The sequence below is a fragment of the Rhodococcus sp. CH91 genome, from assembly GCF_022554085.1.
Lineage (GTDB): Bacteria > Actinomycetota > Actinomycetes > Mycobacteriales > Mycobacteriaceae > Rhodococcus.
The window spans coordinates 56,479-113,372 of the sequence record NZ_JAKFYR010000009.1 but is presented as its reverse complement, the minus strand read 5'-3'; the positions used below and the strand labels follow the sequence as shown (position 1 = coordinate 113,372).

Below are 56,894 nucleotides of genomic sequence, written 5' to 3'. Positions count from 1 at the left end.
GCGCGTCGCGATGAGCACGGCGTCGAACGAGCGTGGGCTGTCGCTGCGCGCACCGGGACGCTTCCTCGCGGCCACCGACCGGCTGCTCCGCAGCTACCGCGAGTCCGCCCTCCACGGCGATCCCGCTCTCCGCAACCGGGTCGCCGACGCCTGGATCGGCGCTCGTGCCTACGAGCTGTCGACCTGGGCCACCGTGACCCGCCTGCGGAGCGGCGGGCAGCTCGGCGCCGAATCGTCGATCAACAAGGTGTTCTGGTCCGACTGGGACATCGCCGCTCACGAGACCGCGCTCGACCTGCAGGGTCCCGACGCCGAGCTCGTCGACGGCTGGACCGACGGTTACCTGTTCTCCCTGTCGGGACCGATCTACGCCGGCACCAACGAAATCCAGAAGAACGTCATCGCCGAGCGGCTGCTCGGCCTTCCGAGGGGTGACCGATGAGATTCGCACTCGACGAGTCCCATGAGGACTTCGCGTCCAGTATCGATGCCCTGCTCACCAAATCGGACATGCCCGCCGTGATCCGCGCCTGGAACGACGGCGACACGGCGCCCGGCCTGCAGGTGTGGCAGCGACTCGCCGAAACGGGCGTCAACGGCCTGCTCGTGGCCGAGGACCACGACGGTCTCGGCGCCGACGCGGTCGATCTCGTCGTCGCCGTCGAGCAGCTCGGCCGCCACGCGGTACCGGGCCCCGTCGTCGAGACGGTCGCGGTGGCCCCCGCTCTGCTCGCCGCCACCGCTCCCGAACGGCTCGCACCGCTCGCCGCGGGTTCTCTCGCCACGGTCGCGATGCTCCCGCACGTTCCCTACGCGGTGGACGCGCACGTCGCCGATCTCGTCCTGCACGTCGCCGACGGAAACGTGTCGACGGGCTCGGCGGGAGACGCACGCGAATCGGTCGACCGGTCGCGCCGGCTCTTCCCGCTCTCGGCGCAGGAGCATCTCGGCTCCGTCGACACCGCGGCGGCTTTCGACATCGGTGTGCTCGCCGCAGCCGCCCAGTTGCAGGGTCTCGGCCGGACGCTGCTCGACACCACGGTCGAGTACGCGCAGCAGCGCAAGCAGTTCGGTCGCGCCATCGGATCCTTCCAGGCGGTCAAACACCACCTCGCCGAGGTGGCGGTCGCGCTCGAGATGGCCCGGCCCCTGCTGCACGGCGCGGCCGTAGCGGTGCGTGACGAACTGCCCACCGCCTCGCGGGACGTCTCGGCGGCGAAGGTAGCCTGCGGCGACGCCGCCTATCTGGCCGCCCGCACCGCCCTGCAGGTGCACGGTGCCATCGGTTACACGCAGGAGTACGACCTGTCGCTGTGGATCACCAAGGTCCGCGCCCTGATCACTGCGTGGGGCACGCCCGATGCACATCGCGCGCGGGTCGTCGATGCTCTCGAAGCAGCGGAGAACGAGAAGTCCGGAGCTACGTCATGACTTTCGAGACGGAGGAACGCGCCGCCCTGCGGGAATCGGTGCGCACCCTGCTCGCCAAGCACTCCGATTCCGCGGCGGTCCGCAGCGCGATCGCATCCGAGAACGGTTTCGACGCCGATCTGTGGTCGATGCTCGTCGAGCAGATCGGTGTGGCGGCCCTGGCCATCCCCGAGGAGTACGACGGTATCGGGGCGTCGGCTGCCGAAACCCACGTCGTCCTCGAGGAACTGGGCCGTGCCCTGGCCCCCACGCCGTTCCTCGGTTCCGCGGTGCTGGCAGCGCAGACGTTGCTGCTGTCCGGAGACGCCGCTGCCGCCGGCCGCCTGTTGCCGGGCATCGCGGCGGGCGAGATCGTGGCGGTGTGCTGGGCTTCCGAATTCGGCTGGGACAAGCCGGGAGTCGTGGCCGAGGGCGACACGCTCACCGGGACAGCCCATTACGTGCTCGGCGGCGACGTCGCCGACACACTGCTCGTGCTCGCGCTCGACGGTGACGACGTCGCACTGTTCGAGGTCGGCGCCGCAGTGGACGGGATCACGCGTCGTCGCGTTCCGACCATGGACCCGACTCGCGCTCTCGCCGAGGTGTCGTTCTCGGCGGTGACCGCCACCCGGATCCCGTCCTCCCCCGATCTCCTCGAGCGGCTGCGTGCCGCCGCGATCGTGGCGGTCTCCGCAGAGCAGGTCGGCGCAGCTCAGGCCGCACTGGATCTGACGGTCGAGTATGCGAAGAACCGGAAGCAGTTCGGACGCGTGATCGGTTCGTTCCAGGCGCTCAAGCATCGGATGGCCGACATGTACGCCCTGGTGGAGACAGCCCGGTCGATGTCCTACGCCGCGGCTCTGTCCCAGGACCCGCAGGACGCCTACGCCGCGAAGATCTACTGCTCCGAAGCCCTCTCGCAGGTCACCGCGGAAGCGATCCAGCTTCACGGCGGCATCGCCATCACCTGGGAGCACGACGCGCAGTTGTACTTCAAGCGTGCCCACGGCACGGCTCAGCTCTTCGGGGCACCGCACCGCTATCTGCACGCGATCGCGGTGTGACCCCACCACCCTGACCGAGCGCCGCTGCTCGATGCCACCGGTTCGCCACCTCGAAGTCCGTGCCGCACCACCGCACGGTTCGGGGTGGCGTTCGGCATTTCCGCCCCTCGAAGCCGGGGGACATGGAAAGCGAAGCGTCGACGGCGGCATGGTCGACACCTTCGGCGCAGGCTCCGCGAGGTGCCGGCTGCGCGGTTAGCCTGGATGGATGACAACTCCCGAAATCACGCTGAATTCCGGAACGACGATCCCGCAGCTGGGCCTGGGAGTCTGGCAGGCCACCAACGACGAGACCGAACGCGCCGTCCGTTACGCGATCGACGAGGCCGGTTACCGGCACATCGACACCGCTGCGGCCTACGGCAACGAGGAGGGTGTCGGCCGTGCACTCGCCTCGGCATCGGTGCCGCGCGAGGACGTGTTCGTCACGACCAAGCTGTGGAACGCAGATCAGGGTTACGAACAGGCGCTGCAGGCGTTCGACGCGAGCATGAAGAAGCTCGGTACCGACTACGTCGATCTGTACCTGATCCACTGGCCCCTGCAGAACCGGGAACGTCTGCTGCGCACCTGGGACGCACTGGAGAAGATCGCCGAGTCGGGCCGCGCGAAGGCCGTCGGTGTGTGCAATTTCGAGCCGCACCACCTGCAACTGCTGATCGACCGCGGTGGCATGCTGCCCGCGGTCGATCAGGTGGAGTTGCATCCGCATCTACCCCAGAACGAGATCCGCGAGTTCGCGAACGAGCACGGCATCGTCGTCGAGTCGTGGAGTCCGCTCGGCGGCACGAGCAACTCGGGGTGGGGCCCGAACTCCAAGCCGAACACCCTGCTCGTCGACCCCATCGTCACGCGCATCGCGGACCGGCACAGCAAGTCCCCGGCACAGGTCCTGATCCGCTGGCACCTGCAGAACGGCCTCGTGGTCATCCCGAAGTCGGTGCACGAGGAACGGATCAGCCAGAACATCGACGTCTTCGATTTCGAGCTCGACGACCTCGACCTCAGCGAGCTCGCCACCCTCGACGACGGGGTCCGCGTCGGGATGCATCCGGACGAGATGAACATGGGCGCACCGGACTGATCCCTTCCGCCCGGGAGTGGAACGTGTTCTCATTGTCGGAGTACGCACGTTCCATCCCGAAAGGGCAGCGATGAGCGAGACGATCACGCATCAGGTCCTCGGACAACAGATCGCGATGCCGGTGCAGGTGCGTACCGCGACGGCGTTCATGGCGATGTTCTCCGTTCCGGCACAGGCCGCACAGGAGCTGGCCGACCCCACCGGGCTGGAGATCCTGCAGTTCCGGCCGGGCCGCGGGATCTGCACTCTCGTGTTCGTCGATTACGTCGACGGTGATCTCGGACCGTACAACGAGTTCGGGGTGTGCTTCCTCGTCCGCGATCACGAACGGCCCGGCGGTTCCGTCGTGCAGGATCTGCGCAGCCTGGTCACGGGCGGTGCCGGCGCACTCATCCATCGCCTGCCCGTCGACGGCGAATTCACTCTTGCCGCCGGACGCGGCATCTGGGGTTTCCCCAAGTCCCTGGCCGATTTCGAGACCGATCATCACAGCGCTACCCGGCGGGGTTCGGTCTCCGCGGACGGCGAAGCTATCGCCGACCTGACGATCGCCCCGGGAATTCCCGTTCCCGGAAAGGGGATCGCGGCATCGCTCGCGGCGTATTCGCACCTCGATGGCGTGACCCGCCGGACGACCTGGGACATGAACCCCGCCGGGGTCCGGGCCCGCCTTGGCGGAGCGGATCTGCGGCTCGGGCACCACCCGATCGCCGAGGAACTGCGGAGCCTGGACCTTCCGAAGCGCGCGATCGCGACGTCGACCATCGCGGAGCTGAGAATGACCTTCGGCGACGCTGCCCCCGTCTGATCGGCTCCCCCGCTCAGGAGAGCGCACCCGTCACGGCGAGAACGACGACCGCCACACCCAGCAGGGTGTCGAGCACACCGCAGAACTCCGCCAGCGAGCGCGAGACCACCGTGTTCCGGCGGAAGTGCCGGTAATCCCAGGCGGCGTGGCCGAGCAGGCCCAGCCCGACGATCACTCCCCCCACGACAGGAGTGGCGAGGACCGCAACGACCCCGACGGCACCGAAGCCGAGCATGGCCACGGCCGACGGCCCGACGATCATCGCCCGGCCCGCCGGTGTGCGCACGGCCGCGTAGAGGGCGCCGGCGACACCGAGCGCGAGCATGAGCACGGTGACCTCGAGCGGTACGCCGAGAGCATCGGCAACGAGCTGTGCGGCCACGAGTGCCACGACGGTGCCGAGGAAGAGCGGCCACGCCGATCCGCGACGCCCCAGCAGGGCCGCGCCGAGGTAGACGAGCGCTGCCCCCGTGAGGACCGCCGGGAAATCGGTACCGCCGGCGAGGAGGAAGACAGCCGCGGCCACACCGACGAGGCTCGGCCAGCGGCGCAGTACCGACCGTACGAGAGCAGAACCCTTCGCGGGGTGCTCGACGGGGATCGCACCAGCTCGGATACCGGAACTCGTCATGGCACTCCCCTTAAGTTGAACAGTAGTGTTCGATTTATTGACCAGCGTAACCTGAACACCACTGTTCGACAAGAGGAGGACCCGGTGACAACCCACGAGACGTCTCCCCGGACCAAGCGGCGCGCGGACGCCGAACGGAACATCGAAACGATCCTCGACGCCGCCCGGGCCGTCTTGAGCCGCGACCCGGACGCGAGCATCGGGCAGATCGCCGGATCCGCCGGCGTCGGCCGCGTCACGCTCTACGGCCACTTCCCTACCCGCGCCGATCTCGTCGCGGAGGTGGTGCGACGTGCACTCGCCGACGCGGAGGAGGCCTTCGACCGGATCGACCTGACCGGTGATCCACGAGAGGCCCTCGGCCGCCTGGTCGCGGGTTCCTGGTCGCTCACCGCCGATGCGGGGGCGCTCCTCGCAGCCGCCGAGCAGGCACTTCCCGCCGAGGACGTCCGCGCCGCACACGACGGCCTGTTCGCTCGCGTGACCGCGCTCATCGATCGTGGCCGCGCCGAAGGCGTCTTCCGCACCGACCTGCCGTCGTCCTGGCTGGTTTCCGTCCTTCACAGCCTGGTGCATTGCGCCGCAACCGAAGTCGCAGCGGGGCGGCTACCGGCGGAGCGGGCAGCAGAGTACATCGTCTCGACGGCACTGCCCTCGTTCGCCCCACCCGTGGCACGACCGGCGGGCGGGGCTCACCGCGACGCGATCACTCCGTCGGCGTCCTGATACCCGCGCAGCCGGTCCACCGTGTCGTGCAGGTGCTCGTCGAGCAGTCGCCGCACACGGTCGGGCTCGGCGGAACGGATCGCCTCCCGCAACACCACGTGCTCGTCGACCTGCACGTGCAGATCCGGATAGGTCGTCTGCAACGCACCGAGGCACATCCTCGTCTCGACGAGCAGGGTGCGTGCGGCGCGCACGAGGCGGGGACTCGCCGCACTCTCCACGAGAATCTCGTGGAACCGCTGGTCGCCGTCCGAGACTCCGGCAGCATCACCGCGCTGCGCCGCGTCGCGCATCTCGTCGACGGCGGACCCGAGTTCCTGCCAGGTGCACTCACGACGTCCGTCGAGGACGAGTTCGAGTGCGCCACCCTCGATCACCCGGCGGCTGCGGTAGATGTCGACGACGTCGTCGAAGGTGAGCTCGGTGACGAAGATCCCGCGGTTGCGAATGCTGTAGAGCAGCCCCTCGGACAACAACCGCTGCATGGCTTCTCGCAGCGGTCCGCGCGACACCTCGAAGTGTGCCGCGAGCTCGGCTTCTCCCAGTTGCGCTCCGGGCGCGAGTGCGCCCCGGACGATCGCCGACCTGATCTGCTCGGCGATGAGCTCGGCCGTGGACGGCCGGGTGACAGGACGTAGATCTCCCAGATCACCGAGCACCATGATCGGCATCCTCCTCGAACAGCGAGCCCAGATCCGGGCATATCACTGTATATCCGGCGCACTGCAGCCCGTGCCAGACCGTGACCTGATTGGCGGTCAGCACCGGTTTGCCGATCCTCTTCTCGAGCTCGGGGAGGATGCGCAGTGTGTGCATCGCGGTGTCGGGCACCACGAGCGCCTCGGCATCGGGACGATCGTTGCACGCCACGAACTCGATCACGGCATCCTCCGGCAACGTTCCCACCTCGGCGGCCGTGTCGATCCCGGCGTCGGCGAGCGACACCACCTCCGTCCCGCCCGCCGCGAGAAAGGCGACGAACAGTTCGGCGACATCGCGCGGATAGCTCGCCGCGACCGCGACCCGGGAGAGCCCGAGAGCACGGAGGGCCTCGGTGAAGGCGATGCCGGTGCTGGTCGTGGGAACATCTCCGGCGGCACGCGCGAGTTGTTCGACCTGCAGACGTGCACCCTCCGGTCCGTACACGAAACTGCCGGAGGTGCAGGCCCAGACCAGCGCGTCGAGGTTCCGCCCCGCCAACTGCGCCACACCGCCGGCCAGTCTCGCCGGACTGCCGAGATCGAGAAGTTCGGGCACCGCATGCAGATCGGTGCCGTAGATGTGCGCGACGGGCAGAGCGACGCCGAGCAGATCTGCGGCGTAGGGATAGTCGTCCTCGGCGGCGTGATCCGGATACACGATCCCCACGGTGACAGGACGTTGCTCACGCTGCATCAGAAGACTCCCCTCAGCCATCGGCCCGGTCCGCTCATCGGCAGTTTCATCCGTCCGAGACACGCCCAGATGGTCAACTGGTTGGCCGTGAGCACCGGCTTGCCCAGTTCGCGCTCGAGCGGGGCGATCACGTCGTAGGTCGGCAAGTTGGTGCAACTGACGAAGATCGCCTCGGACTCGGGAGTATCGGCCGCCATGATGTGTTCGACGATGGTCCGGTAGTTCACCTTCCAGATACCGCCGCCCAGACCCAGATGCATGGAGCGAGCAGTTCCGACGCCTGCCTGACGCAGGAACTCGTGCAGCAACGAGGTCAATTCGGCGTCGTACGGGGTGATCACCGAGATCGTGGTGATCTCCAGGTGACGCAACGCTTCGAGCAACGCCCCGGAGGTCGTCACCGCACAGGCCGCACCGGCCTCACAGATCGCCTCGCACAGCGTGCGCTCGTAGTCGATCCCCTTGATGAAACTCCCCGAAGTGCAAAGATAGGCAACGACTTCCGGCTCCACATGCAGAACGTCGCGGGTCGCGGTCATGAGGTGACGCCGTTCGGACACGAGTTCCGCCATGGCCCTGCTGACCGGCACCGGTTCGTACGGCGTGCGCGCAAGATGCAGGCTCACCTCGAGCGGCGTCCACCGCCACAACTCGCGTTCGAGTGCGAGATCGAACGGTGCGATCACCCCTATCCCCCGCTGTGCCAGGGGCCCCTCGAATTCGGGGATGTTCAGTTCCATACGGCCCCTCGGCTCCGTCGCAGGTCCCCAGCCTTGAAGATTGTTGACAATAATACGAGGCACCCATACGGTGTCAACGTGAACGCGAAACCGGTCGTGGCAGTGCTTCATGCCGAAGCGGTGCCCGATCGGGCCCGGATGGCTCCGGTAGCCGAACACGCCACCGTCCGTTACACCGACCGCGCCGGGCTGGCAGCCGCGCTCGACGGTGCCGAGGTGTTGTTCGCCTACGATTTCCTGTCCGACGCCCTACCGGACGCGTGGCACGCGGCCCGCTCCCTCGAATGGATCCACGTCGCCGCGGCGGGAGTCGACGCCCTGATGTTCCCCGCCCTGCGCGACAGCGACGTCGTGGTCACCAACTCGCGCGGCGTCTTCGACGGCGCGATCGCCGAATACGTTCTGGCCCAGATACTCTCCTTCGCCAAGGACATCCCCGAATCGTTGCGACTGCAAGACGGTCACATCTGGAAGCATCGGGAGTCGGAACGGATCGCCGGTCGCTCCGCGCTGGTCGTGGGCACGGGCCCGATCGGCCGCGCCGTCGCCCGGCTGCTCGGCGCGGTGGGCATGCGCGTCCGCGGATCGGGCCGGCGGCCCCGCCACGACGACCCCGACTTCGGGATCGTCACCGCGACCTCCGATCTTCCGGCCGCGCTGGCCGATGCCGATTTCGTCGTGGTCGCCGCACCTCTCACCGAGCAGACCCGCTACCTCTTCGACGCGCGGCTGTTCGCCGCCATGAAGCCCGGAGCGCGATTCGTCAACGTCGGACGCGGCGAGCTCGTGCGCACCGACGACCTCGTCGAGGCATTACGCTCCGGTACCCTCGCCGGCGCCGCGCTCGACGTACTCGACATCGAACCACTCCCCGACGACCATCCACTCTGGGACATGCCGAACGTCGTCATCACCCCTCACAATTCGGGTGATGTCGTCGGGTGGCGCGATGCCCTGGTGGACGTCTTCGCCGACAACTTCGCCCGTCGGCTCGCCGGCGAACCGTTACGGAACGTGGTGGACAAGAAACTGGGTTACGTGCCCGGCGCGTGAGGGTCGACAGCGCCCGACGACAAGGAGGCCCCCGATGGAGCCCACAGACATGACCGCCGTCGAACTCGTGTCGGCGTACTCCTCCGGTGAACTGTCCCCCGTCGAGGCGACGAAAGCCGTGCTCGAACGGATCACGCAGCACGACCGCGAGATCAATGCCTTCTGCCTCGTGGACGAGGAGAAGGCAGTGGACCAGGCCCGTGCATCAGAACACCGCTGGCGGACAGGATATTCGAAAGGACTCCTCGACGGAGTGCCGATCTCGGTGAAGGACGTCTTCCTCACCGACGGATGGCCCACCCTTCGCGGTTCGCAAGCGGTCGACGAGGACCAGGACTGGAATGTCGACAGCCCGGTGGCCGCCCGCCTGCGCGAGGACGGAATGGTGTTGGTGGGCAAGACCGCCACTCCCGAGATCGCCTGGAAGGCGGTGACGGATTCGGCACTGCACGGCATCACCACCAATCCCGCAGACCCGACGAAAACGGCCGGCGGATCCTCCGGGGGCAGTGCCGCGGCCGTCGCAGCCGGCTTCGGCCCCTGCTCGGTGGGTACGGACGGCGGAGGGAGCATCCGTATCCCCGCCGCCTTCTGCGGTGTCGTCGGCTTCAAACCGACCCACGGCCGGATCCCGATCTTCCCGGCCAGCCCGTTCGGCCCGCTCGCGCATGCCGGACCGATCACGCGAACCGTCGAGGACGCGGCGCTGCTCACCGACATCCTCGCTCTGCCCGACCCCCGCGACCCCACCGCGCTGGCGCCGCCGCTCGCGACCTTCCGCGGCGGCCTCAATCGTGAAGTGGTGGGGATGGACGTCGCCTATTCGAAGGACCTCGGTTACGTGCGCGTGGACCGGGAGGTCGGCGCGATCGTCGACCGTGCGGTCGGAATCCTCGACGAGGCCGGGCTCCGGGTGACCACAGCCGACCCGGGCTTCGACGACCCACTCGAGGCGTTCGAGAACCTGTGGGCGGCAGGCGCTGCCACGATGTTGAAGTCCTTTCCCGAGGGAGCACGCGACAAGGTGGACCCGGGACTGGGACACGTGTGGGCGCACGGTGAACGCCTCGGAGCCGTCGACTACCTCGAAGCGCGTGCGGTCGCCGCGTCGATCGGCATCACGATGGGGATCTTCCATCAGAGATACAACGTGCTGCTCACGCCGACGGTGCCGATTCCCGCCTTCGAGGCCGGCCACGATGTGCCCCCGGGTTCGACGGCCACCTCGTGGCCCCAGTGGACGCCGTTCACGTATCCCTTCAATCTCACGCAGCAACCCGCCATCAGCATCCCCGTGGGGACCACCTCGGCGGGACTGCCGGTGGGTCTGCAGATCATCGGGCCGCGGCATTCCGACGACCTGCTGCTCGCCGTGGCGAGATTCGCCGAGTACGCACTGAGTTGAACGCGTGCGGACCGCACCGAGTCCAACGAGTGCGAACCGCACCTATGCGCGAGCGAAGCTCAGGGTCTCCCCGACCACGCCCTGGATCCAGAGGTCGTTGCATGCGACGGCGAGTTCGGCCAGACCGTCCTCGATCGTCGCGAAGACGTTCCCCGGAACCCAGCCCACATCACCGTTGAGCAGTAGGTTGTTCCGCCCGTAGAACAACGCGAGATCGGTCGCCCCCTGTGCGGCATGAGCCGCGGAACCGGGTTCGTAACCGTATGCGGGATTACCGATCTCCCAGGCCTCGAAGTCGAACAGGCATACGTCGCCGGGAATCGGGGTCACCGTCGGATTCTCCCGATGCGGTGCCGCGGTGATCCGCGGCACCAGCGTGTACAGCTCGTTGCGGGCGTACTTGGCGTGGAAGGCAGAACCGCTCTGCGGCAGCGCGTTCCACACCGCTTCACAGGTGAGCGGAGCATCGGAGTCGAGAAGTCGCGCGCGGCAGGTGACGCCGCGCTTGTCGAGGCCGATCGTGATGTAGCGGGCCATGCACCCTCCTGTTTGCGTCTACGAGATCTCGGCGAGAACCTCGGACCAGATCCCGAGTGCGTCCTCGACCTGCCGTGCGGTGACGATCAACGGCGGGATCATCCTCACAACGTTCATGAACGCGCCACATGTCAGCAACAGCAGACCTTTTCGTGCTGCGAGTTGTTGCGCCGCCGTCGCCCGGTCCCGGTCGGGCGCACCGTCGGTGGTGAACTCGACACCTACCATGAGACCGAGCCCCCGGACATCCCCGACGGCGTCGGTCGCCTGTTCGCGCGCACCCGCGAGCAGTTCGCGTCCGCGCACCGCTGCATTGTGGACGAGTCCTTCCTTCTCGATCACGTCGAGTGTGGCCACCGCCGCCGCACACGAGACCGCGTTGGCTCCGTACGTTCCGCCCTGCGAGCCGGTCCAGGCACGGGCCATGAGTTCCTCCGAGGCGGCGATACCCGACAGTGGAAACCCGCTCGCGAGCCCCTTGGCGATGGTGATGACATCAGGGCTCACTCCGAAGTGCTGGTGGCCGAAGAACTTTCCGGTTCGACCGAAGCCCGTCTGAATCTCGTCGAAGACGAGCAGGATGCCGTGCTCGTCGGCCCGCTGCCGCAGGCCCTGGAAGAATCGCGCGTTCCCGGGCACGTAACCGCCCTCGCCCAGCACCGGTTCGACGACGAAGGCCGCGGTCTCCCCGGGTGCCGAGACGGTCGCGAACAGATAATCCAGTTCGCGCAGTGCGAAATCGGTCGCCTCGTCCTCCGACCAGCCATAGCGGTAGGCAGTGGGGAAAGGCGCGATGTGCACACCACCCATCAGCGGCGAGAAACCCGCGGAGAAGCGGGTTCCCGAGGTGGTCATGGTGGCTGCGGCGACGGTACGGCCGTGGAACCCCCCGTGGAAGACGACGACGTTCGGACGCCCGGTCGCCTGACGCACCAGCCTCAGTGCTGCTTCGACGGCCTCGCTGCCCGAGTTGGCGAAGAACAACGAGTCCAGCCCTTCGGGCAGCACGGCACCGAGCCGCTCGGTGAGTTCGAGCAGGGGCAGGTGCATCACCGTCGTGTACTGCCCGTGAATGAGCGAGCCGACCTGCCGGCGGGCCGCCTCGACGACGTGAGGATGACAGTGACCGGTGCTCGTCACGCCGATACCTGCGGTGAAGTCGAGATAGCGGCGGCCGTCCGTGCCGTGGACGTAGCACCCCTCGGCGTGTTCGACGGTGACGGGCGTGGCCTGCACCAGGCGGGGCGACAGTCCGGTCATGACGGTCCTTCCGCACGGCCGGGAGACGCGAATCCCGCGACCTGTTGTCGGATTGTTGACAATATGGATAACACGCTGCGGAAGGCGGCGCAACGGTGAGCACCCCGGTGCGCGTTTCACTGCTCGTAGGCGAGGGCATCCGCACTGCAGGAAGCTGCATCGCCCACGGACGAGGACATCATGATCAGCAACGACGACATCGACACCCTCTCGCGCGCCACCGCATACGGCCCCGACGGCGACAAGCTCGGCCGCGTCGGAGAGGTGTACCTGGACAACGACACGGGCCGGCCCGCATGGATCACCGTCGTCACGGGTCTGTTCGGGACGCGCCGGCACTTCGCTCCCATCGACGAGGCCGAGCTCGACAGCTCGGGCGTACGCCTGCCGTACGACAAGGACACCATCACCGGCGCCCCGAACATCGACGAGAACGGCGAGCTCACCCCGCTCGAAGAGGACGAACTGTATCGCTACTACCGGCGAGCCGGCGACACCGGGGGTGCGGCCGGCAGGAGCGGCCCGGCCGGTGGCGATACCGGCAGGGACACCGGCGCACCGCACACCGGCGAGACGTACGGAACCCCCACACCGCCCACCGCAGGACAGTCGCACGCCCCCACCGCAGGGCAGTCGCACGCCCCCACCGCAGGACAGCCGCACACACCCCCCGCACCGCCTGCGGCAGGACAGTCGCACGCCCCCACCGCGGACTTCGCCCGCGAGGAGATCGCCGGCGACTACCGGCCGAGCGAAGGGCAGCGGGACGCTCCGCTCGGCCACTCCGTGCCGGGCGGAACCGGCTCGATATCCCCGGGCCCCGGTGACCCGGCCGGCGGCACTCCCCGGCACTCGGCCGCGGACACGGGATCCGACCAGGAGATCGTCGGACCGGGCCCGACCGGCCCCGCACATTCCCCGTCGCCGGCAGGTGGCACGCCGACCGCCGGAGACGACACCACCGGTTCGGGCGGCGCGGACGCGCAGCGGCCACGCAAGCCGCGACTCGTCCGGCGCGTGGTGACGACCGAGTACTACGAGGAGGCAACGGAGGACGACGGCGGCGACACCCCCCGTTCCTGACCGTCCCCTCTGCCGCACGGAGCCGGGTGCCCCCACGGGGAGCACCCGGCTCCGGCCTTACAACCAGGTGTCCTCGGTGACCGAAGTGAGGAATGCCTCGAGATCGTCCCTCCACGGCGCGGGGGCAGTCTTCTCCGGTTCGATACCGGTGTACCGACCGCGATAGAACAACAGGGGACGTTCCTTCTCGTCGCCCACCTCGCTCAACGAGGACACGCGGCCGAACACCACCCGATGATCTCCCCCGTCGTGCACGCTCTCGACGGTGCAGTCGATGTGCGCGAGCGACCCGCTCAGGACGGGTGAGCCCAGCGGCGACGGTGCCCAGTCGATTCCTGCGAACTTGTCGGGCTCACGTGAACCGAACCGTGCGCAGATCTGCTGCTGCTCCTCGGCGAGGACGTTGACGCAGAACCTTCCCGACCGTTCGATGGCCGACCACGACCGTGACTGCTTCGTCGGGCAGAACAGCACGAGTGGTGGGTCGAGGGACAGCGCCGCGAACGACTGGCACGCGAAACCCACCGGCGCACCGTCGTCGACGGTGGTGATGATCGTGATGCCGGTGCAGAACTGCCCGAGGACGGTACGGAACGTCTTCGGGTCGATCCCGGTGCCGTCTCCGGTCCCGGAACCACCACCGAGCGCGGGCATTACTGCATTCCCACCGAGAAGTCGTGACCCCACAGACTCACGGCGGTGGACTCCCGGGCGATCCAGTCCTCGTCCTCGACCTGCAATCCCTCGCAGCCGAACTCGACGTCGAAGCCGCCGGGGGTCTTCATGTAGAAGGACAGCATCTTGTCGTTGACGTGCCGGCCCAGCGTCGCGGACATCTTGACCTTCTTGCGCAGGGCCCGGTCCAGGGCGAGACCGACGTCGTCGGAATTCTCGACCTCGATCATCAGGTGCACGATGCCCGTCGGTGTGGGCATGGGCATGAAGGCGAGGCTGTGATGGCGCGGATTGCATCCGAAGAACCTGAGCCAGGCCGGCTTACCGTCGGCGGGCCGGCCGACGAGCTGCGGGGGAAGCCGCATCGAGTCGCGCAGACGGAAGCCCAGCACGTCGCGGTAGAAGCGGAGGGACTCCTCGTCGTCGTGCGTGGAGAGCACGACGTGCCCGAGTCCCTGCTCACCCGTGACGAAGCGGTGCCCGTACGGGCTGACCACCCGCCGGTGTTCGAGCGCGGCGCCGTGGAACGCCTCGAGCGTGTTGCCGGACGGGTCCTGGAAGACGACCAGTTCGTCGACACGGCGGTCGGCGAGCTGCTCCGCGGTGCCCTCCTTGAACGGCACGCCCGCAGCCGACAGACTGTCGCGGACCTGCTGGAGATCGGCGGCATTCGCGGTCTCCCAGCCTGCGACGAGCAGCCGGTCGGTCTCGTGCGGCTCGATCACCAGCCGCGCGGGGAAATCGTCCATCCGGAGATACAGCGCATCCGAATCGACGCCCTTGCCCTCGACCATGCCGAGAACCTTGAGCCCGTACTCGCGCCAGGCGGGAAGATCGGTGGCGCCGATCCGAAGATATGCCAGTGATCGGATACTCATCTACTCGACTCCGTCCGTGAGGAAATCCACTGTCAGACGATTGAATTCGTCGAACTTCTCCAGTTGCGCCCAGTGCCCGCACCCACCGAAGACGTGCAGCTGCGCCCGCGGGATCATCTTCAGGGCGACGAGTGCACCGTCGAGCGGATTGACGCGATCCTCGCGTCCCCAGATCAGCAGCACACGTTGTCGGAGCTTGTAGGCATCGCGCCAGAGCATCCCGAGTTCGAAATCGGGGCCCGAGAACGACTTGCCCATGGACTTCGCCGCGGCGAGCGACTCCGGAGTGCTCGCTGCGGCGAAACGCTCGTCGAGCAGTTCGTCGGTGATGAGCGACTGGTCGAAGACCATGATCCGCAGGAACGCCTCGAGGTTCTCACGCGTGGGCTGGTAACCGAACCGGCCGAGGTTCTTCACGCCCTCTGTCGGATCGGGTGCGAACAGATTCACGCTCAGGCCGCCCGGCCCCATGAGCACGAGACGTCCGGCGCGGTCGGGGAAGTCGAGCGCGAACCGCACCGCCGCACCGCCGCCGAGCGAATTGCCGAGCAGGTGCACACGCTGCTCGATGCCCAGATGGTCGAGCAGGTCGCGCAGGGCCGTGGCACTGTGCACGAAATACTGGGGGTGCTCGGTGGGCTTGTCCGACTTGCCGTAGCCGGGCTGGTCCACACAGATGACGTGGAACCTCTCGGCGAGGACCGGGATGTTGCGGGAGAAGTTCGACCAGCCCGAGGCACCCGGACCGCCGCCGTGGAGCAAGACGATCGTGGTGTCGTTCCCGACGCCGGCCTCGTGGTAGTGCATCCGGAGGTCGTCCCGTACCTGCGCGAAGCGGGAGGTGGACTCGTAGGTGATCTCGTCGATCGCGGTCACATCCACTCCTAGACCATCGTGTCGGTGATCGGCAGGCCGAACTCGGCGGCACCGAACATCACGTACGCGCGCTCGGCGTCGTTGGCGGCGTGCACCCGCCCCGCGTGCGCGTCGCGCCAGAAACGCTGGATCGGTGTGCCGTCCGCAAGGGCCGTGGCGCCGGAATTCTCGAAGAGCCGATCGATCGAGGTGATGGCACGGCCGGTCGCGCGGACCTGGTCGCGACGTGCGCGCAGGCGCAGTTCCATCGGAACCTCCTCGCCGGCGACCAGATAGGCGTACTCGTCGGCGACGTTGCCGGACAATTGGCGCCACGCCGCGTCGATGTCGCTCGACGCCTCGGCGATGCGCACCTTCGCGAACGGGTCGTCCTTGGCCTTCTCACCCGCGTACGCCGCCCGGACACGCTTGCCCTGGTGCTCGACGTGCGCGGCATACGCGCCGTAGGCCATCCCGACGATGGGCGTCGAGATGGTCGTGGGATGCACCGTTCCCCACGGCATCTTGTACACGGGTGCAGTGTTGCGCTCGAGGCCCGGCGAGGCGAGATCATTCATGGCCTTGAAGCTCAGGAAGCGGTGCCGGGGGACGAAGACATCCTTGACCACTACGGTGTTCGAGCCGGTGCCGCGCAACCCCACCACGTGCCACACGTCGTCGATCTCGTATTCCGAACGGGGAATCAGGAAGCTGCCGAAGTCCACGGGCCGGCCGTCCTTGATGACCGGCCCACCGACCACGACCCAGCTCGCGTGGTCGCAGCCCGACGACCAGGCCCACGCACCGTTGACCTTGTAGCCGCCCTCGACGACCTCACCGGCGCCCATCGGTGCGTAGGACGAGGAGATCCGGACGTCGGTGTCCTCTCCCCAGACCTCCTCCTGGGCCTCTTGTGCGAACAGGGCGAGATGCCAGTTGTGGACACCGATGATGCCGGAGACCCATCCGGTGGATCCGCAGGCGCTCGCGATGTTGCGAACGGCGGTGTAGAAGGTGACGGGATCGGCCTCGTATCCGCCCCACTGGGCCGGTTGCAGAAGTTTGAAGAAGCCGGCCTCCTGCAGTTCCTTGATCGAGTCGTCGGGGACCCGGCGCAGATTCTCGGCTTCCTGCGCCCGTTCGCGCAGCGTGGGCAGCAGAGCGTCGATCCGCTGCAGTACCTCGTGACTGTCGTGGTCACCCACTGGACGCTCCCGTCTGTTCAGGAATTGATCGCTTGCACCGAGACTAGAACATGTTCCTATTCGTGTCGAGGGAGGCGGGTTGCGCTGGTAGGCGATCTTCTTTCAGGGACCAAAGTCCTCGAACCCTTCCCCTGAGGTGGCAACTTCTATAACGTGTTCTAGGAAGATTTCCGAAAGGGGAGTGAGCGGACATGGCACAGATTCGCGAGATCGACGTCGGAGAGGTTCGGACACGTTTCGCGCGGGGCTGGCACTGCCTCGGACTCAGCCGCACGTTCAAGGACGGCCGACCCCACCCGATCGAGGCGTTCGGCACCAAGCTCGTGGTGTGGGCCGACAGCAGCGGTGAGCTGAAGGTGCTCGACGCGTACTGCCGGCACATGGGCGGCGACCTTTCGCAGGGCGAGATCAAGGGCGACTCGATCGCGTGCCCGTTCCACGACTGGCGCTGGGGTGGTAACGGCAAGTGCACCGAGATCCCCTATTCGCGGCGCGTGCCTCCGCTGGCCCGTACGCGTTCGTGGACCACCATGGAGCGGCACGGCCAGCTGTTCGTGTGGAACGACCCCGAGGGCAACCCTCCGCCTCCGGAGGTCACCGTTCCGGAGATCGAGCAGTACGGCTCGGACGAATGGACGGACTGGACCTGGAACCAGATCCGGATCGAGGGTTCGAACTGCCGTGAGATCATCGACAACGTCGTCGACATGGCGCACTTCTTCTACATCCACTACGCCTTCCCCACGTTCTTCAAGAACGTCTTCGAAGGTCACATCGCCGAGCAGTATCTCAACACCCGGGGTCGCCCCGACAAGGGTATGGCGACGCAGTACGGCATGGAGTCGACCCTCGAGTCGTACGCCGCCTATTACGGCCCGTCCTACATGATCAATCCGCTGAACAACAACTACGGCGGGTACCGGACCGAGTCCGTGCTGATCAATTGCCACTACCCGATCACGCACGACTCCTTCATGCTCCAGTACGGCATCATCGTCAAGAAGCCGACAGGCATGTCGGCGGAGCAGTCGGACGCACTCGCCGCGAAGCTCACCGAGGGCATCGGCGAAGGATTCCTCCAGGACGTCGAGATCTGGAAGAACAAGACCAAGATCGAGAATCCCCTCCTGTGCGAGGAGGACGGCCCTGTCTACCAGCTCCGTCGCTGGTACGAGCAGTTCTATGTCGACGTCGCGGACGTCACCGAGAAGATGACCGATCGGTTCGAATTCGAGGTCGACACCGCCAAGGCCAACGAGGCCTGGGAGAAGGAAGTCGCCGAGAATCTCGCACGCACGAAGCGCGAGCAGGACCAGGGCAAGCAGGAAGCGCAGGTGTAACGATGAATGCTTCGGCCCGGCAGGGCAGATGGGCGAAGTCCCCGAACTTCGCCGAATGGCCCGATCGGGCCGAAGCCATCGCGGCGCAGACCGCGATCGACAAGATCAACTATCTCGAATCCGGGCAACACGAGGTCCGGTGCCGCGAGTGCGGCACGTGCGTTCTCGTGCGCAAGCACAGCCTGTCGCACACGAGTGTCCAGTGGCAGGACGATCCCGACGACGTGTGCCCGACCTTCCGCGAGAGCGCCGCAACCCGCGGATCGTCCATCACGCCACGGGAAGGCTGCCCCCGGCTTCAGGCGAGTATCGATCAGGCCGTGCTCGACGGAAGCCTGCCCGTCCCCCACACCTTCCCGGCGTAACGGGGCCCGAGAACCCGCTCCACCCGCGACGGTGCCGTCTACGCGACGGCGCCGTCGCGTTTTCGCTTCACCTCCAGGACTCTTCGTTTTCGGGGATGGACTCCTCACCCCCATTTCTATAACGTGTTCTACATGACGAAGCAGGAGTACGACATCGTTGTCGTCGGCAGCGGTGCCGGCGGAATGACCGCTGCCATCACCGCTGCCCGCAAGGGCGCTGACGTGGTCCTGATCGAGAAGGCTCCGCGCTACGGCGGGTCGAGCGCACGCTCCGGCGGCGGCGTGTGGATCCCCAACAACGACGCACTGAAAGCGGCGGGGGTCGACGACACCCCGGAAGCCGCGCGTACCTACCTGCACAGCATCATCGGCGACGACGTCCCCGCCGAGAAGATCGACACCTACATCGATCGCGGGCCGGAGATGCTCTCCTTCGTCCTGAAACACAGCGCGCTCGAGTTGCAATGGGTACCGGGCTATTCCGACTACTACCCCGAAGCTCCCGGCGGACGACCCGGCGGGCGTTCGGTGGAACCGACGCCCTTCGACGGGCGGCGCCTCGGCGACGACCTCGAACTCCTCGAGCCCGACTATGCGCGTGCTCCCAAGAACTTCGTCATCACCCAGGCCGACTACAAGTGGCTGAACCTGCTCATGCGCAATCCCCGCGGGCCGCTGCGGGCCGCACGCGTCGGCGCGCGGTTCGTCTGGGCGAATCTGACCAGGAAGCATCTTCTCGTCCGAGGGCAGGCCCTCATGGCAGGTCTGCGGATCGGATTGCGCGACGCCGGTGTCCCGCTCCTGCTCGACACCGCGCTGACGGACCTCGTCGTCGAGGACGGCACCGTGCGCGGCGTCGAGGTCCTCAGCGGCGGTGAGAAACGAATCATCCGCGCACGCAAGGGCGTGATCCTCGCGAGCGGTGGTTTCGAGCACAACGCCGAGATGCGCGCGAAGTACCAGCGCCGGCCGATCGGCACGGAATGGACGGTGGGCGCCAAAGCGAACACCGGAGACGGCATCCTCGCCGGCCGGAAGCTCGGTGCGGCAGTCGACTTCATGGACGACGCGTGGTGGGGCCCGTCCTTCACCCTCACGGGCGGCCCGTGGTTCGCCCTGTCGGAGCGCAGCCTTCCCGGCTGTCTCATGGTCAACGCCGCAGGCAAGCGTTTCGTCAACGAGTCGGCGCCGTACGTCGAGGCCACCCACGCGATGTACGGCGGGGCGCACGGACGTGGCGAGGGCCCTGGTGAGAACATCCCGAGCTGGCTGATCCTCGATCAGCGCTACCGCGACCGCTACACCTTCGCCGGCATCACCCCCCGAACCCCCTTCCCCCGCCGCTGGCTCGAAGCAGGTGTGCTCGTCAAGGCCGCGACCATCGGTGAACTCGCCGAGAAGATCGGCGTACCGGCCGACGCACTCACCGAGACGGTGGAACGTTTCAACGGATTCGCGCGGGCCGGCAAGGACGAGGATTTCGGGCGCGGCGAATCCCACTACGACCATTACTACGGGGATCCCCGCAACAAGCCGAATCCCAGTCTCGGCGTGGTCGACAAGGCGCCCTTCTACGCCTTCACGGTGGTTCCCGGCGATCTCGGCACCAAGGGCGGGCTGGTCACCGATGTCCACGGCCGGGTCGTGCGCGAGGACGGCGGCGTGATCGACGGCCTCTACGCGACCGGCAATGTCAGCTCACCCGTCATGGGCCACACCTACGCCGGTCCCGGCGCCACCATCGGGCCGGCGATGACGTTCGGCTATCTCGCGGCCCTCGACATCCTCGACCGCACCCGCGACGACCTACGCGAATCCGCCGACACCGTGTGACCCCACGCCCATCCCGAGTCCGAGTCGACGAAAGGAACCGCCCGTGCCCATCGACCCCTCGGTCGCCGTCGGAGCCGAACTGCCCGCCCAGGAATTCGAGTGGAACAGTAACGATGTCCAGCTCTACAACCTCGGCATCGGCGCCGGTTCCCGCCCCACCGATGCCGGGGAACTCCGGTACCTCCGGGACAAGGACCCGCAGGTGCTCCCCACCTTCGCCACCGTGGCCGCGACCTTCCACCAGATCGAGCCGCCACGCGTGTCGTTCCCCGGGATCGAGATCGATCTCGCCAAGGTCGTCCACGGTAGCCAGCAGGTGACCGTGCACGCACCCATCCCCGCTTCGGGGAAGGGTCGCACCGTCACCCGGATCGCAGAGGTGTGGGACAAGGGCAGAGCTGCGGTGATAATCCAGGAATCGGTGACAGAGGACCTCGAGGGCACTCCCCTGTGGACCGCACGATCGTCGATCTTCGCGCGTGGTGAAGGCGGCTTCGGCGGGGAACGCGGACCGTCCGAATCGGTCGCGATCCCCGAACGTGCGCCGGACGCCGAGTTCGACGTTCCGACGCTCCCGCAGCAGGCGCTGCTCTACCGCCTCTGCGGCGACCGGAACCCGCTGCACTCCGACCCCGAATTCGCCTCCGCAGCAGGATTTCCCGCACCGATACTGCACGGATTGTGCAGCTACGGAATCGTGTGCAAGGCGGTGACCGACCACCTGCTCGACGCCGACGCGACGCGCGTCGCGGGGTTCCGGGCACGGTTCGCCGGCGTCGTCTATCCCGGCGAGACGCTCCGGGTACGCGTGTGGAGCGACGGCGAGCGCAAGCTCGTGACCGCCTCCGTGGTCGAACGCGACCTCGCCCCCGCCCTTGCCGACGTGATACTCACCGTGGCCTGAACGCCACCTCCGAAAGAGCGATACACAACATGACACTTCGTGATTCGTCGCCGCGTCTCTCGCGGCGCGGCTTCCTCGCGGCCGGTGCAGGCGCACTGGCGCTCACCGCCGTCGGTGGCTGGACCCCGGTGCACGCTGTTCCTTCGGGATCGGCAGGGGCAACGATCCCCGTTCCGCCGGGCTTCCCCGAGGGCATCGACCTCTATCAGCAGGCGTACCAGAACTGGTCGAAAGAGATCATGCTCGACGCGATCCAGACCTGCGCGCCGCGCACGCCCGACGACGTCGTGCGTCTCGTGAACTGGGCTCACCGGAGCGGATACACCATCCGCCCTCGCGGCGCGATGCACGGATGGACGCCTCTGACCATCGTCAACGGCGCACCCGTCGACCGGGTGATCCTGGCCGACACCATGCTTCACCTCGACTGGGTGCAGGTGGATCCCGGAGGTTCACCCGCGACCGTGACGGCCGGACCCGGCGCGACCCTCGACGCCATCACGACCGCACTGCAGGATCACGGCCTCGGTCTCGCGAACCTTCCTGCCCCCGGTGTGTTGTCGATCGCGGGCGCACTGGCCGTCAACGCACACGGCGCTGCGCTGCCCGCGGACGGTGAACCGACCGTCGCGGGGCACAGCTTCGGCTCGCTGAGCAATCTGGTCACCGAACTGACGGCCGTGGTGTGGGACGGGGATGCGTACGCACTACGTACCTTCACCCGCGCCGATCCCGAGATCACGCCGCTGCTCACCCACCTCGGCCGTACTTTCATCACGTCCGTCACCCTGCAGGCCGGCCCGAATTACCGTATGAGGTGCCAGTCCTTCACCGACATCTCCTGGCAGGAACTGTTTGCTCCCGCGGGAGCGCCGGGACGAACCTTCGAATCGTTCGTCGCCTCCGCCGGTCGCGCCGAGGCCATCTGGTATCCGTTCACGGACAAGCCCTGGACGAAGGTCTGGTCGATCGCCCCGGAGAAGCCTCCGACCTCCCGAGAAGTGACCGGCCCGTACAACTACCCCTTCTCCGACAACGTGCCCGAACCGATCACCGATCTTCTCGGACAGTTGACGGCCGGGAACACTTCGATCGCACCGGCTTTCGGCCAGACCTACTACGGCGTCACGGTGGCGGGTCTGGCCGCGACCGGATCGTCCGACATCTGGGGTTGGTCGAAGGACCTGCAGTTCTACATCAAGGCGACCACTCTGCGTCTCACCGAGGGTGGCGGCGCGGTGCTCACGAATCGCGCCAACATCGCGAACGTGATCCACGATTTCGCCCACTGGTTCGCCGAACGCATCGAGCACTACCGCAGCCTGGGACAGTTCCCCCTCAACGGCCCTGTCGAAATCCGTTGCTGCGGACTCGATCAGCCGGACGACGTGCTCGTCCCTTCGGCAGGACCCCCGACGATCGCGTCCACCCGCCCTCGCCCCGACCACCCGGAATGGGACACGGCCATCTGGCTCAACGTGCTCGGCGTACCGGGAACTCCCGGCATGTTCGCCTTCTACCGCGAGATGGAACAGTGGATGCGCGGGCGGTACAACGGTGAAGACTCCACCTTCCGCCCCGAATGGTCGAAAGGCTGGGCGTTCGGCCCCGACCTGCCCTACACGGACGAGGGGATCATCACCCGGGATCTCCCCGATACCTACCGCGAAGGTGTTCCCTCCGAAGAGAACTGGGATTCGGCCCGCACGGTCTACAACCACCTCGACCCGCATCGGGTCTTCAGCAACACCTTCATCGACAGGTTGCTCCCCTGATCGCCGCACGGGCACGGAAGCAGTCCTTTGCTAGGGTTCGCGCCATGCGGAACATGCGAAGGTGGATCGGTGCTGCAGCTGTGCCCGTGCTGGTGCTCGCGGGAGGTGCGACCCTCTCCGGAACGGCAACGGCTCTTCCCGATACGGGATCGGTCGCCGGTGCGGTCGGCAACGACAGCGCGGTGGCCTTCGACGCCGACGGCACCACCTTCCACGGCAGTCTCCGTACGCCGGAAATCCCCGCGGTCGCGGCCGCGCTGCTGTTGCCGGGAAGCGGACCCACCGATCGCAACGGCAACCAGCCCGGTATCGCATCCGACACCCTGGTGCGCCTCGCGGACACACTCGCGACCCACGGCATCGCGAGTCTGCGCTTCGACAAGATCGGCGCCGGTGAGACAGGCCTCGGGGCCTACACCCCCGAGACCGTCGGTGAGTACGGTTTCACCGACCAGGTCGATCATGCCGAGGCAGCAGCACGACTGCTCGCCGAGCGTACGGGCGTCGCCCCCACGGACATCCTCGTGCTCGGCCACAGCGAAGGTGCACTGACCGCTCTCGCGCTGGCCGACCGTGGTGTCGGTGACGGATTCGCGCTGCTGCAGCCGCTACCCATGCGCTATCTGGATCTTCTGTCCGCTCAGCTCACCGCGCTCGCCGATTCCGGACAACTCGGCGCCGACGCCGACGCGGTGCGAGCCGAGCTCCCGCGCACCGTCGAATCCCTGCGCACCACCGGTACCGTCCCTGCCGACCAGCATCCGATCGTCGCACAACTCGGTCTGAATGCGGCGAATGCGAAGTTCCTGGCCGAAGCGGACAGTCTCGATCCGCGTGAATCCGCCTCCACCTTGGCAGCCGGCACACCGGTACTACTCACCTGCTCGGACAAGGATCTCAACGTCAGCTGCGCACAGGTGGAGGGGCTGCGCACGGCCCTCGGACACACCGACCTGCAGTTCGCGCATCTGACGACCGCGAATCACGGCCTCGAGGAACTGGGCCCCCTGCAGCCCGGGCCGGCCGACCTGGTGGCGCTTCTGCCGCCCTCGTTCGAATTCTCGGCAGCGCTCGACGCGTGGGCTTCCGAACTCGGACGCTGACTTCACCCATACGCTCCGGGGACGCAGGTGTGCAGCCCCGGAGCTCGGGTACCCCCACGACATGACCGCACTGCATGCCGTCGCGCTCAACTGCACTCTCAAGCCGTCTCCCGCCGAGTCCAGCACCGACAAGATGGTTGCCCACGTGCTCGAGGCCCTGTCGGAACACGACGTGAGCGCCGACACCGTCCGAGTCGTCGATTTCGACGTCAGGCCCGGTGTGGAGGCCGATATGGGCGATGGGGATCAGTGGCCGGACATCGTCGAACGGATCGCCGCGGCCGACATCCTCCTCGTGGCCACACCGACCTGGGTGGGACACATGTCGAGCGTCGCCCAGCGGGTTCTCGAGCGACTCGACGCCGAACTGTCGAACACCGACGACGAGAACCGGCCGCGCATGGTGGGCAAGGTCGGAATCGCCGCCGTGGTCGGGAACGAGGACGGTGCGCACAAGATCGTCGCCGATCTGTTCCAGAGCCTCAACGACATCGGTTTCACCGTCCCCGCCCAGGGGTCGACCTACTGGAACGGGGAGGCGATGTCGGGCACCGACTTCAAGGACCTCGAGGAGATCCCCGAAGCGGTGCGCTCGACCACCGGATCGGTCGCCCGCAATGCGGTCCACCTGGCGAAGCTGCTGCGGGAACGGCGCTACCCGCCCTATCCGGGATGAGCGCCACCCATCAGCGGCTGACGGCCTTCTGATATCTGTGAATCGCGAACGGCACGAAGATGATCAGCATGAGTGCCGTCCACAACAGCGACGCGAGGACCGGATTCTGCAGCGGCCACACATCCGGTGGCGGCACCATGGGGTTGGTGTTGCCGAACAACTCGCGTACCGCCTGCGTCAGCGCCGACATGGGATTCCATTCGGCGATGGTGCGCAGCACCGGCGGCATCGACGACGGATCGACGAAGGTGTTCGCGATGAACGACAGCGGGAAGATCACCATGAAACTCGCGTTGTTGAACACTTCCGGTGTGCGGATCCACATACCCACCACCGCCATCACCCAGGACAGTGCATAGGCGAACAGGAGGAGAAGCAGATAACCCGCGAGGGCTTCCCCCAGCGAACTGTGGATCCGCCAGCCCACGACGAGGCCGGTCAACGACATCACCACGAGACTGACCACATTGATCAGCACGTCCGTGGTGGTACGGCCGATGAGCACGGCGGACGGCGCCATGGGCAGTGACCGGAACCGGTCGATGATGCCCTTCTGGAGATCCTCGACCATGCCCAGGCCCGTCCACGTCGATCCGAAGATGACCGTCTGGGTGAAGATGCCGGCAATGAGGAACTCCCGGTACGACACGCCGGGAACCTCGATCGCACTACCGAACACGTAGGCGAACAGCAGCACGAACATGATCGGCGACAGGGTCGTGAACACGAGCAGATCGGGTACACGCTTGATCTTGATCATGTTGCGCTTGGCGATGGTGAGGCCGTCGGATGCGACCATCTCGAGCGTGTTCACGACACCGCCTCCTCGATCTTCTCGTCCGCCCCTCGCCCCGTGAGGGTGAGGAACACGTCGTCCAGCGTCGGTTTCCGCAGAGCCACGTCGGACACCCGGATACCGGCGGCCGACAGCTTGCCCAGTACCGTCACGAGACCGTCGGCTCCCCCACCGGAATCCCCACTGACCGGCACGGTGATCCGGCCGGTACTGCGCTCGACCCGGATCTCACCCGACGCGAGGGCCTCGAGTTCGCAGATCGCCCGATCGCGGTGATCGATCTCGGGCACACCCAGCTCGATCCGTTCCCCGCCGACGAGGCTCTTGAGCTCGTCGGAGGTACCGCGGGCGATCACCTTGCCTCGATCGATCACCGCGATGTCGTCGGCGAGACGTTCGGCTTCCTCCATGTACTGAGTGGTCAGCAGCAGCGTGGTTCCGCGCTGCACCAGCGTGTCGATGACCTCCCACAACCCGAGCCGCGCGCGCGGATCGAGGCCTGTGGTGGGCTCGTCGAGGAACAGCACCGGAGGCTCGGCGACGAGAGCACCCGCGAGATCGAGCCGGCGCCGCATACCTCCGGAATAGCCTTTGACCGGGCGATCACCGGCCTCCTCGAGGTCGAACTGCTCGAGCAGTTCCCGCGCCCGCCGGCGACTTCGTTTGATGCCGAGGTGGTACAAGCGGCCGACCATCTCGAGGTTCTCGAACCCCGTGAGGTATTCGTCGACCGCGGCGTACTGCCCCGACGCGCCGATGTGGGAACGGAGCGCCCGCGCCTCGGTGAACACGTCGTATCCCGCCACTTCGGCGCGACCGGCGTCCGGAACGAGCAGCGTGGTCAGGACCCGCACCGTCGTCGTCTTGCCGGCCCCGTTGGGACCGAGCAGGGCGGTGACAGTGCCTTCCGGAACCCGCAGATCGACTCCGTCGAGTGCTTTGACCTGCCCGTATGTCTTGATCAGTCCTTCTGCAACTATGGCATCGGCCATGAGTTTCTCCCTGACTGTGGTGGCTAGCACAGTGTGCACGAAGAGACCGACACGATTCGACAGGTTTTTTCATCGCGCCGACACCGGCTCCGGGCGATCACACCGGCGCCGGAGCCCGGGCGGAGTGCTCAGCCCGTCACGCGAGCGGCATTGCCGGCATCGATCGGCAGCACGGTGCCGGAGATGTGCGCGGAGGCCTCGTCTGCGAAGAAGAGGACGGCCCGGGTGATCTCGGCGGGTTCGAGCCACGGGACCGGTTGCGCGTGCAGGGATGCGAACACGGGCGCGACGTCGTCGGCGGTCGGGTGTTCGAGGTCCGGGCGGAGCATCCCGTAGAGCGCGTCGTTGTGGATCATCGGCGTGGAGATGTTGCCCGGGGCGACGGCGTTGACGGTGATCCCGTTCTGGGCGAGATCGAGTGCCGCGCTCTTGGTCAGGCCGATCACGCCCCACTTCGACGCCGCATAGGCGGCCATGTTGGTGTTCCCCGCCCGGCCGAGCATGGACGAGACCGTGACGATCCGTCCGTAACCCCGCTCGATCATTCCGGGGGCCACCGCGGCGATGGTGTTGAAGACACCCGTGAGGTTGGACGAGATCGCTTCGTCCCACATCGCCTGAGGCATGAGCTGGACCGGTGCCGCGACCGACACCCCGGCATTGGCGACCGCGATGTCGATTCGGCCCAGTTCCTCGTGAGCGCGGGCGACCAGGCCCTCGACCGCGGACCGGTCGGCGGTGTCGAGCGTCGCCGAAACGACCCGGCGGCCGGTGGCCTCGACGAGGCGCACGGTCTCCGCCAGATCTTCTTCCGTGGCGAGCGGATATCCCACCACGGGCGAATCGGCACACCGATCGCAGACGACCAGATCCGCTCCCGCGTCGGCGAATGCGACGGCGTGCGAGCGTCCCTGACCGCGCGCTGCCCCCGTCACGAATGCGACCCTGCCCTCGAAACTGCTCATGACTGCCCTTCCGTCCGCGTGGTTACCTCACTTGTACCGTGTCGTACCGTGAGGCCCCCCTCGCCGTCCCGGACACCGGACGTGCCCGATGCCCGGGACGAGATCAGAGGGTGGGGACACGCGGATTCCAGGTCGCGATCGCCCAGATGACGATCACGTCGAGCGCGATGATGAGGATCGACCACCACGGGTAGTAGGGCAGCCAGAGGAAGTTCGCGACGATCGACAGTGCCGCGAGGATGATCGCCGTCACCCGCGCCCAGGTGGCTCCGCTGAAGAGCGCGAGGCCTGTGAGGATGACGAGCACACCGATGACGATGTGGATCCAGCCCCAGGTGGTGAAGTCGAACTTGTAGACGTAGTCCAGGCCGCGGACGAACACCTCGTCCTCGGTGACCGCCGCGATGCCCTGGAGCAACGACAGGATGCCCAGGGTGATCAGAATGATTGCCGCGCCGAAAGAAGCACCGGCTGCGAATCCCTGACGGACCTCACCGGTCGCCCGGTGCGCACGCACATCTTCGGACATATCGATCCCTTTCACGAAGTGGATGACGCCGCAAGTATGCGGGGGAAAGTCTTCGCCGGTACTCGATTTCCGCAGAAAAGGTTGGCTACGAACGCCGCCCCTCACAGTCCTGTCCGCACCTTCACCCGCCCCTGGTCCACCGCCTCGCGCAGTGCCTGCAGGTCTCGCTCGTTCCGGTCCGCGTACGCCACTGCGAAAGATGCGAGCGCATCGTCGAACTCCTCGCTCGATCCGAGATAGGCCGCGAGCGCGACGCGATCCCCTCCCCTCGCGTGACCGAAGGCGAGGACCCGTGCACACAACCGGCCGTACAGCTTCATGCCTTCGGGCACCATCTCCTCGATCACGGCGGAGCCCTTGCCGTCGCGCAGCTGACGCATGTAGAAATCGCGTTGCACGCCGTCGGCACCCGGCCCCTGCTGCCATCCGAGGAAGATGTCGCTGGCCGACTGCATGAGTCGCTGGCCGTTCACGACGCGCTCGCCCTCGTTCTCGTAGGTGGGCCCGTCGAGGTAGAACGACAGCACGGAACGCTGCGCTTCCTTCGCCTGGATGAACAGCGGATCGTCGTCATCCGCTCCGCGCAACAGGAGAATCCACACCCTCGTGCCCACGCTTCCCACGCCCACCACCTTCCGCGCCGCCTGCACGAGCTCGAACTCTTCGAGAAGCAGGCGCCGATCCCACTGGAGAGTGGCGCGATACGAACGGATGCGGTGACATAGTTCGTCGTAGATCGCGTCGGCGTCGAGATCGGCGAAGACCTCTTCGAGCGGCACGATCAACGGAGGGTCGCTGACGATCCGCCGTCGGCCGTCGACGAGGGTGGTGAGTTTGTCCAGTGCCTGGAGATGGTTGCGCCGTGACGCCTTGGCGAGTGCCTTCCGGGTACGTTTCACCATCTTCTCGTCGGGCCGGTCCATCACTTCCGACAATTCGACGGTGGGATCGATACGGGAGTACCACACGGCGAGATTTCCGAGTTCCGCTTGCCTGCACATGGTCTCGCGGTACTCCGCGGCGCAGGATTTCGTGATCCGCCGGCGTTCCTTCACCGTGAACCCGTTGTCCCGTCCTGCGATCTCGAGGCTCGCGACGAGACGCCGGACGTCCCAATCGAAGGGGCCCGGGTAGGTCTCGTCGAAGTCGTCGACGTCGAAGGCCGTCCGGCGTTCCGGCGTCGCGAACAGACCGAAATTGCTCGCGTGGGCATCACCGCACAGCCGCGTGTACAGACCGCTGCTCGGGGTACGCGACAGATCGTCCGCCATCACCAGGGCACTGCCGCGGTAGAACGCGAAGGCCGACTCCGCCATGCGTCCGTAGCGGACCGGGACGAGCTGGGGGATGCGGGTCCGCGCCTGGCTCTCGAGCAGCGCGATCGGATCCCGGGACGATTCCGCGAGGTCGGCGAGCGATGCGAGCGGGGCGGCGTGCCGAGCGGCGAGACCGTTCTGTACCCGCTGCTCACGCGTCGGATGTCCCGCATGTCCGTTCTTGTCCGACATGGCTTCCTCCACGTGGATCGCGCCGGATCGTGTGTACATCCTAGGCTGATCGGCGTGGATCCTGTTCCGTGTCAGGAACGCAACAGCACCAGTCCCGAGGTCGGAACACCGGTTCCGGCGGTGACGAGGACGTGTTCGGCGCCGTCGACCTGGTTGACCGCGGTACCGCGGATCTGCCGGACCCCTTCGGCGATGCCGTTCATCCCGTGGATGTAGGCCTCGCCGAGCTGCCCTCCGTGGGTGTTGATCGGTAGCCGCCCGCCGAGCCGGATGCCGTCCGCGACGAAATCCTTGGCTTCACCCCGCCCGCAGAACCCGAGTTCTTCGAGTTGCATGAGCACGTACGGGGTGAAGTGGTCGTAGAGCACGGCCGTCGCGATGTCCTGCGGACCTATTCCCGCCTGTTTCCACAGCTGATCGCCGACGATGCCCATCTCGGGCAGACCCGTGAGCCCGTCCCGGTAGTAGCTCGTCATGATGTACTGGTCCGGCCCGCTCCCCTGTGCGGCCGCCGCGATCACCGCAGGGGTCTGCTTCAGGTCCTTCGCTCGTTCGGCGCTCGTGACGACGAGCGCCACACCGCCGTCCGATTCCTGGCAGCAGTCGAGCAGGTGCAGCGGTTCGGCGATCCAGCGCGAGTTCTGGTGGTCCTCGAGGGTGATCGGCTTGCCGTAGAAGAAGGCCCGGGGATTGGTCGCTGCGTGGGCCCGGTCGGCCACGGCGACGGCTCCGAAATCGGCGCTCGTCGCACCCGAGACGTGCATGTAGCGCTGAGCCACCATCGCCACGAACGAGGCGGGGGTGCTCAATCCGTGCGGATAGGAGAAGGAGTTGTCCGTCCCGGACGAATTCACCTGCGCGGCAAGTGCGGTGTTCACCTGACCGAAGCGGGATCCGGAACGCTCGTTGAACGCCCGGTATGCGACGACGACGTCCGCCACACCCGTCGCGACGGCCATCGCCGCCTGCTGCACCGTCGCACATGCCGCACCGCCCCCGTAATGGATGCGGGAGAAGAACTTCAGCTCGGGAATACCCACCGAACGAGCCACGGCCACTTCGGTGTTGGTGTCCATCGTGAACGACACCAGGCCGTCGACGTCGGCCGGGGTCAGTCCCGCGTCGTCGAGGGCGGAGCGCACCGCCTCGGCGGCGAGCCGTAGTTCGCTGCGCCCGGAATCCTTCGAGAAGTCCGTCGCGCCGATGCCGGCGATCGCCGCCGCACCCGACAGTCCGGTCATGCGACGCCTCCGATCACGAAAGTGGCTACGGCCGTGATGTGTTTGCCCAAGCTGTTGGTGCCGGTGATGTCGACGGTGACCAGTCCGTCGTCCACGGAGGTGACGGTTCCGGTCAGGGTCAGGGTGTCGTAGGCGTGCCAGGGCACACCCAGTCTCAGCGAGATCGACTTCACCACTGCTCGCGGGCCTGCCCAGTCGGTGACATAACGCTGCACGAGACCCGTGTCGGTGAGGATGTTGACGAAGATGTCCTTCGAGCCGCGTTGCTGTGCCTTGTCGCGGTCGTGGTGCACGTCCTGGAAGTCGCGCGTGGCCAGAGCCGTCGACACGATGAAGGTCGGGTCTCCGTGGATCGACAGGGACGGCAGCTTCTCACCCGCTGAAACGGTCGGGGCACTCACACGTCCTCCTCGACGGGTGTCCACGCATACAGGGTCCACGGCTGTCCACCCGTCTCGTCGTCGCCGGGGAAATCGAGATAGGTCGCTTCCACCGGCATCCCGATGTGCACGTCGGCCGGGTCGACATCCCGTAGTTCGCCGAGCATCCGCACACCTTCGTCGAGTTCCACGAGAGCGACGACGAAAGGCACCCGCCGACCCGGCACCTTCGGGGCGTGGTGGACGACGAAGCTGAACACCCTTCCACGGCCGGAGGACACGACGTAGTCGGTCGTCTCGGACTTGTCGAGCCATATCGCCGGAACCGGCGGATGCTGCACGGTGCCGTCGGGCCGCCGCTGGATGCGCAGTTCGTGCGCTGCCACGCCGTCCCAGAAGAACTGCGTGTCGTGCGACACGGACGGGCGGAGCAGCCGAGCGGGGTCGAGATCGTCGGGTACCGCTGCGACGGGTGCGGCATCCGTCTTCGCCGGCGGGGCGAACTTCAGTATGCGGAAGAGCATTTCGGCGACGACCTCGTCGCCGACCTTCCACAGGTTGCGGGTGGTGAAGAACCACCCCTCTCCGAGTCCGGTCTTCTTCGGGCCCACGACGTCCTCGAGCGTGGACTCGATCGTCACCTCCTCGCCGTGGCGGAGGTAGCGATGGTAGATCTGGTCGCAGTTGGTAGCCACCACGGAGGTGAATCCGGCGTCGTCGAGGATCTGCGTCATCCGCCCGAGCGGATCGTCCTTCTCGCGTTCGGCGCCGAGACCGCGCATCGTCCACACCTGCGCCATGGCAGGCGGGGCGACGAGCCCGCCGTGGCCCGCGGCGATCGCCGCGGATTCGTCGGTGTAGATCGGATTGTCGTCGCCGATCGCCTCGAGCCAGTTGCGGATCATCGGCAGGTTCACCGGGTCGCGGCCGGGCCGGGGTGCGGACGAGCCGTCGCTCCGGACCCGGTCGGCCGCCCGGAGGATCTCCTCGGGGGTGCTCATCGAATTCTCCTGTGTCACCGCGGCACCCGTGGCATCCCGAGACCGGCCGTTGCTATCAGTTCGCGCATCACCTCGTTGACTCCACCGCCGAAGGTGATGACGACGTTGCGCTTGGCCATCATGTCGAGCCAGCGCAGCAGTTCGGCGGTGTCGTCGTCGGCCGGATCGCCGAAGGCGCCGACGATCTCCTCCGCGATGCGCCCGATCCGCTGGATCCGCTCGGTGGCGAAGACCTTGGTCGCCGACGCGTCGGCGATGTCCACTGCGTCGTTGCTGCTCGCCGCGACCTGCCAGTTGAGCAGTTCGTTGAGTCTCCACGTCGCGTGGATCTCCCCGAGCGCTCGCCGCACCTCGGGTCGATCCTGCAGGTCGTGGGCGCGTACCCAGTCGACGAGGCGGTCGTAGATGCCTGCCACGCGACCGGCCGGCCCGAGCATGACGCGTTCGTGGTTGAGCTGGGTGGTGATGAGCTTCCAGCCCTTGTTCTCCTCACCGACGAGCATCTCCACCGGTACGCGCACGTCGCTGTAATAGGTGGCGTTGACGTGGTGTGCGCCGTCGCACGTGATGATCGGGGTCCAGGTGAATCCCGGATCCTTCGTGTCGACGATGAGGACCGAGATGCCCCGATGACGCGAGTCGGCGGGACCGGTGCGAACGGCGAGCCAGATGTAGTCGGCGTCGTGGCCGCCGGTGGTGAAGATCTTCTGGCCGTTGACGATGTAGTGGTCGCCGTCGCGGACGGCGGTCGTGCGCAGTGCTGCGAGGTCGGTCCCGGCCTCCGGTTCGGAATAGCCGATCGCGAAGTGGACCTCTCCGGCCAGGATGGCGGGGAGGAACTTCCGCTTCTGTTCGTCCGTCCCGTAGACCTGCAGGGTCGGTCCGACGGTCTGCAGCGTGACGCTCGGCAGCGGGATGTCCGCTCGCACGGCTTCGTTCGCGAAGATCTGTTGTTCGACGTCGCCGAATCCGCGGCCGCCGAACTCGACCGGCCATCCGACGCCGAGCCATCCGTCCTTGCCCATGCGGCGCACGACCTCGCGGTAGGTGGGACCGTGACGTTCGGTGCGCATGATCTCGGCTTCGCGGGGCGAGACGAGGTCGGCGAAGTATCTGCGCAGTTCGGCTTGCAGTGCGCGCTGGTCGTCGGTCAGATCGATGAACACCGGGCCCCCACGAGGTCGAGTCGGTACGAGGCACCGCCGAGCAACCGGACGAGGTCCTTGGCGGCCGACGAATATCTGTGCAGCGGATAGGTCTCGTCCACGCCGATACCGCCGTGCAGGTGGTGCAGCACGCGCATCGCCGGGGGAAGTTCGGCTGCGATCCAGTACGCGGTCACATCGAGATCGTCCGCGGGGTCGAGTCCTTCGGAAAGGCGCCACACCGACGACAGTGCCGCGACGTGCAGGGTGCGGGCGGTGACGTAGACATCGGCGATCTGCTGCGCGACGGCCTGGAAGGTCGCGAGCGGCTTGCCGAACTGGTGCCGTTCGCTGACATGCTTCGCGGTGAGTTCCGTCGCGCCCGACAGCAGTCCGTCGGAGAAGGTCGCCAGGGCGGCGAGGGCGAAGCGGTAGAGCGTCGGCACCGCGTCCACGCCGGAATTCGCGAGAAGGACGCCCACGGCCCCCTCGGCACGCAACGAGAACTCGGGCGCACCGGTGGACGTCGGGCTCGGACGCAGCGTCACCCCGGGGGCGTCCGGAGCGAGCGCCACCACCCCGGCGTCGGTGGGCAGCAGCACCGTGCGGGCCCGATCGGCGTAGGGCACGGCGACGAAGGACCCGGTGACCGCGTAGCCGCCGTCGGTGTCGACCGCAGTGGCGGCGGGTCGCTCCGGGAAGGCACGGCCGGGTTCACCGAGGGCGGCCGTCAGCACGGTGCCCTCGGAGACGCCGGCGAGCAGTTCGTCCTGCTGATCGCCGGAGGCGAGCGCGAGGATCGGCAGCACGCCGAAGCCCAGCGTGGCCAGAGCGGGGGTCTGTGCCGCGCCACGCCCGATCTCCGTGAGGACGGTGGCCACCTCCGCCGCACCCAGCCCCGAACCTCCGAGACGTTCGGGCAGGGCGAGCGACAGCAGGTCGGCGTCGGCGAGCGCGGACCACAGGGCCCCGTCGTCGAGGCCGCGTTTCAGGAGGCCGGCCGCGACGCCGGCGATCTCCTCCTGGGTCTCGTCACGTGCGAAGTCCACCCTCACCCACCTTTGATGTAGAACGTGTTCCAGTTGTAGCACCTCCGGGACACCCGGCGGAAGGACTCCTCAGCCGCGCGGCAACCCGAGGAGCCGTTCCGCCGCGACGGTGAGCAGGATCTGCTCGGTGCCGCCGGCGATCGTCAGGCAGCGGGTGTTGAGGAACTCGCGGGTGAGCGGGCCTTCCACCCAGCCGGCCTCCCCCGCGAGATCCATCGCGAGTTCGGCGGTGTCCTGCCGTTGCCGCACGCCGATGAGTTTGCGCACACTCGACGCGGCACCCGGATCCTGGCCTTCGAGTTGCGCGAGGGTGGCCCGCAGGTCGAGCAACGATCCGACCGTGGCCTCACCGATCTGCACCGCGATGCGGTCCTCGGCCACCGGGTCTCCCGGCTCCGAGAGCGCGAGCAACTCTTCGATCCGCGGACCGAGTGACGACTTCCCGCCCATCGCGACACGTTCGTTGGCGAGGGTGGTGCGGGCGAGTTTCCAGCCGTCGCCGAGTTGCCCGACCACACACTCGTCCGGAACGAAGACCCCATCGAGGAAGACCTCGTTGAACAGGGCGTCGCCTGTGATCTCCCGCAGCGGCGAGATCGTGATGCCCGCGGACTTCATGTCGACGAGGAAGTACGTGATGCCCTTGTGCTTGGGAACGTCGCGGTCGGTGCGGGCGAGGCAGATCGCCCAGTCGGCCTCGTGCGCGAGCGAGGTCCACACCTTCTGTCCGCTCAGCACCCATCCGCCGTCGACCTTCTCGGCACTCGTGCGCAGTGCCGCGAGATCGGACCCGGCTCCGGGTTCCGAGAACAACTGGCACCACACCACGTCGCCGCGCAGGGTGGGCATCACGAATCGTTCGATCTGTTCCGCTGTGCCGTGTTCGAGAATCGTCGGCACCGCCCACCAGCCGATCACGAGATCGGGGCGTTCGATTCCGGCCGCCGCGAGTTCTTCCTGGACGATCAGTTGTTCGGCGGCACCGGCGCCTCTCCCGTAGGGCGGCGGCCAGTGCGGTGCCAGACAACCCGATTCGGCGAGAGCGATGCGCCGTTCCGATTCGGGCCTGCCCGCGATCCGTTCGATCTCCTCGCGGATGCGTGCCCGCTCGTCGTGGTGTCCCGAGAGGTCGATACCCAGATGGCGGCGCGCACCCTGGCGGATCAGGCCGGTCAACCGCGCTCGCCACCGGGTGGAGCCACCGAGCACCTGCCGGGTGGCGACCGCACGACGAAGGTAGAAGTGCGCATCGTGCTCCCAGGTGAAGCCGATACCGCCGAGGACCTGGATCGCGTCCTTCGCCGTCTGTACCGCGGCATCGAGGGCGACCGCGGCCGCCACTGCGGCGGAGACGGGCAGTTCCTCCGGCTGCGCATCGACGGTGACCGCCGCGTCCCATGCCACTGCACGGATCTTCTCCGTCCGGCAGAGCATTTCGGCGCAGATGTGCTTGATCGCCTGGAACGAGCCGATCGGCTTGCCGAACTGCTCGCGGATCTTCGCGTACTCGACCGCGGTGGTCAGCGCCCAGCCGGCGAGACCGGCGAGTTCCGCGGCGGCGAGGCCGGCGGCGAGGTCGCGCACGAATCCGGACGGGACGGTCGCGACCCTGTCGGCGTCGACGGTCGCGCCGTCGAGCCGCACACGTGCCAGCGCGCGGGAGGCGTCGATGCTGTCGAGCGGTTCGACGCGCAGGCCGGGATCGCCGGCCTCGACCAGCGCCCAGCGCTCGGCCTCACCGTCGAGCCGCACGAGTACCGCGACGTCCGCTTCCGCCCCCAGGGCGGGCCCCGCATCGCCGCGGAGCACGAATCCGTCGCCCACCGGTTCGGCGGCCACGCACGAGTCGACGGCGAGCGCGGTGGGGATCGCCCCTTCGGCGAGCCGGGCCGTGGTCTTGGCCACAGGCTCCCCCGCGCGACCGAAGACGAGAGCCGCGACCGCGGTGGTGAGAACGGGGCCCGGCGCGAGTTCGTGGGCGGCTCGTTCGAGCATCACCGCCAGGTCGACGGCCGTCGCTCCGAGCCCGCCCGAATCCTCGGGCACGGCAACACCGAACAGTCCGAGTTCTGCGAGGGACGACCAACCGTCGCGCCACGTCGCATCGCCTCCGCGACGTATCGTCGAGAGGGGGTCGACAGCTCGTGACCAGGCCTGCACAGACGCCTGGACGGCCCACTGCTCCTCGGTCGTGGCGATACTCACAGCGGTTTCCGCCCTTCCGAATGACATCATTGCTAGAACGTGTTCTAATATGACACCGGTTCAGAGTCAAGGCGTGAGGAAACGAATTTATGGCCACCCCGTCCCGCTCCCGTGCCAACGGTCACGGAACGCTGACCGCCCTCACGGAGGACGATCTCAGCTCCAACGCCCAGAAGGAACGGCGCAAGCGGATTCTCGACGCCACCCTGGCGCTCGCGTCCAAGGGCGGTTACGAGGCGGTGCAGATGCGAGCGGTCGCAGAACGCGCCGACGTGGCGGTCGGAACTCTCTACCGGTACTTCCCTTCCAAGGTGCACCTGCTGGTCTCGGCCCTCGGGCGTGAATTCGCCCGCATCGAGGGCAAGGGCCGGATCCCACCCGGCCACAGCCCGCTCGAACGCATGCACCTCATCCTGGGCCTGATCACGAAGGCGATGCAGCGCGACCCCCTGCTCACCGAAGCCATGACACGGGCGTTCATGTTCGCCGACGCCTCGGCGGCGGCCGAGGTCGATCAGGTCGGCACCCTCATGGACCGATTGTTCGCGAGGGCCATGAACGACGGGGAGCCCACCGAGGAGGAACTCGCCATCGCGCGTGTCATCAGCGACGTGTGGCTGTCGAATCTCGTCGCATGGCTCACGCGCCGTTCGTCGGCCACCGATGTCGCTCGCCGACTCGAACTGACCGTGGATCTGCTGCTCGGCGACGGCTCCCGCACTCCGAAGATGGTCTCGTCGGGCAATTGAGTCCACGCCGGGCCTCGGCTGTAACGGGAAACACTCCGCCGCAGCCACCGCACGACCGGCTTCCCGCGCGACTCTGACCTAACGTGGATCAGGTGAGTGCCCACGACCTTCCGATCGAACTTCGACGTGCTCTGGTGGCTGTCGCGCGGACGCCGCGACTGCTCGTGGCGACCGACTACGACGGCACCATCTCCCCCATCGTGACCGACCCCGAGAAGGCCTACCCACACGACGAGGCGGTCCGGGCGTTGCGGGGCCTCGCCGCCCTTCCGTCGACCTCCGCCGCCGTCATCTCCGGTCGCGCCCTCAAGGATCTCGCCGCCCTCTCGCGGCTGCCGGTCGAGGTGAAGCTCGTCGGCAGCCACGGCTCCGAGTTCGACATCGGCTTCGTGCACGAGATCGACCCGGACGCCAAGGAACTGCTCGACACGATCGTCGAGGGGCTGCGCGCGGTGGCCTCCCGGTTCGACGGCGTGCGGGTGGAGATCAAGCCCGCGAGTGCGGCGCTGCACGTGCGCAACGCGACCGAGGACGACGCCCGGCAGGCGCTCGACCTGGTCCGCAACGATCTCGCGCTGCGGCCGGGCGTCCAGGTCACCGAGGGCAAGGCGGTGATCGAACTGTCCGTCGTGCCCACCGACAAGGGCGAGGCCCTCGACATCATCCGGCACCAGGAGGCTGCCACGGCAGCCGTCTTCTTCGGTGACGACGTCACCGACGAGAAGGCCTTCCGCTCCCTTCAGGGACCGGACGTCGGCGTGAAGATCGGCGACGGCGACACCGCCGCCGAATACCGGGTGCGCACCAGCGAGGAGGTCATCGCGGCGCTCGCCTTCCTGCTCGAGGAACGCCGCACCTGGCTGTCAGGAGCGCACGCCACGCCGATCGAACGCCTGACGATGCTGGCGAGTCCCCGCTCGAAGGCGCTGGTGACACCCGACGGCAGCATCACCTGGATGTGCCATCCCGAGCCGGATTCCGCCGCGGTCTTCGCCCATCTGCTCGGCGGCGAGGCCGCCGGTCACTTCACCATCGGCCCCACCCGCCAGGCGCTTCCGCTCAGCCAGCGGTATGTCGACTCGACGATGACGGTGGTGACCCGGTGGGCATCGCTCGCCGTGATCGACTACCTGCCGCACGACGTCGAGACCGGCCGCACGGATCTGACCCGCGTGATCACCGGGCGCGCGAGTGCGGTGATCACCTTCGCGCCGCGTCCGGAATTCGGGCAGGGCCAGGTCACCCTCGAGGCCGAGGACGACGGCATCCGGGTGATGGGTTTCAACGAGCCCTACGTCCTGCGTTCTCCCGGCGTGCGGTGGGACATCACGACCGACGGGGCGCATCAGACCGCGCACGCGGTCGTCGACCCGACCGACAACGACATCGTTCTCGAACTCCGTTGCGGCACGGATGATCTCAGCGCACACCCGGTTCCCGAGAACGAACGCCGGGCACAGGCCGAAGCGTACTGGCACACGTGGGCCTCGCACCTCCAGCTGCCTCCGGTCAAGCCCGACCTCGTCAAGCGGTCCGCGCTGACCCTTCGCGGTCTGGTCCACGAGCCGACCGGCTCGATCCTCGCCGCGGCGACCACCTCGCTTCCCGAAGAGATCGGCGGGGTCCGCAACTGGGATTACCGGTACTGCTGGTTGCGCGACGCCGCGCTCACCGCGCAGGCACTCGTGCGGGTCGGGTCGCCCGAGGAGGCCGAGAACTATCTCGACTGGGTCCACCGGGTCCTCGAGACCGTTCCCGGCCCCGAGCGGCTGCACCCGCTGTACACACTCGCCGGTGGGCCGCTCCCGCCCGAAGCGGTCCTCGACGCGCTGCCCGGATACGCCGGCTCACGGCCCGTGCGTATCGGGAACGCCGCCAACCAGCAGGTACAACTCGATGTCTTCGGTCCGATCGTCGATCTCATCACCGACCTCGCGCATCACCGGGAGGAACGCGGCGTCCCGCACGATCGAGCCCTCACCGACCGAGACTGGGAGCTCGTCTGCTCCATGGTCACGGCTGTGGAAAGGCGCTGGTTCGAACCCGACCACGGCATCTGGGAGATCCGCCACGCGCCGCGGCACCACGTGTACTCGAAGGTCATGGGATGGCTCACCGTAGACCGGGCGTTGACGCTCGCCGAGAAGTTCGGCCGCCCGGCGGGTGAGAACTGGGCGGCATTGCGCGACGAGATCGCCGAAGAGGTCACGGTCAAGGGATGGAACGACGAGGTCCAGTCCTTCACCGCCGCCTACGACGGCACCGATCTCGACGCGGCCACACTGTTCATCGGCCTCACCGGCCTCGTCGACCCGCAGGACGAGCGGTTCCGGGCGACGGTGCACGCCACCGAGCGGGAGTTGCGCAGCGGCTCGACCGTCTACCGCTACCGCAGCGACGACGGCCTGCCCGGCACCGAGGGCGGGTTCCACCTGTGCGCGGCGTGGCTCGTGGCGGCCTATCTGCTGATCGGGCAGCGGAACGACGCCGAAGCGCTGTTCGCACAGATGGTCGCGGCGGCGGGCCCGACCGGTCTGCTCAGCGAGGAGTACGACCCGATCGCGGAGCGCTCCCTGGGCAACCATCCGCAGGCATACAGCCATATCGGCCTGTTGCGCTGCGCTCAGCTGCTGTCCGGATCGAAGGCCATGAGCACCCGGACGGTCTGACGGGCGGCCCGGGCCGGGGCCGCGGTGGACGGGGTTACTCCGCGTACCACTCGTTCTCGACCCGGCCGGAGGTGGCACCGAACCACAACCGTGTCCCGAGCGTCTCGAGCGTGGGCACACCGGAATGCGACGGGGCGGCGAGAAGCAGTTCGCCCGCCCGTCGGCCCTTGTCCTTCTGCGGCTGCCGCACCGTCGTGAGGCCCTCGCGGAGGGCCTCGTCGATCCCGTCGAATCCGGTGATCGACAGGTGTCCGGGCACATCGAGGCCCATCTGGTTGGCCCAGGCGAGTGCGCCGAGCGCGAGTACGTCGGTCGTGCACACGAGCGCGGTGATGCGCGGGTTGACCCGCATGATCTGCGCCGCGGCCGACAGCCCGTCCTCCGAGGTGTGCGTGTAGCGCTCCACTACGGTGAGCGAGTCCGCAGCGAGCCCCGCGGCGCGCATCGCGTCCTGGACGCCGCGGATGCGTTCGCGCTGCACGTGGAAGCCGTCGCCCTCGAGGATCGCCAGGTCGACCACTCCGTCGTGTCGCTCCCGGCCGAGACGCATCGACAACATGCCGATCTCACGGTGGCCGAGCTCGATGAGGTGAGCGGCGAGATCCCGCATCGCCCGGCGGTCGTCGATCCCCACCACGGGGGTGTTGTCGAGACCCCGCGGCTGGTCGCATGCGACGACGGGCAGGTGCCGCTCGAGCACCGCCGCGAGATAGGGATCCTCCGGAGGGACCGAGTACACGACGAAGCCGTCGACGGAGGAGCGATGCACCACCTGCGCGGCCTCGTCGTCGGTCCGGCCGGGTCCGGCGGGGATGAGCAGCAGTCCCTGTCCTGCCGCTTCGCAGGCCTCGGACAGTCCCGACAGGAAGCTCATGGCCGCAGGGTCCCGGAAGGAGTAGCTCAGCGCCTCGGTGAGGAGGACCCCGACCGCGCCGGCCTTGCGGGTGCGCAGGGACCGCGCCATCGGATCCGGTCCGGCGTATCCGCGTCGCTTGGCGACTTCGAGGACTCGCTCGCGCAGTTCGGCGGACAACTGGTCGGGCCGGTTGTAGGCGTTGGAGACCGTGGTGCGGGAGATCTTCAGCTCGGCGGCGATGGACGCCAGTGTCGCCTGTCGGCGGGGCTGACGGGACCTGGACATGATGGGACCGTAGTCCTGTGGCCATGGTCACGACGAACCGGGGACGGTAGGAGTGGTTCACGGCGTCCGCTAAAGTGGAACGGTAACGGTTACCAATAACGTTTGGGTGGGTCGCTCGGTCGTTCCGGACCCCGTTCGTCGAAGACCGCCCCGATCCTCAGGAGAAGAAACTGTGCGACTGTCCTCCCGCACTGCGCTCGCCGCCGCCGCGGTAGCCTGCGTCACCGCGCTCGCGGGATGCGGCACCGATACGTCCGGGCCGGACGACGACACGCTCCGTGTCGTCGCCTCCACCAACGTGTGGGGCTCGATCGCCCAGGCGGTGGCGGGCGACCGCGTCGAAGTGGAATCGCTGATCACCGAACCCTCGGCCGACCCCCACTCCTACGAGGCGAGCCCCCTCGATGCCGCGGCGATCGGCGATGCCTCGCTCGTGGTCTACAACGGCGGTGGGTACGACCAGTTCGTCGACGACATCCTCGCCGCCGGCGGCGAACGGCCGGAGACCGTGGAGGCCTTCTCACTGTTCGAGTCCGGTGCGTATTCGGACCTGCATGCAGGTCACGATCACGGAACCGATGCGGGAGCAGGCGAAACCGGATCGGCGACAACCACTTCGGAAGATCATTCACACGAGGGCGACGACCACTCACACGACGGGCACGACCACAGCGGCGTCAACGAACACGTCTGGTACGACCTCGCGACCGCCGACGCCGTCGCCCATGCGGTCGCCGAGAAGCTCTCCGAGCTCGATCCCGAGGGCGCCGCGACCTACGAGGCCAACGCCGCAGCATTCCACGAGAACCTGCACTACGTCTCGGATGTCGTCGAGAAGATCGCCGATGCGCACGGCGGAACTCCCGTCGCCCAGACCGAGACCATCGGGCACTACCTCGTGCAGGCCGCGATGCTCGACGACGTCACGCCTCCGGACTTCACCAACGCCATCGAGAACGGCACCGATCCCTCCCCCGCCGCCATCGCGACGACACGGCAACTGCTGGTCGACAATCAGGTTCGCGCCCTGATCTACAACCCGCAGACGGAGGATCGGGTCAGCCGCGAGATGCGCACCGCAGCCGAATCGGCGGGCATCCCCGTGGTCGAGGTTTCCGAAACCCTGCCCGAAGGTGTCGACTACATTCAGTGGCAGGCCCGGACCGCCGAGACCCTCGCCGCCGCGCTCGACAACGCATCCTGACCATCCGATCGAGAACACGGACTTCGGTGACTCCTCCTCCCTCCGACCGCACCCCCACGGTCGAACTCCGCGACGCACGACTGGCATTCGGTGAGCGTGTGCTCTGGGACGGGCTCGACCTCACCGTCGAGCCCGGCGAGTTCCTGGCGGTGCTCGGCCCCAACGGTGCCGGTAAGACGTCACTGCTCAAGGTCTTGCTCGGTCAGCTCCCCCTCACCTCGGGCACGGTGACGATCGCCGGGCAGTCCGTCCGTGCCGGGAACTCCTACGTCGGTTACGTACCGCAGCAGAAGTCCCTCGACGAGGCCGTGCCGCTGCGGGGACGCGATCTCGTGGGGCTCGGCATGGACGGTCACCTCTGGGGAACCGGCGTGCGTACCCGCAGACGCCGGCGCGTCGCGGTGGACGATGCGATCGCGCAGGTCGGCGCGCAGGCCTTCGCCGGCGCCCCGATCGGAAGTCTCTCCGGGGGCGAGCAACAGCGCCTGCGTATCGCTCAGGCGCTCGTGGGAGATCCCCGCGTGCTCCTGTGCGACGAACCTCTGCTGAGTCTCGATCTGGCCAACCAGCACCTCGTGTCGTCGCTCATCGACCGGCGGCGACGCGACCACGACACCTCCGTCCTGTTCGTCACCCACGAGATCAACCCGATCCTGCCGCTGGTCGATCGCGTGCTCTACCTCGTCGACGGGCAGTTCCGTGTCGGTTCTCCCTCCGAGGTGATGACCTCGAAGGTGCTCTCGGAGCTCTACCGCACCGAGGTCGAAGTACTCGAGATGCGCGGACGACTCGTGGTCGTCGGCACCGGCGACGCCATCGACGCGCTCGGCAGCGCGGGCGGACTGCGTCCCGGGGAAGGCGTCCACCACGACCACGAGGATCTCGCATGAGCAGCAAGTTCACCGACGCCATGGGCCGGATGTTCGACTTCGAGACGACCCTCGAACTCCTGCAGTACGACTTCGTCCAGCAGGCGCTCGTCGCCGGAGCGATCCTCGGACTGCTCGCCGGCGTGATCGGCCCCCTGATCATCAGCCGGCAGATGGCGTTCTCCGTGCACGGCACCTCCGAACTCTCGCTCACCGGTGCCGCCGCCGCGCTGATCATCGGTGTGTCGGTGGGGGTCGGCGCGGTCGCGGGGGCCGTGATCGCCGCGATTCTCTTCGGCGTACTGGGAACCCGTGCACGCGAACGGGACTCCGTCATCGGTGTGGTGATGTCCTTCGGCCTCGGCCTCGCGGTCCTGCTGCTGTGGGCCTACGACGGACGTACCGGTGCGGCCTTCTCGTTGCTCACCGGTCAGATCGTGGCACCCGGCGGCACGGGCATCGCGCTGCTCGCGGCGTGCGCGGCCGTCGTGATCCTCACCCTCCTGGTGATCTACCGTCCCCTGTTGTTCGCGAGTACCGACCCGGAGGTCGCGGCGGCCCGCGGCGTCCCCGTCCGCGGGCTGTCCATCGTGTTCGCCGTGCTCGTGGGCGTCACCGCCGCACTCGGCGTCCAGATCGTCGGTGCGCTGCTGGTGATGGCACTGCTCATCACCCCGGCCGCGGCTGCGGCACGCGTGGCGAGCGGACCGCTCGCCGCCACCGTGCTGGCGGTGATCTTCGCGGAGATCTCGGCGGTCGGCGGCATCCTGCTCGCGCTGGCGCCGGGCGTGCCGGTCTCGGCGTTCATCACGACGATCGCCTTCGTCATCTACATGGTGTGCCGTGTGATCGGCACCGCCCGCAAGCGACGCGGCGCCGGTCGCGTCGCGGTCGCCGCCTGATCCCCGAGCGGAAAGCGATCTTGACGCTCCTCGCGGCGCTTGCCTAGATTTCCGAGTCGGTTCCGGTAGCGGGACGTCACAGACATCGGGGGTCGAGAGTGCAGCACGTCACGCGCCGTTCCTTCCTCACGGGAGCGGCCGCGGCCGCCGGTCTCGTCCTCACCGCAGGCGGCGCAGCCCAGGCGGTCCCGGGTATCCCCGCCCGCGTGAACACCGTGCCGCTCACCCACGAGGAACACGGAGTGGTCGTCGTCGGTACCGGCTTCGGCGGCGGGGTGACCGCTCTGCGACTCGCGCAGGCCGGGATACGAGTACACATGCTCGAGCGCGGTATCCGGTGGCCCACCGGTCCGAACGCGAACACCTTCCCTCGCGTCGACAATCCCGACAAGCGGTTTCTGTGGCACCGTTCGAACCCGGAGGTGTTCGGCCGCCGTCTCGCGTTCGAGCCGTACACCGGACTCGTCGAAGCCGTCGTCGGCGAGAACATGACCGCCCTGTGCGCCGCCGGAGTGGGTGGCGGATCGCTCGTCTACCAGGGCATGTCGCTGCAGCCCAGCGAATCGGTGTTCGCCGCGAACTTCCCGGGCGAGCTCGACTGGGGGCTGCTCGACCGCGTGCACTACCCACGGGTCGCGCAGATGCTGCGCCTGGCAGTGGCACCGGACGAACTCGTCGCGAGCCCCAACTACGCGACGTCGCGGATCTTCGCCGAGCGTGCCCGCAATGCCGGACTGCCGGTCGACAAGATCCCGATGCCGATCGACTGGAACTTCGCGCTCGCCGAACTCCGCGGAGAGATGGCCCCCGCCTACACCGACGGCTCGGGCGCCATGGGGGTCAACAACGGCGGGAAGCATTCCGTCGACGTCACCTACATCGCGGAGGCCGAAGCCACCGGCCTGGTGACCGTCGCGACGCAACACGAGGTCACCGACATCGAGCGCCGCAAGGACGGCCGGTGGACGGTGCACGTGAACCACATCGACACCTCGGGCACGGTCGTCGAGAACAAGATCCTCACCACCGACGCACTGGTGTTGTCGGCGGGCACGATGAACACCACCCGGCTGCTGATGAAGGCGGCAGCGAAAGGACTGGTCCCGGACCTGCCCGAGGGCATCGGGCAGGGCTGGGGATCCAACGCCGACCGCATCTACCTGTGGACGAACCTCGAGGAGGAGTTCGGTCTCGTGCAGGGCGGCCCGGTCGTCTACGGCAGCAAGAACTGGAACGACCCGCACGCCGCCTTCACCGTCATCCAGGCCTCCATCCCCGGCTTCCACGGCATCGACATGCGTAGCACGGTCATGGTGGGCTTCGGAGTCAGTGAGGGTCGCGGACACTTCGTCTACGACGCCGGTCGCGACGATGCCGTCCTGCGCTGGCCGCACGAAGGGGATTCGTCGGTCCAGACCGGCTGCATCGATCCCACCGTGCGCCGTATCGCCGGCGAACGCAGCATCCTGACCGACACGAACGCGATCGTCCCGTCGACCTGGCACCCTCTCGGCGGTGCGAGCATGGGGACGGTGTGCGATCTCGAGGGCCGGGTGCTCGGGCAGCGCGGACTGTACGTGCTCGACGGGGCACTCATGCCGGGCAACACCGCCGCGTGCAATCCGTCGATGACGATCGCCGCGATCGTCGAACGCGCCCTCGACGACATCGTCGCTCGTGACGTCGGAACGGTCTTCCGGGCGGCCTAGACTCGGAGCGTGACCCGCATCGACCTCAACAGCGATCTCGGCGAGAGTTACGGCCAGTGGCGTCTGGGCGACGACGAGACCATGCTCGACATCGTCACCAGCGCCAACGTGGCGTGCGGTTTCCACGCGGGCGACCCGGCGACCCTGCTGAGCACCTGTCACGGCGCGGCGAAGCGCGCCGTGCGAATCGGTGCGCAGGTCGGGTACAACGACCTGGCCGGCTTCGGTCGCCGCTTCATCGAGGTACCGGCGGCCGACCTGACCGCCGAGATCATCTACCAGATCGGCGCACTCGACGGCCTCGCGCGCGCGGCCGGGTCGGCGGTCAGCTACGTCAAACCGCACGGAGCGCTGTACAACGCGATAGTCCATCACCGGGAGCAGGCCCGAGCCGTCGTGGATGCGGTGCGCGCCTACGATTCCTCCCTGCCCGTGCTCGGACTGCCCGGCTCCGCCTTCCTCGAGGAAGCCGAACGGTCCGGTCTGGCCGTGGTCACCGAGGCGTTCGCAGACCGCGCCTACACTCCGGACGGCACGCTCGTCTCGCGCCGTGAACCCGGTGCGGTGCTGCACAATCCGGACGAGGTCGCCGAACGGGTACTGCGCATGGTCACCGAAGGAGTGGTCCGTGCGATCGACGGAAGTGACGTGCGCGTGCGCGCGCAATCCGTGTGCATCCACGGCGACTCGCCCGACGCCACGGCGATGGCCGTCGCGGTACGTACCCGTCTCGACGCCGAGAACATCGACATCCGGGCGTTCGTAGACCACCGGGAGCCGTGAGGTACACCGATGAGGATCCTGCGTGCCGGTGACAGCGCGTTGCTCGCCGAATTCGCTTCCCTGGACATCGTTCTCGCGCACTTCCGGGCCTTGGACCAGGACCGGGCGCGCGGGGTCGTCGACCTCGTCCCCGCGGCGCGGACGCTGCTGGTGTGTTTCGATGCCTCCGAGACCGACGTGCAGGACGTGCACCGGTGGATCGCCACCACCGCGCCGCTTCCCGTGGACGCCGCCACCGTCGAGGAAGTGACGCTCGAAGTCCGTTACGACGGCGACGATCTCGAAGAGGTCGGGGAACTGACCGGTCTCGGGGCGGAGGGGGTGGTCACCGCCCACACGACCTGCACGTGGACCGTCGCGTTCGGCGGCTTCGCGCCCGGCTTCGCGTATCTCACCGGCGGTGACCCCCGGCTGCACGTGCCGCGCCGGAGCTCACCGCGCACCACGGTTCCGGCCGGTGCCGTCGGGCTCGCAGGCGAGTTCTCGGGCGTCTATCCCCGGCAGTCACCCGGAGGGTGGCAGCTGATCGGAACTTCCGAAGCGCCGCTGTGGCAACCTGATCGGACACCCGCTGCCCTGCTGCGCCCGGGGCGGACGGTTCGATTCGTCGCGATCTGAAGGCCGGCGGTCCCCGAGGAGAGGTCCGCCCCCGCCGTGATCCGCGTCGCGCGGAACCGTCACCGAGTCGTGAACGTCAGATCCCCAGTACGGCCTTCGCGATGAGGAAATAGATCACCAGCCCGGTCGCGTCGACGAAGGTCGTGATGAACGGGTTGGAGAAGACTGCGGGATCGGCGCGGATCGCCTTCGCGATCAACGGCATCGCACCGCCCACGGTCGCCGCGAGTGTGCAGACGCTCACCAGCGTCGATCCGATCACAGCTCCCACCGAGGAGTCGTAGACCCATGACGTCAGCACGAACGCGACCGACCCCAGGAGGACGCCGAGGGACAGCCCCACCCGGAACTCGCGGGCGACGACCCCACCGATGTCGCGCGGAGACACATCGTCGAGGGCGAGTGCACGGGTGACCGTGGTGGCAGCCTGGTTTCCGGTGTTGCCGCCGGTGCCGATGATCAGCGGCACGAACAGCGCGAGGGTGACCACCTGACCGAGGGTGGACTCGAAGACCTCGAGCACCTGGACCGTGAGTGTCGCGCCCAATGCCAGGACGAGCAACCACACCACCCGTGACCGGACCAACCAACTCACCGGCGTCGCGAGATAGGGCCGGCGCAGCGGCTCCGTACCACCGATCCGCGCCTGGTCCTCGCTGTCCGCGGCCTCCAGGATGCGCAGGGCGGCGTCGACCGTCAGGATGCCCACGAGCCGGGTCTCGCTGTCGACCACGATCAGCGCCAGCAGCTCGAGTTCGGCGCAGCGCCGCGCGGACTCCTCGGCATCGTCGGTAGCGCGTGCCCAGTAGGGCTCGTTCATGATGTCGGCGATCACCGTTCCGGGCGCTGCGCTCATCAGATCCCGCAGACCCACCACCCCCACGAGCACGCGCCCGTCGTCCACCACCGGCAGTGTGTACACCGATTCCGCGTCGTGCAGCCGGCGACGCACTGCGTCCATCGCCTCCTCGACCGTCACGTCGTGCCGCAGAGACACGAAGGCAGGGCTCATCCTCCGGCCGATCGCACGCTGCGGATAGCCGAGAATCGCAGCCGTCATCCTCCTCTCGTCCGGCGGCAGTCCGCGCATCAACGACGAGGCGACCGTGGCGGGGAGTTCGTCGAGCAGTTCCACCCGATCGTCCGGTTCGAGGTCGGCGAAGATCGTGGCGACCTGATCGTCGCGCAGGCCCCGGACCAGTTCGCTCTGCATGCTCGGATCGAGCTGCTCGAAGACGTCGAGTGCGCGAGCTTTGGGCAGAAGCCGGTACAGCACGGCACGATCGGTCCGGCCGAGCCGTTCGAGTACGTCGACGACCTGTTCGACGTCGAGCTCCGCGACAGCGTCGTGCGCTGCGGCAAGGTCGTCCGCCTCGACGGCCCTCTCGATCTGTCGCGTCGTCGCCCGGGCGTTCACGTCGTCCACGGTCGGCACCTCCGTCCTCGATGATCTTTCCACCCCAACTGTGCCTGCTCGAGCGGAGTCGGGCCGTGCAGGGGAACACGGTGGGTGAGAATGAACGACGTGGCATGGTTCGAGGTGATCTCCAGCGGAATGCTCACGACGGTGCAGGATCGCGGACGTCCCGGTCACGGCTCCTCAGGGCTCACCCGGTCGGGCGCCGCGGACCGGCGCTCCCACGACGCCGCGAACAGGCTGGTCGGAAACCGTCCGGACGCGGCGACACTCGAGGTGACCGGCGGTGGTCTGGCCGTCCGCAGTGTCGGCGAGACGATCGTGGCCGTGACCGGCGCTCGCGCCGAGGTGACCGTGTGCGACCGGCCCGTCGGTGACTGGTCCCGCATCATGCTGCGGGACGACGACGTACTGCGGATCGGCCCCCCGAAGGAGGGCCTGCGGTCCTATCTCGCGGTGCGCGGCGGCATCGACGTGCCCGAGGTGCTCGGCAGCAGGTCCACCGACATACTGTCGGCGACCGGGCCGTCACCGGTGCGCGGCGGCGACCGTCTGCTCGTCGGCGCGATGGCGACCGCACTGCCCGACGAGGAGCAGATCCCGCCACCCGCCCCGATGGGTGATCCCGTCGAGATCCGGGTGCGAACCGGACCCCGCGACGACTGGTTCACCCCGGCGTCGATACGTGCGCTGTTCCACGAGAGCTGGACGGTGACACCGCAACTCGACCGGGTGGGGATCAGGTTCCACGGCCCCGGCCGCTTGCACCGAGCACGGCACGACGAGATGCCCAGCGAGGGCATGGTGCCGGGCTCACTGCAGGTTCCCCCGGAAGGACACCCGGTGTTGTTCCTCGTCGACCATCCTGTGACGGGCGGCTATCCCGTGATCGCCGTGGCCGTCTCGGCCGACCTGCCGATCGCGGCGCAGCTACGCCCCGGCCAGCGGGTCAGGTTCGTGCCGGTGCGGTGATCGGCGCATCCGGAACCACACGGACGTCTTCGTCTCCTCCACCGCCGCGACCTCCGGGGAGGCCGGTTCGACTGCCGTCACCCGCCGCACGAAGGCGATCACTTCGTCGAGCGCCCGCTTCGCGGGAGGCGAGATGCCCGGCAGGCTGAGATATCCGTGGACGGCGTCGGGATAGTCGGTCTCCGTCACATCACATCCTTCGCCGCGCAGTGCGGCCGCGTAACGTATACCGTTGTCGCGCAACGGATCATGTCCTGCAACCTGCACGAGGGCGGGCACCGCGGCACCGGCCAGGCTGCCGCGCAACGGAGCAGCCGTCGGCGCGTACGGATCGGCGCCGGCGAGATAGAGACGCACGAACGCACGCATACCGCGAGAAGTGAGCACGGGAGCGTTCGCGAACTTTTGCTCCGAGGGGAACATCTCCTCCATCTCCGCTGCGGGATAGACCAGCACCTGCCCGACCGGCAGCGGACCATCCGAGCGTCCCGCCAGATCGGCGACGACGGCGGCGAGATTCCCCCCGGCGCTGTCGCCGGCCACCACGATGCGCGCCGGATCCCCTCCGAACTCACCGGCATGCCGGGCCACCCAGTGAAGCGACGACCAGCAGTCCAGAACCGCTGCCGGATAAGGATGTTCGGGTGCCAGCCGATAATCCACCGACACCACGACGCACGGGGTCCGCGCAGCCATGCGGCTCGCCCACCATTCGTTCTGCTCCGGGTTGCCGAACACCCATCCACCACCGTGGAACAGCACCACCACGGGGAGCGGACCGTCCACACGCACCGACGGCCGATAGATCCTCAGCCGCAGGGAGACAGGCGACGTCTCGGGTTCGAGGTCGTCGACGGCGACGTGCTCGAGATCGACCGGTCGATCCTCGATCCGCACTCCGGGATGCGGCCGGCCCGCGACCAGCCGACCGGCCGGAGACGCCAGCAGTCTCGCTCTCGCCGCCCGGCGTGCCGGGATCTCTTCCGGGGACGCGTCGGCGATGGACTTGTTCGTGAAGCGCTCGGACAGCGCGAACACTCGCGTGCGGAACGGCAGTGAGGCGACCACGAGGACAGACTAGCCCTCGCGGCCGCGAATCCGGCCGGCTCGGTCAGGCGCGTCGCTGCCGCGCGATATCCGCCAGGACGACGCCCGCCGCCACGGAGGCGTTGAGCGATTCGACATCTCCGGCCATCGGAATCGAGAGCACCGAATCGCAGGTCTCCCGGACCAGGCGTGAGAGCCCCTTGCCTTCCGAGCCCACGACCACCACGACGGGATCGGTGCCGTCGAAGTCGTCGAGGCTGGTGTCGCCGCCGGCGTCGAGACCGACGACGCGGACGCCGCGGGCCTGCCAGTCCTTGAGAGTGCGCGTGAGGTTGGTGGCACGCGCGACGGGCAGTCGCGCTGCTGCACCTGCACTCGTGCGCCAGGCCACCGCCGTCACCGACGCCGAGCGTCGCTGCGGGATCACCACGCCGTGCCCACCGAATGCTGCGACCGAGCGGATCACGGCGCCGAGATTGCGCGGATCGGAGATGTTGTCGAGCGCCACGATCAGCGGCCGTTCGTGGTTTTCCGCGGCGCGGGCGATCAGGTCGTCGGGATGCGCGTACCGGTAGGGCGGAACCTGGAGGCCGATGCCCTGATGCATCCCGTTGGCCGACAGCCGGTCGAGTTCGGAACGCGAGACCTCGAGAATCGAGATGCCCATCTCGGCCGAGCGCTGCACGGCTTCCTTGAGTCGCTCGTCCGCCTCCGCGCCCAGGGCGACGTACAGAGCCGTCGCGGGAACGCCGGCCCGCAGGCATTCGACGACCGGATTGCGGCCCAGGACCATCTCCGGCCCGTCCTCGGCCTTACGGCCGGCGGCCGGTCGACGACCACCCCCGCGCGTATCGGTGGCCTTCGCGGCCGCCCGGGCACGTTTGGCCGCGGGGTGGTAGGGGCGGTCCTCGGCCCTGGGGGTCGCACCGCGGGCCTCGAGCCCGCGACGCCGCTGCCCGCCGGACCCGACGACCTGCCCCTTCTTCGTGCCGCCCTTACGAATAGCGCCGCGACGCTGGGAATTGCCTGCCATCACTGTCCTGCTTTCAAGGACCACTCGGGTCCGTTCGGCGTATCGGTCACTTCGATGCCCGCGGCCGCCAGCCGGTCGCGCACCTCGTCGGCCACCGCCCAGTTCTTCTCGGCGCGGGCAGTGGTGCGGCGCTCGAGATCCGTGGTGACCAGGACGTCGAGCGCGGCGAGCGCCGCCGACCCGGTGTCCGTGGTGGTGCACCAGTGCTCGTCGAGGGGGTCCACACCGAGGATGCCCATCATGCTTCTCATCTGGGAAGCGATCCGCACAGCTTCGTCGAGGTCGCCGTTGTCGAGGGCCTTGTTGCCCTCGCTGCGCCGCCCGTGGATCTCGGCGAGGGCCTTGGGCACTCCGAGATCGTCGTCGAGGGCGTCGGCGAAGGCATCCGTCCAGGTGCCCACGGGCACTTCTCCCGCCCGGTCGCGGGTCTTGAGGACGAACGATTCGAGTCCCCGATAGGCCGCGGCCGCCTCGGCGAGCGCGTCGTCGGAGTACTCGAGCATCGACCGGTAATGGGCGCTGCCGAGGTAGTAGCGCAGCTCCTGCGGGCGGACCCGGGCGAGGACGTTGGGAATGGACAGCACGTTGCCGAGCGACTTGGACATCTTCTCTCCGCCCATCGTCACCCAGCCGTTGTGCAGCCAGTAACGCGCGAAGCCGTCGCCCGCCGCGCGGGACTGAGCGGTCTCGTTCTCGTGGTGCGGGAAGACGAGATCCATTCCTCCGCAATGGATATCGAAGGTACTTCCGAGATAGAAACCGGCCATCGCGGAGCATTCGAGATGCCAGCCGGGACGTCCGCGTCCCCACGGGGTGGGCCACGAGGGCTCCCCGGGCTTCTCCGCCTTCCACAGCGTGAAGTCGCGCGGGTCGCGCTTGCCCAGCCCGGCACTCTCGCCCTGGTGGACGTCGTCGATGCGATGACCGGAGAGGGCTCCGTACTGCGGATAGCTCAGTACGTCGAAGTAGACGTCGCCGTCTGCCGCATAGGCGTGACCGGCATCGATGAGGCGCTGGATGAGTTCGACCATCTGCGTGACGTGTCCGGTCGCGCGGGGTTCCACGGACGGCGGCAGGACACCGAGCGCGTCGTAGGCGCGGTTGAAGGCCCGCTCGTAGGTGGAGGCCCACTCCCACCACGGCCGGCCCGCCTCGGCCGCCTTGCGGAGGATCTTGTCGTCGATGTCTGTGACATTTCTCACAAAGGCGACGTCGAGCCCCTTGGCGGTCAGCCAGCGACGGAGCACGTCGAACGCGACACCGCTGCGTACGTGGCCGATATGGGGTTCGCCTTGCACGGTGGCCCCACACAGGTAGACCGAAGCGTGGCCGGGGACCAGCGGTTCGAAATCCCGCACGGCCCGCGATTCGGTGTCGTATAAGCGCAAGGTCACGACCGTCGATCCTACCGTTCGTCCTGCCGGGCCAGGACCAGTGCGGTTGCGACCGCCGCCACGCCTTCGCCCCGGCCGGTGAGGCCGAGTCCGTCCGTGGTGGTCGCCGACACCGAGACCGGGGCACCGAGCGCATCGGCCAGCACGGCTTGTGCTTCCTCACGACGCGGTCCGATCTTCGGCCGGTTCCCGATCACCTGAACGGCGGCGTTCCCCACGGCCCAGCCCGCCTCGGCGAGCAGGCGCCGCACCTCTTGGAGCATGGCGACGCCGGATACACCGGACATCTCGGGACGCCCCGTGCCGAAGACCGCACCGAGGTCGCCGAGACCGGCGGCCGAGAGCAGGGCGTCGCACAGCGCGTGCGCGGCCACGTCGCCGTCGGAGTGCCCGGCACAGCCGTCGGCGTCCTCGAACAGCAGACCGGCCATCCAGCACGGCCGGCCCGCCTCCACGGGATGCACGTCCGTTCCGATGCCGACACGCACGATGGTCACATCTCCTTCTCTGCGGGGACGCCGGATGCGAGCACGGCACGCGCCAGCACCAGATCCAGCGGGGTAGTGATCTTGAAAGCGAGCGGGTCTCCCGCGACGGTCGTCACCTGCTCACCCAGCCGCTCGACGAGTCCCGCGTCGTCGGTGGCGTCGGCCGCGTCCCGATTGGCTCGTGAGAGCAGGTCGACGTCGAAGCCCTGCGGTGTCTGCACCGCTCTCAGGCGCGACCGGTCCGGGGTGCCGGTCACGATGCCCACGTCGTCGACACTCTTGATGGTGTCGGCGACGGGGAGCACCGGGATCACCGCGTCACAGCCGGCGCGCAGCGCGTCCACCACCCGCACGAACAGGCCTGCCGGCGTGAGAGCGCGTGCGGCGTCGTGGACGAGCACGAACCGCGCTCCCGGCGCCGCCGCAAGACCTGCACGTACGGAATCGGCTCGTTCGGTTCCCCCGGCCACGACCTGCACCCGGGCGGCGAAGGATTCCCCGACGAGCCGGGTCGCGGTGGTCCCGGCCGATTCGGGAGGGACGACGATCACGACGCGATCGACCACTCCCGAGGCGAGCATCGCCTCCACCGAGCGGGCGAGCATCGTGCGGCCCTCGAGTTCCACGAACGCCTTGGGCAGTGGTTCACCCAGGCGAACACCACGGCCGGCCGCCGGAACGATTCCGACGACCGGCCCGTTGCGATCGTTCATGTGCAGTTTTCGCCTCGCCGTCCTGTCAGGAAGCGGCGGCGAGAACCTCGTCGAGCATGGTTTCCGCCTTGACGTCGTCCGTGCCCTCGGCGAGGGCGAGTTCGCCCACGAGGATCTGACGCGCCTTGGCGAGCATCCGCTTCTCACCTGCGGACAGGCCGCGGTCCTGCTCCCGGCGCCACAGGTCGCGCACGACTTCCGCGACCTTGTTGACATCGCCGGAGGCCAGCTTCTCGAGGTTGGCCTTGTACCGCCGTGACCAGTTGGTGGGTTCCTCCGTGTGAGGTGCGCGCAGCACCTGGAATACCTTGTCGAGGCCTTCTTGCCCGACGACATCGCGGACTCCGACATATTCCGCATTATCTGCAGGTACCCGGACCGTCAGGTCGCCCTGCGCGACTTTCAGAACCAGATATTCCTTCTGCTCACCCTTGATGGTGCGTGTTTCGATAGCTTCGATCAGCGCCGCACCGTGATGGGGGTATACGACGGTGTCTCCGACCTTGAAAATCATGTGTCCCGTGCCCCTTTCGATTCTGCCAGTTTAACACGTGATCACATCACCCTCGCGTCAACGGTGCAGGTCAGGGGCATCGAAGCATGAGCCCGGGGCTTGACAGGCAGTTCGTTCCGTGTATCGGGTGACCTCCGACACACCGGGTGGGTCGGGACTTCCGGCCCTGCTCCCCGGGTAGGCATCGGCACCGGATTCCGCCCCGACGTACACAGGGCGCACGCGGACTACTACTCTGCCTAGTGGATTGCGAGCCATACTCGAGTGGAGGAACCCGTGACTGCTCTCAAAGCGCCGACTCGCCGAGTCGTGACTGCTCTCGCCCTTGCCGCAGGGGCGGCACTCACGATGTCTGCGTGCAGCGCCGGTCAGATCACCCAGACCTCGACCCAGGTCCCGGCCATCAACGGTTCCAACGTGGACGCCGGCAGCATCGCATTGCGCAACGTGCACGTGATCTACCCGAACTCCGAGGAGTACAGCATCGAGCCCGGCGGAACCGCCCAGCTCGGCTTCACGATCGTCAACCTCGATCCGTACATCGGTGACGAGCTCACCGGCATCTCCACCGACTTCGCACAGTCGGTCACCGGCGCCGAACTCGAGATCCCGCCGCAGTCCTCCGTGATCGCCGGTGCCTCCGAGACCACCGCGGATCTGATCGAGGGTGCCGAGGAGCTGCCCGATCCGGACAGCACGGGCGAGACCCCCTTCCCGACACCGGCAGCGATCGAGACCGTCGAGCTCGTGGGCCTCTCCGAAGGCGTTCGTCCCGGTCTGACCATCCCGGTCACCTTCTCCTTCGCCGAGGCCGGCGACATCACGGTCTCCATCCCGATCGACGCAGGACCGGAACTCCCCCGCGACGAGTCGGAGCTCTCGCCGATCGTGGGCGAAGCGCACTAGATCTCCCTGCGACAAGGTCCGGTCGGGCATCGCCCGGCCGGGCCTTTCGCATGTCACGGCTGTGTCGGTGCGACCGACTATTCTCCGGCCGTGGCAAAGACGAAGACCCTCTACCGCTGTTCCGACTGCGCGCACACCGTCGCGAAGTGGGTCGGACGCTGTCCCGAATGCGGCACGTGGGGGTCGATGGACGAAGCTCCCGTGCAGCCCGTGGCGGTCGCCGCGCGTACCGGCACCTCCCTGGCACGCGCGGGCGCGGCCGCCGTCCTGCCGAGCACACCTGCCACTCCCCTGTCGCAGATCGACGGCAAGGCCACACACGCGAAACCGACGGGCATCCCGGAACTCGACCGTGTCCTCGGCGGAGGGGTGGTGCCCGGTTCCGTCGTCCTCCTCGCCGGTGAGCCGGGTGTCGGCAAGTCCACGCTCCTGCTCGAGGTCGTGCATCGCTGGGCGCTGCGAGGTGAGGCCGATCGCGCCCTCTACGTCACGGGCGAGGAATCGGCCGGGCAGGTGCGGTTGCGTGCCGATCGCACCGGCGCCGTCCACGACCGTGTCTATCTCACCGCCGAGAACGATCTCGCGACCATCTTCGGGCACGTCGAACAGGTGAAACCGACCCTGCTCGTCGTCGATTCCGTGCAGACCATGCTCGCCGCCGACGTCGACGGGGTCACCGGCGGAGTCACGCAGGTGCGTGCGGTGACCAGCGCGCTGACCTCGCTCGCGAAGTCCAGCGGCATACCCGTGCTGCTCATCGGTCACGTCACGAAGGACGGTGCGGTGGCCGGCCCCCGTTCCCTCGAGCATCTCGTCGATGTGGTGCTGCACTTCGAGGGCGACAAGCACTCCACGCTGCGCATGGTGCGCGGCGTGAAGAACCGCTTCGGCGCCGCCGACGAGGTGGGCTGCTTCGAACTCGCCGAGGACGGCATCGTCGGCGTGAGCGACCCGTCCGGACTGTTCCTGCAACACCGCGACGAGGCCGTTCCGGGCACAGCGGTCACCGTGACGATGGACGGCAAACGTCCTCTTCTCGGCGAAGTCCAGGCCCTCGTGGTGCCCACGCACAATCCCTCTCCGCGACGTGCCGTGAGTGGTCTCGACGCGGCCCGGGTCGCCATGGTGCTCGCGGTGCTCGAGCGGC

56 protein-coding genes (2 of these 56 only partly in view) are annotated in these 56,894 nt (G+C 67.8%); 27 read left to right on the top strand and 29 right to left on the bottom strand.

The window, feature by feature from the left end; translation table 11 throughout:
• The 5 genes from MOM01_RS17480 to MOM01_RS17460 form a co-directional block, all read left to right on the top strand.
• Positions 1-442, top strand: partial view of an acyl-CoA dehydrogenase family protein gene (locus MOM01_RS17480; protein WP_241386703.1) — the end only. It extends 719 nt beyond the left edge of the window; 442 of the gene's 1,161 nt are visible here — the last part of the coding sequence; the start codon falls outside the window, past its left edge; its stop codon occupies positions 440-442.
• Positions 439-1,431, top strand: a complete 993-nt coding sequence (locus MOM01_RS17475; RefSeq protein ID WP_241386702.1) for an acyl-CoA dehydrogenase family protein — start codon at positions 439-441, stop codon at positions 1,429-1,431. Before MOM01_RS17480 ends, MOM01_RS17475 begins: the two co-directional genes overlap by 4 nt.
• Positions 1,428-2,477 carry an acyl-CoA dehydrogenase family protein gene (locus MOM01_RS17470; protein WP_241386701.1) on the top strand — a complete coding sequence of 350 codons (1,050 nt, stop codon included), beginning with the start codon at positions 1,428-1,430 and terminating at the stop codon, positions 2,475-2,477. Before MOM01_RS17475 ends, MOM01_RS17470 begins: the two co-directional genes overlap by 4 nt.
• Positions 2,478-2,685: 208 nt before the next feature.
• Positions 2,686-3,561, top strand: coding sequence for an aldo/keto reductase (locus tag MOM01_RS17465; RefSeq protein ID WP_241386700.1), 876 nt, complete (start codon positions 2,686-2,688; stop codon positions 3,559-3,561).
• 70 nt (positions 3,562-3,631) lie between these two features.
• On the top strand, positions 3,632-4,369 hold the full coding sequence (locus tag MOM01_RS17460; RefSeq protein WP_241386699.1) for an acetoacetate decarboxylase family protein: 738 nt from the start codon (positions 3,632-3,634) through the stop codon (positions 4,367-4,369).
• A 13-nt stretch (positions 4,370-4,382) separates the two neighbouring features.
• Here MOM01_RS17460 and MOM01_RS17455 read toward each other — a convergent pair whose 3' ends face one another.
• Positions 4,383-5,000: a hypothetical protein gene (locus MOM01_RS17455; protein ID WP_241386698.1), complete on the bottom strand. Its 618-nt coding sequence runs from the start codon at positions 4,998-5,000 to the stop codon at positions 4,383-4,385.
• Between the two features lie 84 nt (positions 5,001-5,084).
• On the opposite strand from MOM01_RS17455, the gene MOM01_RS17450 reads away from it, so the two are divergent.
• Complete coding sequence (locus MOM01_RS17450) at positions 5,085-5,726, top strand: TetR/AcrR family transcriptional regulator (protein ID WP_241386697.1); 642 nt, start codon at positions 5,085-5,087, stop codon at positions 5,724-5,726.
• Here the strand turns inward: MOM01_RS17450 and MOM01_RS17445 are convergent.
• From MOM01_RS17445 to MOM01_RS17435, 3 genes are read right to left on the bottom strand one after another with little or no spacing between them, the layout of a single operon-like run.
• Positions 5,693-6,388: a GntR family transcriptional regulator gene (locus MOM01_RS17445; RefSeq protein ID WP_241386785.1), complete on the bottom strand. Its 696-nt coding sequence runs from the start codon at positions 6,386-6,388 to the stop codon at positions 5,693-5,695. The genes MOM01_RS17450 and MOM01_RS17445 overlap by 34 nt on opposite strands.
• A complete protein-coding gene (locus tag MOM01_RS17440) occupies positions 6,375-7,142 on the bottom strand; it encodes a maleate cis-trans isomerase family protein (protein WP_241386696.1) in 768 nt (255 codons plus the stop codon). Before MOM01_RS17440 ends, MOM01_RS17445 begins: the two co-directional genes overlap by 14 nt.
• Entirely contained in the window at positions 7,121-7,861 is a 741-nt protein-coding gene (locus MOM01_RS17435) for a maleate cis-trans isomerase family protein (protein ID WP_241386695.1), read from the bottom strand. Before MOM01_RS17435 ends, MOM01_RS17440 begins: the two co-directional genes overlap by 22 nt.
• A 138-nt stretch (positions 7,862-7,999) precedes the next feature.
• Here MOM01_RS17435 and MOM01_RS17430 point away from each other — a divergent pair, with 138 nt between their 5' ends.
• Together MOM01_RS17430 and MOM01_RS17425 are read left to right on the top strand one after the other, a co-directional pair.
• Positions 8,000-8,914, top strand: a complete 915-nt coding sequence (locus MOM01_RS17430; protein ID WP_277609910.1) for a D-2-hydroxyacid dehydrogenase — start codon at positions 8,000-8,002, stop codon at positions 8,912-8,914.
• A 34-nt stretch (positions 8,915-8,948) separates the two neighbouring features.
• Complete coding sequence (locus tag MOM01_RS17425) at positions 8,949-10,319, top strand: amidase (protein ID WP_241386693.1); 1,371 nt, start codon at positions 8,949-8,951, stop codon at positions 10,317-10,319.
• A gap of 42 nt (positions 10,320-10,361) precedes the next feature.
• Here MOM01_RS17425 and MOM01_RS17420 read toward each other — a convergent pair whose 3' ends face one another.
• Both MOM01_RS17420 and MOM01_RS17415 read right to left on the bottom strand, forming a co-directional pair.
• Positions 10,362-10,856 carry a DUF3830 family protein gene (locus MOM01_RS17420; RefSeq protein ID WP_241386692.1) on the bottom strand — a complete coding sequence of 165 codons (495 nt, stop codon included), beginning with the start codon at positions 10,854-10,856 and terminating at the stop codon, positions 10,362-10,364.
• An 18-nt stretch (positions 10,857-10,874) separates the two neighbouring features.
• The gene (locus tag MOM01_RS17415; protein WP_241386691.1) at positions 10,875-12,116 is read right to left on the bottom strand and encodes an aspartate aminotransferase family protein; all 1,242 of its coding nucleotides are present in this window, start codon (positions 12,114-12,116) and stop codon (positions 10,875-10,877) included.
• Positions 12,117-12,296: 180 nt separating this feature from the next.
• Between MOM01_RS17415 and MOM01_RS17410 the strand changes: the two genes are divergently transcribed.
• Entirely contained in the window at positions 12,297-13,199 is a 903-nt protein-coding gene (locus tag MOM01_RS17410; protein ID WP_241386690.1) for a PRC-barrel domain-containing protein, read from the top strand.
• Positions 13,200-13,256: 57 nt separating this feature from the next.
• Here MOM01_RS17410 and hsaB read toward each other — a convergent pair whose 3' ends face one another.
• From hsaB to hsaA, 4 genes are read right to left on the bottom strand one after another with little or no spacing between them, the layout of a single operon-like run.
• A complete protein-coding gene (hsaB, locus tag MOM01_RS17405) occupies positions 13,257-13,853 on the bottom strand; it encodes a 3-hydroxy-9,10-secoandrosta-1,3,5(10)-triene-9,17-dione monooxygenase reductase subunit (protein WP_241386689.1) in 597 nt (198 codons plus the stop codon).
• Positions 13,853-14,752, bottom strand: coding sequence for an iron-dependent extradiol dioxygenase HsaC (hsaC, locus tag MOM01_RS17400; protein ID WP_241386688.1), 900 nt, complete (start codon positions 14,750-14,752; stop codon positions 13,853-13,855). Before hsaC ends, hsaB begins: the two co-directional genes overlap by 1 nt.
• Positions 14,753-15,628, bottom strand: a complete 876-nt coding sequence (hsaD, locus tag MOM01_RS17395) for a 4,5:9,10-diseco-3-hydroxy-5,9,17-trioxoandrosta-1(10),2-diene-4-oate hydrolase (RefSeq protein WP_241386687.1) — start codon at positions 15,626-15,628, stop codon at positions 14,753-14,755.
• An 8-nt stretch (positions 15,629-15,636) separates the two neighbouring features.
• Entirely contained in the window at positions 15,637-16,812 is a 1,176-nt protein-coding gene (gene hsaA / locus MOM01_RS17390; protein WP_241386686.1) for a 3-hydroxy-9,10-secoandrosta-1,3,5(10)-triene-9,17-dione monooxygenase oxygenase subunit, read from the bottom strand.
• A 191-nt stretch (positions 16,813-17,003) separates the two neighbouring features.
• Here hsaA and MOM01_RS17385 point away from each other — a divergent pair, with 191 nt between their 5' ends.
• From MOM01_RS17385 to MOM01_RS17355, 7 genes are all read left to right on the top strand, one after another.
• Positions 17,004-18,152 (top strand): Rieske 2Fe-2S domain-containing protein, encoded by a 1,149-nt coding sequence (locus tag MOM01_RS17385; RefSeq protein ID WP_241386685.1) that lies wholly within the window; start codon positions 17,004-17,006, stop codon positions 18,150-18,152.
• 2 nt (positions 18,153-18,154) lie between these two features.
• On the top strand, positions 18,155-18,517 hold the full coding sequence (locus MOM01_RS17380; protein WP_241386684.1) for a hypothetical protein: 363 nt from the start codon (positions 18,155-18,157) through the stop codon (positions 18,515-18,517).
• A 132-nt stretch (positions 18,518-18,649) separates the two neighbouring features.
• Complete coding sequence (kstD, locus tag MOM01_RS17375) at positions 18,650-20,350, top strand: 3-oxosteroid 1-dehydrogenase (protein ID WP_241386683.1); 1,701 nt, start codon at positions 18,650-18,652, stop codon at positions 20,348-20,350.
• Between the two features lie 43 nt (positions 20,351-20,393).
• Positions 20,394-21,254: a MaoC/PaaZ C-terminal domain-containing protein gene (locus tag MOM01_RS17370; RefSeq protein WP_241386682.1), complete on the top strand. Its 861-nt coding sequence runs from the start codon at positions 20,394-20,396 to the stop codon at positions 21,252-21,254.
• Positions 21,255-21,283: 29 nt separating this feature from the next.
• The gene (locus MOM01_RS17365; RefSeq protein ID WP_241386681.1) at positions 21,284-23,029 is read left to right on the top strand and encodes a cholesterol oxidase substrate-binding domain-containing protein; all 1,746 of its coding nucleotides are present in this window, start codon (positions 21,284-21,286) and stop codon (positions 23,027-23,029) included.
• Between the two features lie 44 nt (positions 23,030-23,073).
• Complete coding sequence (locus MOM01_RS17360) at positions 23,074-24,132, top strand: serine aminopeptidase domain-containing protein (RefSeq protein WP_241386680.1); 1,059 nt, start codon at positions 23,074-23,076, stop codon at positions 24,130-24,132.
• A gap of 61 nt (positions 24,133-24,193) precedes the next feature.
• On the top strand, positions 24,194-24,808 hold the full coding sequence (locus MOM01_RS17355) for a flavodoxin family protein (protein WP_241386679.1): 615 nt from the start codon (positions 24,194-24,196) through the stop codon (positions 24,806-24,808).
• A 10-nt stretch (positions 24,809-24,818) separates the two neighbouring features.
• Here the strand turns inward: MOM01_RS17355 and MOM01_RS17350 are convergent, their stop codons facing one another.
• The 11 genes from MOM01_RS17350 to MOM01_RS17300 form a co-directional block, all read right to left on the bottom strand.
• Positions 24,819-25,607 (bottom strand): ABC transporter permease, encoded by a 789-nt coding sequence (locus MOM01_RS17350; protein ID WP_277609906.1) that lies wholly within the window; start codon positions 25,605-25,607, stop codon positions 24,819-24,821.
• 11 nt (positions 25,608-25,618) lie between these two features.
• On the bottom strand, positions 25,619-26,596 hold the full coding sequence (locus tag MOM01_RS17345) for an ATP-binding cassette domain-containing protein (RefSeq protein WP_241386677.1): 978 nt from the start codon (positions 26,594-26,596) through the stop codon (positions 25,619-25,621).
• 128 nt (positions 26,597-26,724) lie between these two features.
• On the bottom strand, positions 26,725-27,561 hold the full coding sequence (locus MOM01_RS17340) for a mycofactocin-coupled SDR family oxidoreductase (RefSeq protein WP_241386676.1): 837 nt from the start codon (positions 27,559-27,561) through the stop codon (positions 26,725-26,727).
• 103 nt (positions 27,562-27,664) lie between these two features.
• Positions 27,665-28,090, bottom strand: a complete 426-nt coding sequence (locus MOM01_RS17335) for a DUF7144 family membrane protein (protein WP_241386675.1) — start codon at positions 28,088-28,090, stop codon at positions 27,665-27,667.
• 101 nt (positions 28,091-28,191) lie between these two features.
• Entirely contained in the window at positions 28,192-29,598 is a 1,407-nt protein-coding gene (locus tag MOM01_RS17330) for a DUF2252 domain-containing protein (RefSeq protein WP_241386674.1), read from the bottom strand.
• A gap of 71 nt (positions 29,599-29,669) precedes the next feature.
• Positions 29,670-30,839 carry a lipid-transfer protein gene (locus MOM01_RS17325; RefSeq protein WP_241386673.1) on the bottom strand — a complete coding sequence of 390 codons (1,170 nt, stop codon included), beginning with the start codon at positions 30,837-30,839 and terminating at the stop codon, positions 29,670-29,672.
• Entirely contained in the window at positions 30,836-31,240 is a 405-nt protein-coding gene (locus tag MOM01_RS17320) for a MaoC family dehydratase (RefSeq protein ID WP_241386672.1), read from the bottom strand. Before MOM01_RS17320 ends, MOM01_RS17325 begins: the two co-directional genes overlap by 4 nt.
• Positions 31,237-32,220 (bottom strand): bifunctional MaoC family dehydratase N-terminal/OB-fold nucleic acid binding domain-containing protein, encoded by a 984-nt coding sequence (locus MOM01_RS17315; RefSeq protein WP_241386671.1) that lies wholly within the window; start codon positions 32,218-32,220, stop codon positions 31,237-31,239. The genes MOM01_RS17320 and MOM01_RS17315 overlap by 4 nt, the downstream gene beginning before the upstream one ends.
• Positions 32,221-32,234: 14 nt before the next feature.
• Positions 32,235-33,386: an acyl-CoA dehydrogenase family protein gene (locus MOM01_RS17310; protein WP_241386670.1), complete on the bottom strand. Its 1,152-nt coding sequence runs from the start codon at positions 33,384-33,386 to the stop codon at positions 32,235-32,237.
• On the bottom strand, positions 33,371-34,414 hold the full coding sequence (locus MOM01_RS17305; protein WP_241386669.1) for an acyl-CoA dehydrogenase family protein: 1,044 nt from the start codon (positions 34,412-34,414) through the stop codon (positions 33,371-33,373). Before MOM01_RS17305 ends, MOM01_RS17310 begins: the two co-directional genes overlap by 16 nt.
• A gap of 69 nt (positions 34,415-34,483) precedes the next feature.
• A complete protein-coding gene (locus MOM01_RS17300) occupies positions 34,484-36,619 on the bottom strand; it encodes an acyl-CoA dehydrogenase (protein ID WP_241386668.1) in 2,136 nt (711 codons plus the stop codon).
• Between the two features lie 89 nt (positions 36,620-36,708).
• On the opposite strand from MOM01_RS17300, the gene kstR reads away from it, so the two are divergent.
• Positions 36,709-37,368: a cholesterol catabolism transcriptional regulator KstR gene (gene kstR / locus MOM01_RS17295; protein WP_241386667.1), complete on the top strand. Its 660-nt coding sequence runs from the start codon at positions 36,709-36,711 to the stop codon at positions 37,366-37,368.
• Between the two features lie 92 nt (positions 37,369-37,460).
• Positions 37,461-40,037, top strand: a complete 2,577-nt coding sequence (otsB, locus tag MOM01_RS17290; RefSeq protein WP_241386666.1) for a trehalose-phosphatase — start codon at positions 37,461-37,463, stop codon at positions 40,035-40,037.
• 34 nt (positions 40,038-40,071) lie between these two features.
• On the opposite strand, the gene MOM01_RS17285 is transcribed toward otsB, so the two are convergent.
• Positions 40,072-41,178 (bottom strand): LacI family DNA-binding transcriptional regulator, encoded by a 1,107-nt coding sequence (locus tag MOM01_RS17285; protein WP_241386665.1) that lies wholly within the window; start codon positions 41,176-41,178, stop codon positions 40,072-40,074.
• Between the two features lie 172 nt (positions 41,179-41,350).
• On the opposite strand from MOM01_RS17285, the gene MOM01_RS17280 reads away from it, so the two are divergent.
• The 6 genes from MOM01_RS17280 (at position 41,351) to MOM01_RS17255 (ending at position 47,263) form a co-directional block, all read left to right on the top strand.
• On the top strand, positions 41,351-42,382 hold the full coding sequence (locus MOM01_RS17280; RefSeq protein ID WP_374112321.1) for a metal ABC transporter solute-binding protein, Zn/Mn family: 1,032 nt from the start codon (positions 41,351-41,353) through the stop codon (positions 42,380-42,382).
• 26 nt (positions 42,383-42,408) lie between these two features.
• Positions 42,409-43,272: a metal ABC transporter ATP-binding protein gene (locus MOM01_RS17275; protein ID WP_241386664.1), complete on the top strand. Its 864-nt coding sequence runs from the start codon at positions 42,409-42,411 to the stop codon at positions 43,270-43,272.
• A complete protein-coding gene (locus MOM01_RS17270; protein WP_241386663.1) occupies positions 43,269-44,153 on the top strand; it encodes a metal ABC transporter permease in 885 nt (294 codons plus the stop codon). Before MOM01_RS17275 ends, MOM01_RS17270 begins: the two co-directional genes overlap by 4 nt.
• A gap of 98 nt (positions 44,154-44,251) precedes the next feature.
• Positions 44,252-45,862: a GMC oxidoreductase gene (locus tag MOM01_RS17265; RefSeq protein WP_241386662.1), complete on the top strand. Its 1,611-nt coding sequence runs from the start codon at positions 44,252-44,254 to the stop codon at positions 45,860-45,862.
• A gap of 9 nt (positions 45,863-45,871) precedes the next feature.
• Positions 45,872-46,645: a LamB/YcsF family protein gene (locus MOM01_RS17260; protein ID WP_241386661.1), complete on the top strand. Its 774-nt coding sequence runs from the start codon at positions 45,872-45,874 to the stop codon at positions 46,643-46,645.
• Between the two features lie 9 nt (positions 46,646-46,654).
• A complete protein-coding gene (locus tag MOM01_RS17255; RefSeq protein WP_241386660.1) occupies positions 46,655-47,263 on the top strand; it encodes a 5-oxoprolinase subunit B family protein in 609 nt (202 codons plus the stop codon).
• Between the two features lie 76 nt (positions 47,264-47,339).
• Here the strand turns inward: MOM01_RS17255 and mgtE are convergent, their stop codons facing one another.
• Positions 47,340-48,689: a magnesium transporter gene (gene mgtE, locus MOM01_RS17250; RefSeq protein ID WP_241386659.1), complete on the bottom strand. Its 1,350-nt coding sequence runs from the start codon at positions 48,687-48,689 to the stop codon at positions 47,340-47,342.
• A gap of 90 nt (positions 48,690-48,779) precedes the next feature.
• Between mgtE and MOM01_RS17245 the strand changes: the two genes are divergently transcribed.
• Positions 48,780-49,652 carry a biotin-dependent carboxyltransferase family protein gene (locus MOM01_RS17245; RefSeq protein ID WP_241386658.1) on the top strand — a complete coding sequence of 291 codons (873 nt, stop codon included), beginning with the start codon at positions 48,780-48,782 and terminating at the stop codon, positions 49,650-49,652.
• On the opposite strand, the gene MOM01_RS17240 is transcribed toward MOM01_RS17245, so the two are convergent.
• From MOM01_RS17240 to carD, 6 genes are read right to left on the bottom strand one after another with little or no spacing between them, the layout of a single operon-like run.
• A complete protein-coding gene (locus MOM01_RS17240) occupies positions 49,611-50,720 on the bottom strand; it encodes an alpha/beta hydrolase (RefSeq protein ID WP_241386657.1) in 1,110 nt (369 codons plus the stop codon). The genes MOM01_RS17245 and MOM01_RS17240 overlap by 42 nt on opposite strands.
• Before the next feature lie 43 nt (positions 50,721-50,763).
• Positions 50,764-51,732 (bottom strand): 23S rRNA (guanosine(2251)-2'-O)-methyltransferase RlmB, encoded by a 969-nt coding sequence (gene rlmB, locus MOM01_RS17235; RefSeq protein WP_241386656.1) that lies wholly within the window; start codon positions 51,730-51,732, stop codon positions 50,764-50,766.
• Positions 51,732-53,126 (bottom strand): cysteine--tRNA ligase, encoded by a 1,395-nt coding sequence (cysS, locus tag MOM01_RS17230; protein ID WP_241386655.1) that lies wholly within the window; start codon positions 53,124-53,126, stop codon positions 51,732-51,734. The genes rlmB and cysS overlap by 1 nt, the downstream gene beginning before the upstream one ends.
• A gap of 11 nt (positions 53,127-53,137) precedes the next feature.
• The gene (gene ispF / locus MOM01_RS17225; protein WP_241386783.1) at positions 53,138-53,614 is read right to left on the bottom strand and encodes a 2-C-methyl-D-erythritol 2,4-cyclodiphosphate synthase; all 477 of its coding nucleotides are present in this window, start codon (positions 53,612-53,614) and stop codon (positions 53,138-53,140) included.
• Positions 53,615-53,619: 5 nt separating this feature from the next.
• Positions 53,620-54,327, bottom strand: coding sequence for a 2-C-methyl-D-erythritol 4-phosphate cytidylyltransferase (gene ispD / locus MOM01_RS17220; RefSeq protein WP_241386654.1), 708 nt, complete (start codon positions 54,325-54,327; stop codon positions 53,620-53,622).
• A 25-nt stretch (positions 54,328-54,352) separates the two neighbouring features.
• Positions 54,353-54,841, bottom strand: a complete 489-nt coding sequence (gene carD / locus MOM01_RS17215) for a CarD family transcriptional regulator (protein ID WP_241386653.1) — start codon at positions 54,839-54,841, stop codon at positions 54,353-54,355.
• 276 nt (positions 54,842-55,117) lie between these two features.
• On the opposite strand from carD, the gene MOM01_RS17210 reads away from it, so the two are divergent.
• Positions 55,118-55,747 carry a hypothetical protein gene (locus MOM01_RS17210; RefSeq protein WP_241386652.1) on the top strand — a complete coding sequence of 210 codons (630 nt, stop codon included), beginning with the start codon at positions 55,118-55,120 and terminating at the stop codon, positions 55,745-55,747.
• 90 nt (positions 55,748-55,837) lie between these two features.
• Positions 55,838-56,894: the 5' portion of a DNA repair protein RadA gene (radA, locus tag MOM01_RS17205; protein WP_241386651.1), read on the top strand. 335 nt of this gene lie beyond the right edge of the window; the window shows 1,057 of its 1,392 coding nt (coding positions 1-1,057); its start codon is at positions 55,838-55,840; its stop codon lies beyond the right edge, outside the window.

Excerpts from the sequence above, each read along its gene's own strand:
- MOM01_RS17475 (WP_241386702.1), top strand. The coding sequence starts at position 439 with ATGAGATTCGCACTCGACGAGTCCCATGAGGACTTCGCGTCCAGTATC.
- MOM01_RS17470 (WP_241386701.1), top strand. The coding sequence starts at position 1,428 with ATGACTTTCGAGACGGAGGAACGCGCCGCCCTGCGGGAATCGGTGCGC.
- MOM01_RS17465 (WP_241386700.1), top strand. The coding sequence starts at position 2,686 with ATGACAACTCCCGAAATCACGCTGAATTCCGGAACGACGATCCCGCAG.
- MOM01_RS17460 (WP_241386699.1), top strand. The coding sequence starts at position 3,632 with ATGAGCGAGACGATCACGCATCAGGTCCTCGGACAACAGATCGCGATG.
- MOM01_RS17455 (WP_241386698.1), bottom strand. The coding sequence starts at position 5,000 with ATGACGAGTTCCGGTATCCGAGCTGGTGCGATCCCCGTCGAGCACCCC.
- MOM01_RS17445 (WP_241386785.1), bottom strand. The coding sequence starts at position 6,388 with ATGGTGCTCGGTGATCTGGGAGATCTACGTCCTGTCACCCGGCCGTCC.
- MOM01_RS17440 (WP_241386696.1), bottom strand. The coding sequence starts at position 7,142 with ATGGCTGAGGGGAGTCTTCTGATGCAGCGTGAGCAACGTCCTGTCACC.
- MOM01_RS17435 (WP_241386695.1), bottom strand. The coding sequence starts at position 7,861 with ATGGAACTGAACATCCCCGAATTCGAGGGGCCCCTGGCACAGCGGGGG.
- MOM01_RS17430 (WP_277609910.1), top strand. The coding sequence starts at position 8,000 with ATGGCTCCGGTAGCCGAACACGCCACCGTCCGTTACACCGACCGCGCC.
- MOM01_RS17425 (WP_241386693.1), top strand. The coding sequence starts at position 8,949 with ATGGAGCCCACAGACATGACCGCCGTCGAACTCGTGTCGGCGTACTCC.
- MOM01_RS17420 (WP_241386692.1), bottom strand. The coding sequence starts at position 10,856 with ATGGCCCGCTACATCACGATCGGCCTCGACAAGCGCGGCGTCACCTGC.
- MOM01_RS17415 (WP_241386691.1), bottom strand. The coding sequence starts at position 12,116 with ATGACCGGACTGTCGCCCCGCCTGGTGCAGGCCACGCCCGTCACCGTC.
- MOM01_RS17410 (WP_241386690.1), top strand. The coding sequence starts at position 12,297 with ATGATCAGCAACGACGACATCGACACCCTCTCGCGCGCCACCGCATAC.
- hsaB (WP_241386689.1), bottom strand. The coding sequence starts at position 13,853 with ATGCCCGCGCTCGGTGGTGGTTCCGGGACCGGAGACGGCACCGGGATC.
- hsaC (WP_241386688.1), bottom strand. The coding sequence starts at position 14,752 with ATGAGTATCCGATCACTGGCATATCTTCGGATCGGCGCCACCGATCTT.
- MOM01_RS17385 (WP_241386685.1), top strand. The coding sequence starts at position 17,004 with ATGGCACAGATTCGCGAGATCGACGTCGGAGAGGTTCGGACACGTTTC.
- MOM01_RS17380 (WP_241386684.1), top strand. The coding sequence starts at position 18,155 with ATGAATGCTTCGGCCCGGCAGGGCAGATGGGCGAAGTCCCCGAACTTC.
- kstD (WP_241386683.1), top strand. The coding sequence starts at position 18,650 with ATGACGAAGCAGGAGTACGACATCGTTGTCGTCGGCAGCGGTGCCGGC.
- MOM01_RS17365 (WP_241386681.1), top strand. The coding sequence starts at position 21,284 with ATGACACTTCGTGATTCGTCGCCGCGTCTCTCGCGGCGCGGCTTCCTC.
- MOM01_RS17360 (WP_241386680.1), top strand. The coding sequence starts at position 23,074 with ATGCGGAACATGCGAAGGTGGATCGGTGCTGCAGCTGTGCCCGTGCTG.
- MOM01_RS17355 (WP_241386679.1), top strand. The coding sequence starts at position 24,194 with ATGACCGCACTGCATGCCGTCGCGCTCAACTGCACTCTCAAGCCGTCT.
- MOM01_RS17350 (WP_277609906.1), bottom strand. The coding sequence starts at position 25,607 with ATGGTCGCATCCGACGGCCTCACCATCGCCAAGCGCAACATGATCAAG.
- MOM01_RS17345 (WP_241386677.1), bottom strand. The coding sequence starts at position 26,596 with ATGGCCGATGCCATAGTTGCAGAAGGACTGATCAAGACATACGGGCAG.
- MOM01_RS17340 (WP_241386676.1), bottom strand. The coding sequence starts at position 27,561 with ATGAGCAGTTTCGAGGGCAGGGTCGCATTCGTGACGGGGGCAGCGCGC.
- MOM01_RS17335 (WP_241386675.1), bottom strand. The coding sequence starts at position 28,090 with ATGTCCGAAGATGTGCGTGCGCACCGGGCGACCGGTGAGGTCCGTCAG.
- MOM01_RS17330 (WP_241386674.1), bottom strand. The coding sequence starts at position 29,598 with ATGTCGGACAAGAACGGACATGCGGGACATCCGACGCGTGAGCAGCGG.
- MOM01_RS17325 (WP_241386673.1), bottom strand. The coding sequence starts at position 30,839 with ATGACCGGACTGTCGGGTGCGGCGGCGATCGCCGGCATCGGCGCGACG.
- MOM01_RS17315 (WP_241386671.1), bottom strand. The coding sequence starts at position 32,220 with ATGAGCACCCCCGAGGAGATCCTCCGGGCGGCCGACCGGGTCCGGAGC.
- kstR (WP_241386667.1), top strand. The coding sequence starts at position 36,709 with ATGGCCACCCCGTCCCGCTCCCGTGCCAACGGTCACGGAACGCTGACC.
- MOM01_RS17285 (WP_241386665.1), bottom strand. The coding sequence starts at position 41,178 with ATGTCCAGGTCCCGTCAGCCCCGCCGACAGGCGACACTGGCGTCCATC.
- MOM01_RS17270 (WP_241386663.1), top strand. The coding sequence starts at position 43,269 with ATGAGCAGCAAGTTCACCGACGCCATGGGCCGGATGTTCGACTTCGAG.
- MOM01_RS17255 (WP_241386660.1), top strand. The coding sequence starts at position 46,655 with ATGAGGATCCTGCGTGCCGGTGACAGCGCGTTGCTCGCCGAATTCGCT.
- MOM01_RS17245 (WP_241386658.1), top strand. The coding sequence starts at position 48,780 with ATGAACGACGTGGCATGGTTCGAGGTGATCTCCAGCGGAATGCTCACG.
- rlmB (WP_241386656.1), bottom strand. The coding sequence starts at position 51,732 with ATGGCAGGCAATTCCCAGCGTCGCGGCGCTATTCGTAAGGGCGGCACG.
- ispD (WP_241386654.1), bottom strand. The coding sequence starts at position 54,327 with ATGAACGATCGCAACGGGCCGGTCGTCGGAATCGTTCCGGCGGCCGGC.
- carD (WP_241386653.1), bottom strand. The coding sequence starts at position 54,841 with ATGATTTTCAAGGTCGGAGACACCGTCGTATACCCCCATCACGGTGCG.